This window comes from Daeguia caeni (assembly GCF_042653845.1).
In the GTDB taxonomy this organism is placed as follows: Bacteria; Pseudomonadota; Alphaproteobacteria; order Rhizobiales; family Rhizobiaceae; genus Brucella; species Brucella caeni.
On sequence record NZ_JBHSEL010000125.1, the window covers coordinates 1 to 57671 of the forward strand.

Consider the following 57671-nt stretch of genomic DNA (forward strand, 5'->3'; position numbering starts at 1 on the left):
CGTCACAAGCTTGGATGGTCATCTCCTCAATCAGGCGAATGACGAGGCGTATCGCAAAAATGGAATTTTGAGTCGGGCTCTAAAGAGGGGGCAAGCGCAGAAAGAACAAGAAACGATAACAAATTCACCATAAAAATTTTCATAGTATAAACCTCAAATTCAAAGTTCTACATGAGGTTAGTGAACCAACAGGAAATGTCAGCTGATAAAATTTTCATGTAAGCATGAACAAACATGCTGTTATCGCCCTGGAAATAAGTACATTTATCACTTTCACCGTCGCAGCTCGACTATCTGAAATGATCTTGTATTCCAATCGACAAAGAATATGACAGCCACGCCATAGCAGCTACTCAATGGCGACGCGCCCGTCTGCCAAGGTTTGCAGCCAGCAAGTCAAGCCGACTGCAAACGCTGCTCCTTGAAGTTAGACCGCATGATTACTGATCTTATGCATGTCAATATTAAATGACGAAGCAATCATCTGTGATGTAAAGTCTATTCTTCAATTACAAAACACACCGAATGATGCATATCAAAGAAACAATTCACACACAAAGCAAAACAAAACACCATTCAAAACACAATAAAATTATTTCTTTATTTAAAAATTAAACCTTACACTAGAATTACCAATCTGGTTAACTATATCAATATTATAATTGCAGTACCTGTGAATATAATATTGCTCAAAATCGTTAGTTAACTCAACATATTCTGTGCTAAGCACATCTATATGATCAAATACAATATATCCACTTCTTGGCAGCTCATCACAGGAGCCCACATTAAAAATCTCAAATGCACCGCCAATTATAAAATTAACGGGATCCAAAAAATTTGTCGTTGAAATTTGTTTTCCATCCAGAACAACCATACCATATGAAACCAAAACCCTTGCAATCAAAGTATCAATTTGTCGTTCCAATTGCACGCGAACTGTATAATTTTCTGACGTTATTATTGGAGAAGAGTAAACTGTAACTCCAGATTCACAGCAAATCCAAGCTACCGCCGTCCACCCCGGATAATCTAATTGGTTCCATCCAAGAACAACGTAGAAAGATGTATTTCTATTATCATGTACTCCAGTCATAAAATACAATGTTTGACCGTTATCCACCTCTGGCTCAGACGGAACCCTCAAATTGGTAGACATATAAAGTAAACTTCCATCTAGGGAAGCCACGGAATACATCTGTAATTGATCATCCAATGCTGCATTTGTTGCCTCATCGGTCTTCTTTCTCATTACACCTTTAGTCAGAAAATTGGAAAATTTACATTCTTCAATTTGCTTGATCTCACCCGTCACCTTTTTCACCTGCAATCCTTGCAGGAGCGTTTCATCATTCTTTATTTCATAGACACAGCTTGGATGGAAAAAGCCAAATGGCGTCGCAATATAGTTTTCAGGAACATCAGATGGCCTGGTCGTTTCAGGAACAGACTCACTCTTTTCAGCAAGAGCATGCCCAGAAGAAATTGCAATCGCAGAAAAAACAAAGGCCGATAACAAGTTTGATATGAATTTTCTCATGGCACCAACCTCAATTCAACAATACGATACAAGGTTAGCGTGCCACCCGATAAATCATAGCTGAGAGAAATTGCAGATAAGCATAAACTAAAACGCTGTCATGGCTTTGGAGACAAGACCATTTACCACTTCCGCCGTCAGCGGCCCGACATGTTTGAAAATGATCTTGCCACTCTGATCGACAAGAAAAGTTTCTGGTACGCCATAGACGCCCCATTCAATCGCAGTGCGGCCGTCGCTGTCGGCGCCGACCGCCACATAAGGATTGCCGAGTTCGCCGAGAAAACGGCGGGCATTTTCGGGCTTGTCCTTGTAATTCAGCCCGACGATGCGGATGCGGTCATCCCTGGCGAGTTCCATCAGAAGCGGATGCTCCTGCCGACAGGGCGCGCACCATGACGCCCAGACATTGACGAGCGTGAGCTTGCCATTCGCGCCAGTCTTGAAATCGGCACTCTTGACGCCCGGCAACTGCACCCCATCGCGCATCAGCCCTTCGACAGGCGGCAGCGCGGTTTGCGGCGCTTCGCGGCCAATCAGGGCGGATGGAATGGTGCTGCTGTCGCGGCCAGACAAAAGCTGCACCGCAAATACGCCCGCAAGTGCCACAAAAATTGCCAGTGGCAAAAGCGCAACCCAAGTTGCGCGCTTTTTCGGCGCGTCAGGCTTGTCCGTTGTCTGGTTCATGCCGGTATTTGCGTCCTATTCCGGAATCCGTGCCGAACGGCGGCGCACGCCCTGCGCCTCAAGGCGCTTCAGTTCGGCTTTCTGCAGGCGCTGATCAAGCAAGACCCAGCCAATTGTGAGCGCCAGAGTAACAGTCGCAATAGCATAAGATGCGATTACATAAGCCAGATGGTTCATGCCGCGCCCTCCTCTTGTATCTCTATCGGTTTTGCCATCTCTGTCGGTTGTGCGCGGGTGCGATCAGCATTGCGTGCAGCGAGTTTTTTCATAGCCGCGACACGTCGACGCCAGATTTCATTGCGCATCATCATCATATGTAGTGTGAAAAACAAGAGAGTGAAGCCTATCGCCATCACAAAAAGCGGACGCAGCATGGATGGGTCAATCGTTGGACCATCCATGCGGAACACCGATGCCGGCTGATGCAGCGTGTTCCACCAGTCTACCGAAAACTTGATGATCGGCACATTGATGAAGCCAACCAGCGTCAGCACCGCAACCGGCTTGGCACTTTTTGCCGGGTCATCCATGGCGCGCGAGAGCGCGATAATGCCGAGATACATCAGGAAAAGCACGAAAACGGAGGTAAGCCGCGCATCCCACACCCACCATGCGCCCCACATCGGCTTGCCCCAGAGAGAGCCGGTGGCAAGTGCAAGGGCAGTGAACACGGCCCCCAGCGGGGCAGCGGCGCGGATCGATACATCGGCCAACGGATGCCGCCAGACCAGCGTGCCAAGCGCAGAAACCGCCATGATCGAATAGCACATCATGGACAGCCAGGCGAAAGGCACATGGATATACATGATCCAGACAGTGATACCCTGCTGGTAATCCTCAGGCGAACCGAAAACCATAAACAGGCCAACGACCAGAAACAGCGCGGACAGAACAGCAAGCCATGGCAAAAGCTTGCCCGCAAACGCAAGAAAGCGGGTCGGATTGGCCAGATCAAGCCAGCTTGAACGTGTTACGGCAACTTTGGTCATGGCTTATCTTAAACAATCCCACATGACGTGCAATTGACCGAAATCAACTGCGTCAATCCGTCGAGTTTTTCAATGCGGCACTGGCCGCAACCGGTCCAAGAATGGCGAAAAACAGGGTCAGTGCTGCAAGGATCAGGAATGGCGCAAGGAAAGGCTCATTATCCACTGTTGCGCCATAGGAGGCAGAAACACCAAAAATCAGCACCGGAATGGTGAGCGGCAGCACGATGACCGAAACGAGCAGGCCACCGCGCGGAAGCGAGACCGCCAAGGCAGCGCCAACCGCGCCGATAAAGGCAATGGCAGGCGTGCCAACGAGAAGCGTCAGCGCAGTTGCACCGATGGCTGCCGCATCCATGTTCATGAACAGCCCCAGCATGGGCGCGGAAATGACCAGCGGCAGAACGCTTGAAACCCAATGCGCCACACATTTTACGAAAACGGTGAGCGCCGGCATGTGCCGGTCAGCTCCGATCAGAAGCAGGTCAAGCGAGCCATCCTCGCGGTCGGCCTGGAACAGCCGGTCAAGCCCAAGCAGGGTTGCAAGCAGGGCGCCGATCCACAACATGGCAGGCCCGATCCGAGCCAGCAGATTGAGATCCGGACCAACGCCAAATGGCATGACCGAAATGACAGCGAGAAAGAACAGAATGCCGATCAGCGCGCCGCCACCAGCACGAAAGCTCAGTTTCAGATCACGCAGAAACAGGGCCAGCATCAGGCAGCCTCAGGCGAATAAGCGGACATATCCAGTGTCTTCATGGCTTCCAGCCCAAGCGGTATATGGGTTGCAGCGATAATCATGCCACCATCACGCAGGTGATCACGCATCATCTGTGCAAAACGCTCTTCCGATGCCCTGTCGAGGCCGGCAGTCGGCTCGTCCACGATCCAGAGCGGGCGATGGCTGACCAGAAGTTTTGCGATCGAAACGCGCCGTTTCTGCCCGGTCGAGAGATAGCCGAATGGCAGATGGTCAATACCCGGCAGATTGACCACATCGAGCGCCGCATCAATGTCGAGAAGGGGAGCACCATGGAATTTCTGCCAGAAGGCGAGATTCTCGCGCACGCTCAAGGCGGGCTTCATTGCATTCTGATGGCCGAGATAATGACAGGCCGCCCGCACCGGCAGGGGGCTGCCTTCATGCGACAGTGCGATGCGTCCTGATTCTGCCGGCAGCAAGCCGGCAATGATTCGCAGAAGCGTCGACTTTCCGGAGCCATTCGGCCCGGTGATGACCAGCGCCTCGCCGGAAGAAAGTGTAAAATCCAGCCCAGCAAAGACCGTTTCTCCACCGCGCTCACCCGCCAGATTTTCAGCCTCCAGCCGCATTTTTTTCCCTTCACCGCCGCTAAAGGCTTGACGTCACAGGTTTAGAAAACTGATCGCAACATTTCGCCGCAAGGCGTGAAAATTGCAAGATTTAGTCTGGAATCGTTTTAGAAATCTATCTATATGAGAGCTACCATGCCAGCGGTCGGCGTGGAAACCATTTTTGGCCGATCTCAACACCTGTTGCCCGCAAGGACGCAGGCCTAAGGGACGGACAGCGGAAATGACTGCACCCGCACCTTGAGCGCGTCCTTGAAACGCGAGCTGAGGCGTTCGTCCTGGTTATCCGGCCAGCAGCATAAGGACGAACGCAGTGTCGCAAATCGACAGCTTTAAATGCCGCAAAACCCTTACCGTGGGTGGTAAGGAATATGTCTATTACAGCCTGACAGAAGCCGAAAAAAACGGCCTTGAAGGTATCTCCAAGCTTCCGTTCTCCATGAAGGTTCTCCTTGAGAACCTGCTTCGCTTCGAAGACGACCGCTCCGTCACGAAGTCGGACATCGAAGCTGTTGCCAAGTGGCTTAACGACCGCGGTTCCGCCGGCGCAGAAATCGCTTATCGCCCGGCACGCGTTCTCATGCAGGACTTCACCGGCGTTCCGGCCGTTGTTGACCTTGCCGCTATGCGCGACGGCATCAAGGCGCTCGGTGGCGATCCGGAAAAGATCAATCCGCTGGTTCCGGTTGACCTCGTCATCGACCACTCGGTCATTGTTGATGAATTCGGCAATCCGAATGCCTTCAAGGCCAATGTCGAGCTGGAATACAAGCGCAATGGCGAACGTTATCGCTTCCTGAAGTGGGGCCAGCAGGCATTCCGCAATTTCCGCGTTGTTCCTCCGGGCACCGGCATCTGTCACCAGGTCAACCTTGAATATCTGGCACAGACCGTCTGGACCAGGGAAGAAAACGGCGTCACGGTTGCCTATCCGGATACCTGTGTCGGTACCGACAGCCACACCACCATGGTCAACGGCCTTGGCGTTCTGGGCTGGGGTGTTGGCGGCATCGAGGCTGAAGCTGCCATGCTGGGCCAGCCGGTTTCGATGCTTCTGCCGGAAGTCGTCGGCTTCAAGCTGACCGGCAAGCTCAAGGAAGGTGTCACCGCAACCGACCTCGTTCTCACCGTCACGCAGATGCTGCGCAAGAAGGGCGTCGTCGGCAAGTTCGTCGAATTCTTCGGCGAAGGCCTGGAAAACATGACCCTGGCCGACCGTGCAACCATCGCCAATATGGGCCCTGAATATGGCGCAACCTGTGGCTTCTTCCCGGTTGACAGCGAAACCATCAACTATCTGCGCACCACCGGCCGTGACGAGCATCGCATCGAGCTCGTTGAAGCCTATTGCCGCGCACAGGGCATGTGGCGTGAGCCGGGTTCGGCTGATCCGGTCTTCACCGACATCCTCGAACTCGACATGGGCGATGTTGTTCCGTCGATGGCTGGTCCGAAGCGTCCGGAAGGCCGCATTCCGCTGGAAGGCATTGCGTCCGGTTTCGCAACTGCGCTTGAAACCGAATACAAGAAGACCACCGGCCAGAACACCCGCTATCCGGTTGAAGGTGAAGATTTCGACCTCGGCCATGGCGATGTCGTGATTGCCGCGATCACCTCCTGCACCAACACCTCGAACCCGAGCGTCCTGATTGCCGCCGGCCTGCTGGCTCGCAATGCAGTCGCCAAGGGCCTTAAGACCAAGCCTTGGGTCAAGACTTCGCTTGCTCCGGGATCGCAGGTTGTTGCCGCCTATCTCGAAAAGTCCGGCCTGCAGAAGGACCTCGACGCGCTCGGCTTCAACCTCGTCGGCTTTGGCTGCACGACCTGTATCGGTAACTCCGGTCCGCTGCCGGCAGCGATCTCCAAGACGATCAACGAAAAGGGCCTGATTGCGGCTGCCGTTCTGTCCGGTAACCGTAACTTTGAAGGCCGCGTTTCGCCCGACGTCCAGGCCAATTATCTGGCTTCGCCGCCGCTCGTCGTTGCCCATGCAATCGCCGGCACCGTCACCAAGGATCTGACCAAGGAACCGATCGGCGAAGACAAAGACGGCAATCCGGTATTCCTGCGCGACATCTGGCCTTCCTCGCAGGAAATCCAGGACTTCATCGCCAAGAACGTCACCCGCCAGATCTTCTCGGAAAAATATGCGGATGTGTTCAAGGGCGACGAAAACTGGCAGGCCGTTCAGGTTCCGGCCGGCAAGACCTATGCATGGGACGACAAGTCGACCTATGTCCAGAACCCGCCTTACTTCGTCGGCATGAGCAAGGAAGCCGGTACGATCCAGGACGTCAAGGGTGCCCGTATCCTCGGCCTCTTCGGCGACAAGATCACCACCGACCACATCTCGCCAGCCGGCACCATCAAGGCGCAGTCGCCTGCAGGCAAGTATCTGCTTGACCATGGCGTCGCCGTTGCCGACTTCAACCAGTACGGCACGCGCCGCGGTAACCATGAAGTGATGATGCGCGGTACTTTCGCCAATATCCGCATCCGCAACTTCATGCTGGGCGAAAACGGTCGTGAAGGTGGCTACACCATCCACTATCCGTCCAAGGAAGAAACCTCGATCTATGATGCTGCCATGCAGTACAAGGCCGAGGGCGTTCCGCTCGTCATCTTCGCCGGTGTCGAATATGGTAACGGTTCTTCCCGCGACTGGGCGGCAAAGGGCACCAACCTGCTCGGCGTCAAGGCCGTGATTGCACAGTCGTTCGAACGCATCCACCGCTCCAACCTCGTCGGCATGGGTGTTGTTCCGCTTGTCTTCGAGGAAGGCACGAGCTGGAAGTCGCTGGGCCTCAAGGGCGACGAAATCGTCACCATCGAGGGCCTTGCCGATGTCAAGCCGCGTCAGAAGGTGGAAGCAACCATCACCTATGCCGATGGCACGGTGAAGAAGGTTCCGCTCATCTGCCGTATCGATACGCTGGATGAAGTCGAATATATGAAGAACGGCGGCATTCTGCAGACCGTTCTGCGCGATCTGGCTGCTGAATAAGCAGCCACATCCAAGCCAATCAAAAAAGCCGCCGGAGCAATCTGGCGGCTTTTTCATGTCTGCGCACATCTTCCGGCTCAGAACCGGAAATGACTGTCACAAGCGCTGTAAGGAAGAAAGCCTTACTGCCCTCTTTCTTCTCTTTTCTTCTTGTCCTGATCATGATGCCATTTGATGGCAAAGAACATGGCAACGGCAAGCACCACAATCTTGAACCCCATCAGGACAATCGGTATCCATTCCATTCTTTCGTTTCCTGCTGCACCGGAACGCATGTCTTGCAAAAGCGGGAACCGGTTCGGAGAGACATTTGCAAAAGCCATGTCGCCCCAAAGGGGAGCCGATTCCGGGACAAGACACATATCAAAACAAAGTCGGGACATTTCAATCATTTCAGAAAAATAAGAAATGTTCTGACTGCAGGTTCTCTAGCACAATATTGCAGCGACAACAGCTTTTCCTTCACCGGATAGCACATTCGTGATTTTCCCTCGCCTTTACGCAGGTGCGAACGGGAAGCTGGCGCCACTTTCCTGGAACCGCTTAAATCGGCCAGCCCTCGCATCCGGTCAGTCTCACCGCAAAGTGAGTTTCCCTTGAACGGCGCTGATCGTAGATTTTCCTGATCATTGGACTCAGGAAACATTGGAGGCGATCACGCATACGCATCACACATGCAAATCTCAGGCGATCACTGCTGACTGGCGCAAGCGCATCAGGCTGTGCGGCCTGAGCCTTGGTGCTGCACTTGGCTCTGCCTTTTTCTTCTCCAGCCCTGCCCTCGCGCAGGATATGCCGCAGAAGAAGGCAGTCATCGAGCTTTACACCAGCATGGGCTGCAAATCCTGCCTTGCGGCAGATGCAATTCTTGCCGGCCTTGCCGACCAGCCAGATGTGCTGGCCCTGTCTTTTCATGTCAGTTACTGGGATTATCTGGGCTGGCGTGATACGCTGGCCATCCCTGACAGCACCGATCGCCAGAACGACTACAAGAAGGCCTTCGCCACCGGGGCAATCTATACGCCACAGGCCATCGTCAACGGGACAGAACAGTTCAATGGCAGCGATCAGAAGAAATATGATGCTGCCATGACAGCCGCAACGCTCCGCGTTCCCGTCACCGTCAGGGAGACGGAAAAGGGGCGGCTCACGGTTGATATCGGCGCTGGCAGCAAGCCTTCCAGCCCGACATTCATCAAGCTGTTCTATTTCAGCAAGGAAGCCCCCGTCACGATAGCAAGTGGAGACAATGCAGGGCAAAAAATCACCTATCGCAACGTGGTGCACGATATCGTCACTGTCGGCATGTGGGATGGAAAGCCAATCACCTTTGACATGCCGGCAAGCGAAGCTACGCGCAAGAACGCCTCCGGCTTCGCTGTTCTCCTGCAACAGGTCAGGGACGACAGGGCCCTCGGCCCGATTCTGGGCGCAAACCTCTACAATCTACCTGTTCCGGCCAGCAAGTGACCGGCCCACAGACAGCCATGATTGGAAAGCTGAAAGAACCGCTTTGGTCCGGTTCAGGCGGTCCATTGGGCGGGGGGCTTGGGGTAGGACACACCTGAACCGAACCGTCTCGGGCGACGATCAGAAACTGGCCGCACTTTCTGGCCACAATGGGGATTTTATGCGGCAAAAGTGCGACATCCTCATCGCGCATTGAAACGGTATGATGTTCGCGCAAATCCGTCACCCCCAATAAATATGATATTTTGATTTTTTCTGTAGAAACCTCCAGCCGGCCATCCTCCTGCCCGTCCGGCAGATCTGTTTTCAAGGTCAAGTCGTTCAGATATTACGGAAATTCTGAATTATCCTGATATTGTGTTCTCGCAATTCCCGCCGGGAAACCGCTCCCCTCTTTTCCCGGAACTGCAACCTATCATTTTGCGCAGTCCCCGACGGAAAACCCCGGTTCCACTTTTCCTGGAACTGCAACTTTTCCTTTTCGCAGTCCCGGACGGAAAACCGGTTCCCACTTTTCCTGGAACTGCAACTTTTCCTTTTCGCAGTCCCGGACGGAAAACCGGTTCCCACTTTTCCTGGAACTGCTCTATAATTCCCCCCACTTGCCATGGTTCAGGAACAGGCGCCCCCTGTATCATGCGGATATGACCTGTGGTATCATCCGTTTTCGGGAAAGGATCGAAATGGATAGTTCTGGATCGGCGCAGGAGGCAGCGTCATATTCGGCCAGTGACAAGGTTGTCCGGCTTGATCGCAACAAGCCTGCCCCTGTCAGTTTCGACAGGCATGAGCTTGGCAAGATTCTCAACATCTATGGCCGCATGGTCGCTGCGGGTGCATGGCGCGACTATGCCATCGACCATATGAGCGACCGCGCAGTGTTTTCAATTTACCGCCGCGCAGCCGAAGTGCCGCTCTTTCGCATCGAGAAAAATCCGAAACTGGCGGCCAAACAGGGCGCCTATTCGGTGATTGCGGCAAGCGGCCTGATCATGAAACGCGGCCATGAACTTGACCGCGTGTTGCGGGTCTTCGACAAGAGTCTGAAACTGGTCGAAAGCTGAATCCTGGCTTGCGATTCAAGCCGGCGGCAGAGAGGACGGAGCACTGGCTTTGCCGCCATTGAGCGGCAATTGCATGAGAACCGTATCGAGCCAGCGGCCATGCTTGAAGCCTGAACCTTCGATCCTGCCGCACTGTCTGAAGCCGAGGCTGGCATGCAGCCGCACCGAGGCAATATTGTTGTCACCATCGCCAATCACGGCCAGCATCTGACGAAAGCCCAGTGCTTCGGCGCGTTCAATCAGCGTCCGCAGCAGGGCCTTGCCCACGCTCCGGCCCTTGGCCTTTGGCGCGACATAGATTGAATCCTCCACCATCCAGCGATAGGCCGGGCGGGTGCGGAAATAGTTGACATAGGCATAGCCCACCACCTCGCCCGCCTCTTCGGCAATCAGGACCGGAAAACCATCCGACTGAAAGGCGGTGAAGCGGCGCTGCATTTCGGCAAGCGACGGCGGTTCGATTTCATAAGAGCCTGTGCCATTCTGCACGGCCTCGGCATAGATTGCGGTGACGGCGGCAATATCCGTGGCGACAAAATCACGTATGGTCAGCATGGTCATCTGCACTGAATGAAACTCCTTGCAGAATGCTGCATCTTGCGCCGCCTGAAAAGCAAAAAGGGCAGCCGAAGCCGCCCTTTTATCCATTGTGCCTGCGCGGGCCTATTCGCGATTGCCAAGGAACTGCAGCAGGAACATGAACATGTTGATGAAGTCGAGATAGAGACGCAGCGCGCCCATCACGATCTTGCGGCCCTGCGTATCCGAAGCATCGCCTTCATAGTACATTTCCTTGATCGACTGGGTATCGAAAGCCGTGAGGCCTGCGAAGATCAGGACGCCAATCACCGAGATTGCAAACTGCAGCGCGGTGGAGCCAAGGAAGATGTTGACGATTGAAGCGATGATGAGGCCGAACAGACCCATCATCAGGAACGAGCCCATCGCCGACAGGTCACGCTTGGTGGTGTAGCCATAAAGCGAGAGCGCGCCGAACGAAGCAGCCGTCACGAAGAAGGTGCGCACGATGCTCTGGCCGGTGAAAACCAGGAAGATCGACGACAGCGAAATGCCAACCAGAGCGGCATAGCCCCAGAAAATCGCATTGGCCGTTGCAACCGAGAGCTTTTCAATGCGGAAGCTCAGGAAGAATACGGCAGCGAGCGGCGCAAGCATCACAACCCAGCGCAGCGGCGAGGTGTAGAGCGCAGCACCAAAAGATGTCAGATAGCGGCCTGCGCCAATCTGGGCGACGGCTGCCGAAGGATCGGTGGTGGTGGCCATGGCGGCAACCGCCAGGGCGGCAAGGCCAGTGACAACCAGGCCGATCGCCATCATGTTGTAGACGCCCAGCATATAGCTGCGCAGACCCTGATCTATGCTCGCATCAGCATAGCCAGCCACGCGGCGCTGAGCCTGAATGTTACGAAAGTCAGCCATGACTTATAAATCCTCTTGCCATGTCCCGTCCGGTGTCGGGGCGCACAGATCCGACAGGCGCCTCCAGGCTCCGCTGGCGGGACTCCAGCATGCCTGTTTACATTATGGTGATTTTGCAATCTTCATACAAGAGCAGAAGACAAAAAACCGGCGTCAACCGTCAATTTATCTGGCTGACATAATCCTTTCTTCTCAATATGTTAGCAACTTCACACTACAATCATTACAAAATACTCATAATTCCCGCAGAACATTGGCGGGCTTCTGGCCAAGCACGCGCCATGTGCCGGCAAGTCCAAAACAGACCATCATGACCAGCGCGATGATGAGCGTCATGACGACAACCTCCGCCAGAAAATGCGCTTTCAGCCGCATGACCTCCACCACCACATACCAGGCCGCGGCCCATCCGGCCGCAAGCGCGAATATGGCCGTTGCCAGCCCAAGCAGCATATATTCCGTCACATAGGCCGCAATCAGCGTGCGCCGTGTTGCACCCAAAACTTTCAGCACCACGGCATCATGGATGCGTGCACGGTTTCCGGCAGCCAAGGCCCCACCCAGCACCAGAACCGAAGCGCCAAGCGCAATGGCTGCTGCCGCACGGATGGCGGTTGCCAGTCTTGACAAGAGGTCATTGGCGACATTGAGCGCATCCGTCACGCTGACCGTGGTGACGGCTGGCCATGTCTTCGTCACTTCGGATAATACGATCGGGGACTTGTTCTTCTCTGCTTGCGGAATGGTCAGTGTGGCAAGCCATGTTGCGGGTGCTCCGGCAAATGTATTGGGCGAAAAGACCATGACGAAATTCATCGCCAGACTTTCCCATTGCACCTGGCGGAAGCTTGCAATCCGTGCCGTCACATTGCGCCCAAGCACATTGACCGTGACCGTATCGCCCAGTTTCAGCCCCAGCGCCTTGGCCTCACGCGCGGCAAAGGAGACCAGCGGCTCGCCCTGATAATGTTCCGGCCACCATTCGCCTTCGCTCAGTGTCGAATTTTCCGGCAGCTTATCCGAAAAAGTGATACCCCGATCACCGCGCAGCACCCATGCTACCTCTGGCGCAATCACCATGTCGCGGACATTCGTGCCATTCAACGCAACGATGCGCCCGCGCAGCATCGGACCGGAGGTGAATTTGCCGTCCGGCACAATGCTGGTTACAAGCCCGGTGAAATCAGCAATATCATTGTTCTGGATGTCGACGAAGAAAAAGTCCGGCGCCTTATCCGGGATATTTTCCGTCACCTGGCGACGCAGATTGCCGTCAATCAGCGCGATTGCCACCATCAGCGTCAGGCCAAGGCCGAGCGACAGCACGACGGAAGGCGTAAGCGCACCGGGGCGATGAATATTGCCAATGGCAAGCCTGAGCGGGATCGAACGCACTCGCGGCGCGCGACGGGCAGCCGCGGCAATGCCATAGGCGACAAGCCGCAAGACGCCAAAGGCAGCAAGCCCCGAGACAATGAAAATGCCGGCAATGCGCCGGTCGAAGGCAGTCACATAGGCAAGCCCCGCCAGCACGATGACAAGCAGGCCTGCCAGCAGCAGAAATGGCCATTTTGGCAGGCCTCGCTGTTCAAAGCCCTGTTCACGGAACAAGGCTGTTGCCGGAATATCGCGGACACGGCCAAGCGGAATGATGGCAAAGGCAAGCGTCGTGATCAGACCGAATACCGCCGCAAGCGCCAGAGCACCGGGGAAGAAACCGGCAGCATTGGCCACAGGCAGGTAACTGGCAAGCAGACCCTTGACGGCAAAAGGCATGATCGCGGCGCAGACCAAACCGATGGCAACGCCGATGAGGCCTATCAGCATGATCTCAACCAGATAGACCAGCACGGCGAAACTGCCCGGCGCACCGAGCGCCTTGAAGGTGGCAATCACGCCGCGCTTGCCATCAAGATAGGCGCGCACCGCATTGGCCACGCCCACGCCGCCGACAATCAGGGCGGTCAGGCCAACCAGCGTCAGAAACTGCGAGAAACGTTCAATATTGGCTGCAAGCGACGGGGCGGCATTGCGATGTGTGCGGATATTCCAGCCCGCGTCGGGGAATTCATCCGTCGCTTTTTTGCGAATAGCATCCAGACCTGTTACAGCCCCGTCTTCCGGCAGTTTGACCTTGTAAATATGATCAACCAGACTGCCCGGCTGGATAAGACCAGAGGCACGCAAGCCATCCAGCGATACCAGAAAACGCGGCGCGAAATTGAAACCGGACGACAGCAGATCCGGCTCGTTTTCAATCAGCGCCCGGATCTCAAAGGTCGCCCCCCCAAGCAGAACCCTGTCGCCGAGCGAAAGCCTCATGCGATCAAGAAAATCCTGAGTGACGGCAGCGCCATAGAAGCCATCCTTTTCACCTGTCATGTCGGCAAGGCTTTGCGCCGGCCTGACCTTCAGGCTTCCATAAAGCGGATAGGCCTGATCGACCGCCTTCACTTCCACCAGCGACTGGTCCGAACCGTCCGTTTTACGCGCCATGGAGCGCATGGTGGCGCTTTCTGCCATTTGCCCCTGTGCCTCGATAAAGGCGCGTTCTGCGGAGGAGACCTCGCGCTGATTGAGCGCAAAGCTGATATCGCCGCCCAGAATCGTCCGGCCTTCGGCAGCAATGCCGGAACTGACCGAGCGTGCTACCGAATTGACGCCACCAATGGCCGCGACACCGAGCGCGATACAGGCAAGGAAAATATAAAAGCCGCGCAGGCCGCCGCGCATTTCACGCAGGGCAAAGCGAAAGGCAAGGCGAAGTGATTGCAGCCTGCTCATGCCGATATAGTCACAGTGTGCTGAAGAGAATCAGGTACGGCCCTTTCTTCAATCCGGCCGGAGCGCACCGGTACTTCCCGGTCGCAGCGCGCAGCCAGTGCCGGATCATGGGTGACAAGCACCAGTGTCAGCCCGTTTTCGCGCTGTTTGGCAAAAAGAAGATCGGCGATCTGCTTGCCGGTGGCGGTGTCCAGATTGCCGGTCGGTTCATCGGCAATCAGGATTTTCGGCGAAGGGGCAAGGGCACGCGCAATCGCCACGCGCTGCTGTTCGCCGCCGGAAAGTTCTGACGGATAATGCGTGAGCCGCTCACCAAGCCCCACCGCGTGCAATTCGCGCTCGGCCACGGCAAAGGCATCCTTGCGGCCGGCAAGTTCCAGCGGGACGGCAACATTTTCCAGCGCCGTCATATTCGGGATCAGGTGAAAGGACTGAAACACAATGCCGATATTGGCGCCTCGGAAAGCGGCTGCCTGATCTTCCGTCATGGTGCTGATATTGTGGCCGGCAATACGCACCTCCCCGCGATCGACTTTTTCCAGCCCCGCCAGCACCATCAACAGCGTTGACTTGCCCGAACCGGACGGGCCGACAATCCCCACCGATTGCCCGGCTTCAATGTCGAGTGAGACATTTTTCAGCACATGAACGGCAGAAACAGCCTGCCCCAGCGTCAGGTCGACATTTTCAAGGCTGATGATCGGCAAAGATTTCTGTTCCGTCACGTGTTTACATCCTATAGCGAAGTCATGCCTTAAATTTGCACCTGTTTGCCGTGAAAGGCTTGAACAATCTATTCCGGCGGGCGATCTCTGCCCAAGGGAAGTGAAGAATCCGGTTTCCACAATATGGGTTGTCGACCATGCGTTTCAAACTCCCAATGCCCGCCCAGATCATTATGCGCAAAATTGCCCGCATTTCCCTTGCTTTTGCGCTTGGTCTTTCAGCACTATCGCTGGCTGCAAGAGCTGACGAAGAAACCGGGCTTGAAGACGCCATGCCAACCGAACAGCTGCAGCAGATAAAAATCGTCGGCTTTGGCGACAGCCTGATGGCCGGTTATCGCCTGCCAGCCAACAGTGGCTTTCCGGAACAGCTGGAACAGGCGCTGGACGAAAGGGGCCATGATGTCTCGATCAGCAATGCCGGCGTTTCGGGCGATACGACAACAGGCGGTCTTGCCCGTCTTGACTGGTCGGTGCCGGAAGGCACTGATCTTGTCATCCTTGAGCTTGGCGCCAATGACGCCTTGCGCGGCATCCGGCCGGAAATCACCGAGCGCAATCTTGATGCCATGCTGTCCCGCCTGAAAGGGCGCGGCATTGCCGTCATTCTGGCCGGCATGCTGGCACCACCCAATATGGGGTCGGATTATGCCTCGCAATTCAATGCGATCTATCCGCGTCTGGCGCAAAAACATGCCGTTCCGCTTTATCCGTTCTTCCTCGATGGAGTTGCAACCAACAAGGCGCTGTTGCTGGAAGACGGCATGCACCCGAATGAAAAGGGGGTGGCAACCATGGTGACAAATTTCCTGCCCACGATCGAACCTTTGTTGCAGAAGTTGCAAAAACCGGGGACATCCGGCAACTGAGCCGGTTTGTGCGCATAAACAGCTTGCCCGCACCCACGATCGATGATTCGCTGAAAGCGTATGCTGGCTGACCGAATCGACAGCCTTGCCGCGGTTTTGCCACATGATGCACTGACACTTCTGATTTGGGCGTCCATATGTATCCGTGGGTGCATGGATCTGAAGGAGCGGACGCCTCAATTCAGACTGTTCGAGGAGGATGCCCAATGCCGCGTCTGTTCACTGCCCTCGAAATCCCGCGCGATGCTGCGCTCTCGCTCTCTCTGCTGCGAGGCGGTCTCCCCGGCGCACGCTGGATCGATGTCGAAAACTACCACATAACCCTGCGTTTTATCGGCGATGTGGAAGGCCATGTGGCCGATGAAATCGCCAATGCGCTTGACCGCGTGCGTCGCCCGGAATTCATGCTCAGCCTGTCGGGGGTCGATACGTTCGGCTCGAAAAAACCGCACAGCATCTATGCCGGTGTCACCCCCTCGCCTGAACTCAATGCCCTGCAGGCAGAAATCGAGCGCATCTGCCAGCGGCTCGGCCTGCCGGCCGATCCGCGGAAATTCACCCCGCATGTCACGATCGCACGGCTGAAAAATGCGCGCATCGAAGATGTGGTGCACTATCTCTCTTCACGCGGCAATTTCGCTACCCTGCCATTCAGGGTTGGCCGCTTTGTGCTGATGTCCTCGCGCGATTCGGTCGGCGGCGGGCCTTACATTGTCGAGGAAGCCTGGCCGCTGGTTTCAGCCTCGCGCCAGAACTGGTCGGCAAGCGCCATCGATGCCGCCAGAACCATGCGGTAGACCCGTTCGAAATCCCCGATATCGCCATAATAGGGATCGGGGATTTCAACCGCCCTGCCCTGAGCGACCTCGGTGAACAGGCCGAGTGTGGCCGTCACGAGCTGCGGCTTGCGCGCGCTGATCAGACGCATGTTCTGCCGATCCATGCCAAGGATCAGATCAAAACGGCGAAAATCCTCTGACACAAGCTGGCGACAGCGCTGACCGGAAATATCAATGCCATGGCGCGCTGCCACCCGGATGGAACGCTCATCCGGCCGCTCGCCGGTGTGATAGCCGTTAAGTCCTGCCGAATCGATGGCGACATGGGTGATGCACCGCTCATCCAGCACATGGCGCATCACGCCTTCAGCCAATGGAGAGCGGCAGATATTACCGGCACAGATGAACAGAATGCTGCTCGGAACGGTTTTGCTCATGACAGATATAGCCTATCCTGTATTCATCAGGTGCAAGATAGGCGACGATCATGGCAGACAACAAGCTGGCAGCAGAAAAAATCGATGAAGCCCTGGCAGCGCTTGATGGCTGGGCAAGGATGGAGGGGCGCGAAGCAATCCACAAAAGCTTCCGCTTCAGGGATTTCAACGCTGCTTTCGGCTTCATGGCCAAGGTGGCACTTTATGCCGAAAAACATGACCATCATCCCGAATGGTTCAATGTCTATAATCGCGTCGATGTGACACTTGCCACCCATAGTGCCCATGGCATCACCATGCGTGACATTGAAATGGCACAATTCATGAATGCGCTCATTTGAGCCGGCATTCTTGCGAAAGGGCAAGGCAATCCCCATTTCTTGTCCGTCGTGCCAAGCAGACCACGACAGGAGTTCTGGCCTCGATGGATAACGTCAAGATTGGTGAAATCCTTGAACCCGGCAGCGAAAGCGAATTCAAGTCGCGTAGCGAGAAGGTGAAACGGGGATTCTGGAAAACCGTTCGCCGTGCAGCGCGGCACACTCCCTTCATGGAAGAGGTGGTGGCCGCCTATTTCTGTGCGATGGATGAAAAGACACCGACGCGCGTGCGCATGACGCTGATGGCGGCTCTGGCCTATTTCGTACTGCCCTTTGATGTCATTCCGGACATGCTGGCAGGCATTGGTTTTACCGATGACATGGCGGTGCTGATGGCTGCCCTCACTGCCGTTCGCAGCCACATGACCATGGCACACCGCATCGCAGCACGCGAGGCGCTGGATCGCGATCTGGAACCGGCATCCAGAAAGTGACCGTTCAGCCTATAGGTTCGCCCCCCAAAATGAATGAACCCGGCACAGGCTGCCGGGTTTTGTGTTTTCATGAGACAAACTCTTGCCGCTTTTTTTGCCGAGATTGCGGCATGCAAACACCTTCATTCACAGCCGGATCAAGTTTTCTTTCAAAACTTCACCCTTTGGTAACCTAGATTAAGGCAGATTAATCAGGATTCATCGAGGCGAAGCTTTCAGCGCGCCTCTGGCAATTGGGGCTTGTATCGGCTGCGATACACTGGAGGGTTGCCAATTACAAATCGGAGCAGCACGTCTGAAAGAAAATCGAGACAACTTTCATGACGTACCAGCAGATTTTGAGCAAACGAAAGAGAACCGGTAAAAAGACAATGCGTGGAAAATCGATCGTCGCGGCTTTTGTGTTAACGATTGGGATGGCAGGGGCTGCACAGGCACAGTCTCCAACCCCGATGGGCGAATTCAATCGCTGGTTCGCTTTTAACTATAAGGCGGCGAACGGCAAGGTCTGCTATGCGCTGACCGCGCCGACCGACAAGAAACCGGAAAATGTCGATCATGGCGATAATTTCTTTATCGTCAGCCACAAGCCGGGACAGAACATCACGCTCGAACCGCAATTCATGGCCGGTTACGAGCTCAATCCAAACAGCAAGGTGACTGTCACCATTGGCAAGCGCAGCTTCAGCATGTTCGTCAATGGCAAGTCCGGCTGGATGGAAAATGCCGCCGAAGAACCGCAGCTGATCGCCGCCATGCGCAATGGCGCGGAAATGCAGGTGTCCGCCCAGTCCAAGCGCGGCACCAAGACCAGTTATACCTATTCGCTGAAAGGCGTTTCGGCAGCCCTTGCCGCCATTCAGAAGTGCAAGTAATCCGGTTTTCCGTGATATGCTCAAAGCCGGGCCAGCAGGCCCGGCTTTTTCATTTGCACATCTGATGCCGCCCCCCATGCCAAGGCCGCATGCCCATTTCAGGCCGACATGCTCTGACATGCTGTTTGACGCAGTTCCGGACGGAAAACCGGTTGCCACTTTTCCTGGAACTGCTTGTGCTGACGCAATATCGCGGCCGATTGCCTGCGCTTGACCAAGCAGGATGACGAATGGGATATTCTGTGTTAAGAGCCCCGGCAACACGGCTCGCACAATGGCATGAGCCATCCCATATGATATCCATGCAAATGCCCTTGCGGGTCTGATGAAGTTTCTGGCGTCCCCTGCAGCTTGCGCCTTTTGACGGTTGAAAACAGATGTCCATTTCGTTCGATCTTACCATTGACGACACGCGCGATGCGCTTGCACGCCATGTGCGCGCCAATCAGGAGCAGAAGCCTTCGCTGATCGGCATGTCGCGTGAGGAAATGGCCCAGGCCCTGATCAAGGTCGGCGTGCCGGAACGTCAGGTCAAGATGCGCATCAGCCAGCTTTGGCACTGGCTCTATGTGCGCGGCGTGTCCGATTTTGCCGATATGCGCAATATCTCCAAGGATCTACGCGCGCTTCTGGCCCAGCATTTTTCCATTGCCCGCCCGGAAGTCGTCGAGGAACAGATCTCGCAGGATGGCACGCGCAAATGGCTGTTCCGCTTTCCGCCGCGCGGTGCCGGCCGGCCGGTCGAAATCGAAAGCGTCTATATCCCGGAAGAAGGCCGCGGCACGCTTTGCATTTCCTCGCAGGTGGGCTGCACGCTGACCTGTTCCTTCTGCCATACCGGCACGCAGAAGCTGGTGCGCAATCTGACGGCGGAAGAAATTCTGGCGCAGCTGCTCACCGCGCGTGACCGGCTCGGCGATTTTCCGGACAAGGACACGCCCGATGGCGCCATGGTACCCGCCGAAGGCCGCAAGATCACCAATATCGTGATGATGGGCATGGGCGAGCCGCTTTACAATTTCGAGGAAGTGAAAAAGGCGCTGTTGATTGCCTCTGATGGCGACGGGCTGTCGCTATCCAAACGCCGCATCACGCTTTCGACCTCCGGCGTCGTGCCCGAAATCTACCGCACCGGCGCAGAAATCGGCGTCATGCTCGCCATTTCGCTACATGCCGTGCGCAATGAGCTGCGCGACATTCTGGTGCCGATCAACAAGAAATATCCGCTGGAACAGCTGATCAAGGCCTGCCGTGAATATCCCGGCCTGTCGAATGCCAAGCGCATCACCTTTGAATATGTGATGCTCAAGGACATCAATGACAGTCTGGAAGATGCAAAACTGCTGGTGAAGCTGTTGCAGGGCATTCCGGCCAAGATCAATCTGATCCCGTTCAACCCATGGCCGGGCACCAATTACCAGTGCTCGGACTGGGAGCAGATCGAGCGTTTTGCCGATTACATCAATGCGGCCGGCTATGCCTCGCCAATCCGCACGCCACGCGGCCGCGATATTCTGGCCGCCTGTGGCCAGTTGAAATCGGAATCAGAACGCCTGCGCAAGAGCGAACGTCTGGCGCTCGAAGCCATGATGATCGCCGGGCACGGCGACTGATCCTGACAACAACATGCAAACAGGCGGATATTGGGGGACAGTCCATGCCAAAGCCGGATTTCTGGGATTATGTTTTTCGCCTCTTTCGCATCCTGTTTGGCATGGCCATCGCCTTCTGGCTTGGCACGGCCTTTTTCGTGGCGCTCAATCTTGGACAGACGATGCGCGAAATGGAGCCCCAGGGCGGTTTTGACAGCGGCACTTTTTCCTTCATTACCGTGCTGTTTGCCACGCCGGTCACGGCGATGATCGTCGGCCAGATTGCGATCTATCCCATCCTGCTTGCGGTGGTGATTGCCGAGATTGCAGGCCGCAAGGATGCGCTTTTCTATATGCTTGCCGGCATTGCCATTGGCGCGCTGATGGTCGGCTATGGCGCATCACACCGGATTCCCTTTGCCGAAAACCTGTTTCAGTCACTGGTGGTCATCTGTTCCTGCATTGTCGGCATGCTGGTCTATTGGCTGATTGCCGGGCGCGGTGCCGGACGGTTTCACCGCCCGGTCGCCTGATCATTTTGCCTGAGCAGTCAGGATTTTCAGCGCGAAAGCCGAAAACACACCGGCAAACAGCCAGTCGACAATGCGCGTAACGGTCGGATTTTTCTTCAACAGGCCTGCAAACTTGTCTGCCGCCAACACCATGGGAATGGTAAATGGCATCGCCAGCGGAATGAAGGACAGGCCAAGGAAGAACAGTTTCCCCGATGCATGCGGATCCTGCGCCGAGACGAATTGCGGCAGGAAGGTCATGTTGAACAGGATGATCTTCGGATTGAGCAGGTTGATGCCAAGGCCTGTCGCCCAGTTCTGCACCAGCGTATGTTTCTTACCCCCGCCCTTTTCCGGCGAAAAGGCAGAGCCCTTGCGGATGGCCTGCAAGGCAAGCCAGACGAGATAGCCCGCGCCGACAATCTTCAGCAGTGTGAAGGCGGCAGGTGAGGCAATGATCAGTGCCGACAAGCCCAAAGCCACCATGGTGGTGTGGATGACAATGCCGGTGCTGGCGCCCGCCATGCAGGCAAAGCCGGCCGCCTTGCCTTCAGACAGGGCGCGGCCGACAAACAGCGTCATGTCCGGGCCGGGCGTGATGGAGAGGATGGCTGTAGCGATGGCAAACTGGACGAAAACTGTCCATTCGGGAATGAAGGTAAGATTGCTCAGAAACGACATGTAGGAAGACTCCGGAAAGGTGCTGGAAAGCTACTCTGGAATTGCGGTTCTTGCCATCGGTTTTTTGCCTTGAAATTTGCGGCAGGATTGCCTGAACCACACCATGCGGCTTGCACGAAAACGCGCAACTGATAAAAGGCTTCCGAGGAATTTGTTAGGGTGCAGCCTCAATTCGCCGCTCCCCATGAACCGGAAGTAAAATCATGAGCAAGCTGAAAGACGTCAAAAAAGTCGTGCTCGCCTATTCTGGCGGCCTCGACACCTCGATCATCCTGAAATGGCTCCAGACGGAACTGGGCGCAGAGGTTGTGACCTTCACCGCCGATCTCGGTCAGGGCGAGGAACTTGAGCCGGCACGCCGCAAGGCCGAAATGCTCGGCATCAAGGAAATCTTCATCGAGGACGTGCGTGAAGAATTCGTGCGCGATTTCGTCTTTCCGATGTTCCGCGCCAATGCCGTCTATGAAGGCGTCTATCTGCTTGGCACCTCGATTGCCCGTCCGCTGATCGCCAAGCACCTGATCGAAATTGCCGAAAAGACCGGCGCCGATGCGATCGCCCATGGTGCCACCGGCAAGGGCAATGACCAGGTTCGCTTCGAACTGTCTGCCTATGCGCTCAACCCGGACATCAAGATCATCGCCCCATGGCGCGACTGGTCGTTCAAGAGCCGCACCCAGCTGCTCGAATTTGCTGAAAAGCACCAGATCCCGGTTGCCAAGGACAAGAAGGGCGAAGCACCGTTCTCGGTTGACGCCAATCTGCTGCACTCCTCTTCCGAAGGCAAGGTTCTGGAAGATCCGTCACAGCCGGCACCTGAATATGTCCATATGCGCACCATCTCGCCGGAAGCAGCACCTGATCAGCCGACCATCATCAAGATCGGCTTTGAGCGTGGTGATGCCGTTTCGATCAATGGCGTGCGCATGTCGCCGGCAACCCTGCTTGCCAAGCTCAATGATTATGGCCGCGACAATGGTATCGGTCGTATCGACCTTGTCGAAAACCGCTTCGTCGGCATGAAGTCGCGTGGCGTTTATGAAACGCCGGGCGGCACGATCCTGCTTGCCGCACATCGCGCAATCGAATCGATCACGCTCGACCGTGGCGCAGCCCACCTCAAGGACGAGCTGATGCCGCGTTATGCCGAACTGATCTATTACGGTTTCTGGTTCTCGCCAGAGCGCGAAATGCTGCAGGCTGCCATTGACCTCAGCCAGCGCCATGTCGAAGGTGAAGTCACACTCAAGCTCTACAAGGGAAATGTGATGGTAATCGGCCGCGAATCGGAAAAGTCGCTCTATTCCGACAAGCTCGTCACCTTCGAGGACGACCAGGGCGCCTACGACCAGAAGGATGCTGCAGGCTTCATCAAGCTCAATGCGCTGCGTCTGCGCACACTGGCAGCACGCAACCGCAAGTCCCAGGGCTGAACAAAAAGGCCCCTCATCCAACCGGATGAGGGGCCTTTTGCATCTGCAATTCAAACGCCTTCCGGCAGGAAGGGATCAGGCGGCGTGGCGGATGCCCGCCAGCATTTTTTCCTCGCCAGGGCGAAGGGTCAGCACCCGCACGCCATCAGAGGTGACGGCAACCGTATGCTCGAACTGGGCTGAAAGTTTTCCGTCGCGCGTGACCACCGTCCAGCCATCCTTTTCGGTCTTTACCTTGGCCGTGCCCTGATTGAGCATCGGCTCGATGGTGAACACCATGCCTTCGCGCAAAATTTCGCCTGTTCCGGGCTTGCCGAAATGCAGGATCTGCGGCTCCTCATGCATTTCGCGTCCGATGCCATGGCCGCAATAATCCCGCACCACGCCATAATCATGCCGCCTGGCGTGGCGCTCAATGGCATAGCCGATATCGCCGGTGGTAGCCCCCGGGCGCACCGCGGCAATGCCCTTCCACAAAGCCTCATAGGTGACGCGCACAAGCCGCGCAGCATGGGGCATCACCGTGCCGATCATGTAGGTCTTGCTGGAATCGGCAATAAAGCCATCCTTTTCCAGCGTGATGTCGAAATTGATGATCTCGCCATCGGCAATCACATCATCAACCGAAGGCATGCCGTGGCAGACTACCTCATTGCGCGAAGCATTCAGCACATAAGGGTAATCATATTGCCCCTTGCTGGCGGGCCGGGACTTCAGTTCATTGACGATATAATCTTCAACCAGATCATTGACCTGCATGGTGGTCATGCCAGCAAGCCGCATCTGGTCGATGAAGGTGAAGACGGAAGCCAGAAGTGAGCCGGCTGCCGCCATTTTTTCCAGTTCGGCAGGCGTCTTGATCATGACAGCCTCTGCGGCGCGACTTGCAGATTCACATTGGCCTGTCGCAACTGCATCTGGACAATCTCGTTGAAAGAAAGGTCTGGATTGGCCTGCGCCAACATGCCAATCTTCATCCAGTATTCTGCCTGCGCATTGATCGAACGGCACATGACGTCGCTTGCCTTGCGTAACTCCTCATGCAGCTCGTCGCTGATCTTTACGATACCCATGATTGCGTTCCATCGCTTTATATATGAAACGTATATTGTTTGTATATGAACGGAAGTCAACCGGATGAAGCGGCAGAAAGGCTGTTGTTTTCGCAGCCGGACGGAAAGCCGGTTCCCGCTTTCCCGGAACCGCTAGTTCCAGATACCGACGAAAAACACCGCGCAATAATGCAGCGCTGCCCCCACAACGACAAAGCCATGCCAGATCGCATTCTGGAAGCGCAGGCGTTCCCAGACATGGAAGATGACGCCCAGCGAATAGACCGCCCCACCTGCCGCGATCAGCCAGAAAACCGATGGCGGCAGTGACTGGATCATGGTGTCATAGACCATCATGCCGCTCCAGCCGAGCGCCAGATACAGCAGTATAGACAGGCGGTCGAAACGTCCGGGCAGAAACAGCTTGAGCAGAATGCCAAAGATCGCCACGCCCCAGACGAACAGCAGAAGCGGCATGGCCCGCTCGCCCATATGCATGGCAAAGGGCGTATAAGTGCCGGCAATCAGCAGATAAATGGCAGAATGGTCAAACCGGCGCAGGAACCATTTGGTCGAGGATACCGGCCAGATATTGTAGGTGGCGGAAATGGCCAGCGCCAGCACAAGGCTTGCCAGATAAACACCGGAAGAAACCGTCACCGCAACCGGTTGGTTCGGCAGAAAATAGCCGAGCATGGCAATCGCGCCGACAATTGCCAGCGCAACGCCAAGCACATGGATGATACCGTCCGCCCAGAGTTCCGCGCGGTCATAATTCCATCGGACCTTATGTGGCGGCTCTTTGCCCATGATTGTCCCCATCATCCTCATGACAGGAAACTGCCATTCGTATGTAGCCTCAATATGACAGTATGTCGGGAGACAGTCTGCCGTCATGAACGGAAGCAGTCAAGGCAGCCCCCATATGTGGATGCTTGTCCAAACCGGCCATGCGGTTTGGGCGAAGCCATCAGTTTACGGCAGGCTTTGCCGCCGGAACGACATTGCCCTTGACACCCGGCAATGCGGCTGGCTGGACAGTGGCCGTATCATCTGCAGCCGTCTCCATCCTTGCCGCCGCTTCACGCGTCGGGCCATTCCGGAAGCTGCCGTCAAGGCCGGTTTCACGCAAGAGCCCCTTGCGCTTGGCGTCATAATAATAACCGCGTGCATAAAGGCGCACGGCCTGGTTTTCATCCCCCCCTGCAACCTTGTATGCGCCTGAAAGATAGCGAACGGCATATTTCAGATTGGTTTCGGCATCGAGCAGCCCCTTGGCCGGCCCCTTATAGCCCATGCCGCGTGCTGTCGGATGACTGATCTGCATCAGGCCATAATAGGGCCCGTTGCGCGCGGCCGGATTGAAGCGGCTTTCGCGATGGACAACGCGGCGCACCAGACGTTCAGGCACATTATAGGCTTCGGAATATTTGGCGATCAGCAGGTCAATATCACGCGGTGCCGTTGGCGGCGTGACAAAGGCCACGTCGGCGGCAAGCGAAGCGGGTGAAGCTTCCGCCTTGGCTGCGGCAAAAGCCATGGCTGGCTGCATCTGGCCGCGCTCGGCCGGAACGGGAATACCGCCGGAAAAAACCGGGGGCTGATCTTCATCAGACACGGTGTCCGCAACAGGGGCCATGGCCAGGGCCTGCGCCTGAAGCCGGGCCTTGCCGGCATCCTCAGCATTCAGGGTCGGTGCCTGCGACCGGGCGCCGGTCTGATCTGCAGCAAGGCTTGTGGCGGCTTGTGCGGCACCGGCAGCCTCTGCGCCGGCCTTTGTTCCTGCCGCATTGGCGGCAACTGCCGCCTGCCTGCCTGCCGTATTGGTCACATCGCCTGACTGGGCAGCATTTGCGGTTTGTTCACCTGCATTCTGCCCTGCATCAGAGGCAGGCGAAACCAGTGCTGTCTTGATAGCCTCGCCGTTATTACTGGTGGTGTTGCAGGCGCTGAGCGCCATGGCGCATCCCAGCAGCGCCAATCCAGTGGCAAGAGACGGTCGTTTTGGCTGCGAAGAGGACAAAGGGAAAAGACGCAGCATTGATCCTACTCGCCGAAATCGCGTTCAATGCGCTGCTCAAGCTCGACAAGGTCTTCTGGCAAAGGCATGCCGCTCGCCTTGAGTGCATTCAGCTTTTCACGCAAAATCTCGCGGATTTCATGCGCGTCTTCAGGCTGATTCACCATTTCCCTGAACAGGAGTGCGATTTCCGCCTTGATTTCCTCGAATGCCATCCAGATCCTCTTGGCCTGACGACCCGCAACAGGCCGCTCAGTCAAACAAATTTCCTTCAGTCGACAGACATGGTTTAACATGCAAATGCCGCCAAGCGGAAGCATGAAACGACCGCTCTGCGGCAAAATGAATGTTTCAGGACGTAACAAAGACTTCAGACCAGCGCGGCAACAGGCGCAACCAAAAACATCAAATCATTGATTTCATGAGTTAATATTCCAAAACCATCGAATCCCAGATGGTTGCCTGCATCGAACAGGTAAATGCTCATCCAGATCAATGCCGCAATGAGTAGAATGGCCAGAATCATGAGGACAAGCAGCCGCCGACCGACAGAACTGCTGCCATTTGGATGAGCCTTCATACCTAATCGTTATCCTGATCAATCATCATTCGATGCATTCAAATCGTCGGGCTCAACTCCTTCCTCACGGACAGAAGGCGCAAGATAGCCCTCTTTGGTGAGCCATTGACGCAGGATCAGCGCAATAGCCTCCGTCTGGTTCAGCCGTGGATGCTTTTCAGCAATGAAGCGTTCCAGAGCAGAGTGAATATCCTCCGGCAGATAGGTGCTCATGATCCCTCCGATTTTACACAACCCGGACTGACAGTCGCGGCAGACCTTCGATCGTTGCGACAACTTCGTCGCCACGCCTGACCGGGCCAACTCCTGCCGGCGTACCGGTAAAGAGAAGATCACCGGAATAAAGTGTAAAATATGTCGATAAATAGGAAATTGCCTCGGCCACTTTCCAGATCATCTGGTTGAGATCGCCAGACTGGCGCGTTTCGCCATTCACACTGAGCGCAATCGTGCCCTTTGCCAGATGGCCGCATTCGGCCACAGGAACCAGTGCCGAGCATGGCGCAGAATGATCAAACGACTTGCCCAGCTCCCACGGGCGGCCATCCTTTTTGGCCTCCGCCTGCAGGTCGCGGCGTGTCATGTCAATGCCAACGGCATAACCGAAGACATGATCAAGCGCCTTTTCGACCGGAATGTCACGCCCGCCTTCCTTGAGCGCGACCACAAGCTCAACCTCGTGATGCACATTGTCAGACTTCACCGGATAGGGAAAATCCGCGCCATCCGTGACAAGGCAATCTGCACTTTTCAGAAAGAAAAATGGCGGATTGCGTGTTGGATCACTGCCCATTTCAATGGCGTGATCGGCATAATTCTGGCCGACGCAATAAATCCTGCGGACGGGAAAGCGAGCCGTGGTTCCCTGAACGGCCAGTGCAGGCTGAGCCGGTGGCGTGATCACATAATTTGTCATGAATAAAGTTCCCGTCTGCTTTGCATAATTCTGCGGTATTTTGCCGGGCTGCGCAGCATCCCGCAAGTCTTGCTGATGCCAGGCTTGTCAAAATTCCCTGTTATCATCAGCAAGACAAAAAAGACGTTAACGCAGCCAGGAACGGACAATACACGCTTTGTTATTCCCAAATGCGAAGATTGATCTATCCTGCCTTGCAAAGACCATGGAAGCACTGCAGTGGCTTTTGATGCAGAATCTCAAGACATTGCATTACCAACCAATCTATTGGACGGGAATCGAATGAGCGTCAGAACGATTGCCACTACCCCTTATCAGGACCAGCGGCCGGGCACATCGGGCCTGCGCAAGAAAGTTCCGGTTTTTCAGCAGCCCAATTATGCGGAAAATTTCATCCAGTCTGTTTTCGACGTGCTGGAAGGTTTTGCCGGCAAGACGCTGATCGTCGGCGGCGACGGACGCTTCTATAACCGTGAAGTGATCCAGAAGCTGATCAAGATGGCCATTGCCAATGGCTTTGGCCGCATCATGGTTGGTCAGGGGGGCATTCTGTCCACCCCTGCCGCATCCAACATGATCCGCCAGTACAAGGCCTTTGGCGGCGTGGTGCTGTCGGCCAGCCACAATCCCGGCGGGGAACATGGCGATTTCGGCATCAAGTTCAATGTCGCCAATGGCGGCCCGGCGCCGGAAAAGATCACCGAAGCAATCTATGCCCGCTCGAAGGTGATCAGCGAATACAGGATTTTCGACACTGCCGATATTGATATCGACACGATCGGCACGAAGAAGATTGGTGATGCCGAGGTCGTCATCTTTGATCCGGTGGCCGATTATGCGGCACTGATGGAGAAGCTGTTCGACTTTGATGCCATCCGCGCCATGATCAAGGGCGGCTTTACGCTCCGTTTTGACGCCATGCATGCTGTCACCGGTCCCTATGCCAAGGAAATCCTTGAACACCGGCTTGGTGCGCCGGAGGGAAGCGTGGTCAATTTCGTGCCGCTGCCGGATTTTGGCGGCCATCACCCCGATCCCAATCTGGTCTATGCCAGAGATCTCTATGATCTGATGATGTCGGACAAGGCGCCGGATTTCGGCGCAGCCTCGGACGGGGATGGCGACCGCAATCTGATCATCGGACGCGGCATTTTTGTCACCCCATCCGATTCGCTGGCCATTCTTGCCGCCAATGCGCATCTGGTGCCGGCCTACAAGGACGGCATCAAAGGCATTGCCCGTTCCATGCCGACCAGCGCTGCCGCCGACCGCGTTGCGGAAAAGCTTGGTATCGGCATGTATGAAACGCCAACCGGCTGGAAATTCTTCGGCAATCTGCTGGACGCCGACAAGGTGACGATCTGTGGCGAGGAAAGCTCCGGCACCAGTTCCAACCACGTGCGCGAAAAGGATGGACTGTGGGCCGTCCTGCTCTGGCTCAATATTCTGGCAGTGCGCAAAGAGAGCGTCAAAGCAATCGTGGAGGGCCATTGGGCGAAATTCGGCCGCAACTATTATACGCGCCATGACTATGAAGAAGTCGATGCCGATATTGCACAGAAACTGGTGACGGATCTGCGCGCCAGGCTGGCAAGCCTTCCAGGCAGCACGGTCAATGGCCTCAGGATCACCAAGGCCGATGACTTTGCCTATCATGACCCGATCGATCATTCGGTAAGCGAACATCAGGGTGTGCGCATCTATTTCGAAGGCGGCGGCCGCGTCGTGCTGCGTCTGTCTGGGACGGGTACATCCGGCGCGACGATCCGCATCTATATCGAGCGATTCGAGGCCGATCAGAGCAGGCACAATCTCGACACACAGGAAACGCTTGCCGCGCTGATCGAGGCGGCAGAGCAGATTGCCGAGGTGAAAAAGCGCAGCCGCCGCTCTGGCCCAAGCGTGATTACCTGATGGCATGGCTTGCAATGAAAAAGGGCCTCGCGGCCCTTTTTCATTCAAACACGATGGCAGGGGCTGCCTTGCCGCCTTTTGCGCCTTGGAGATTGTCCCAGACCTTGCGCGCAATGTCGCGATAGATGGCGGCATGCAGGCTTTCCGGCTCAACCGCCGTGATCGGCGTGCCATTGTCGGAATAGACACGTACATCCATGTGCAGCGGCACCTCGCCCAGGAATGGCACATTGAGACGCTCGGCATCCTTGCGCGCGCCGCCATGACCGAAAATGTCATAGCGCTTGCCGGTATCGGGCGCGATGAAATAGCTCATATTCTCGATAATGCCGAGCAGGGGCACATTCACCTTGCGGAACATGTTGAGCCCCTTGCGTGCATCGATCAGCGCCAGATCCTGCGGCGTGGAGACAACGACCGCACCGGCAAGCGGCACCTGTTGCGCCATGGTAAGCTGCGCATCACCCGTTCCAGGCGGCATATCGACCACCAGCACGTCGAGATTGCCCCAGGCAACCTCGCGCAACATCTGGGTGAGTGCCGACATGACCATTGGCCCACGCCAGATCATCGGCGTTTCCTCATCCACCATGAAGCCCATGGACATGACTTTCAGGCCATAATTTTCCATCGGTTTCAGCACGCGCCCATCCACGGTTTCAGGACGGCCGGCAAGGCCGAGCAGGCGCGGCATGGATGGCCCATAAATATCGGCATCGAGAATACCGACCTTCAGGCCATTGGCCTGCAGGCCGAGCGCCAGATTGACCGCCGTGGTCGACTTGCCAACACCACCTTTGCCGGAGGCAACGGCAATGATGTGGTCAACACCGGGAACGCCCGCCTTTTGCGGCGACTGATGGCCAGACTGCGGTGCATGTCTTGGCGCAGACGGAGCCGGACGTGGCGGCGCATCATCGCTGGTGCGCCCGCCCTTCTTTTCAGCCGTCAGCGTGACCAGCGCGCTCTTGACACCCGGAATGTCCTTCACCGCCCTTTCCGCCGCCAGACGCATCGGCTCCAGCGCATTGGCACGTTCTGCCGGTATGGTGATAGAGAAGAACACCTTGCCGTCGGCAATGAAAATATCAGACACCAATCCAAGCGAGACGATATCGCTCTGGAAATCCGGCCCTGTCACGGTCTTCAGCCGTTCCAGCACCTGTTCGCGCGTTACACCAGACATTGCAAATCCATTTCTGCGCAAAGCCATTTCTGCCGGTCAAGCCCTGGCGCTTCACATTGCCTTATTGGGCTTGCCCATCTCATGTGTCTTGAGATAATCCAGTTTTATCAAAAAGACCAATGGTCATATGCTGACCGGCAAGAAATCCTCCAAGGCATGCCTGCCCAGACCGGAAAATGGCCCGGCATGACAGGGTATGCGAAAATGAAAGCAAGGCATTTCGTCTGCAAGACAGGGAATGCGGCAGGAAAGGCAAGGCAATGGCAAAAGCCATCCATTCGATGATTCGTGTGCTTGACGAGGAAAGATCCGTTTCCTTCTACAATCAGGCCTTTGGCCTTGAAGTCGCAGAGCGCATCGATTTCGAAACCTTCACGCTGATCTATCTCAGCAATTCCGAATCAAGCTTTGAACTGGAGCTCACCGTCAACAAGGGGCGTACCGAGCCTTACAATCTGGGCGACGGCTATGGCCATCTTGCCGTGTCGGTGGATGACATTGACGCCGAATATGCCCGTTTCAATGAACTTGGCTTCAAGGTCGGCAAGCTTGTTGATTTCAAGAACAATGGCGTCGACATTGCGCGCTTCTTCTTTGTCGAAGACCCGGACGGCTACAAGATCGAAGTGCTCCAGCGCGGCGGACGCTATCTGTAAACCGGACGACGCGCTTTCCGGCCTTTCCGCCCCTTGGCAAGGACAGTGCGCGCCGCTTAAATAGGCGACGGAAAAGAGAGTTCGACATTGATCGGCAAGATGACAAGGCGAGACATGACAGGACTGGCAATACGCTTGCTCAGCGTCATTGCGCTTCTGTTCATCAGCTTTGCCCATAAGCCGATCAATTTCACTGTTCCGCTCAATATGGCGGCTTATATGCTACCGGATGGCAGCTATCCGGTGATTTGCCGTGATAGTGACGACCATTCTGCCCATGATTCCGGCGCGCATTTCAAACCCGACAGCTGCGATGCCTGCCGCCTGTCTTCATCGGTGATCTGCCCGGCGCCTCAGCCTTCAACAGGCGCGGCACCGCATATTGCCGTAGCTCATGCACCTGTTCCACCACAGCCGGTGCTGTGGCGCGACATCTATCCGCCATCGGCCCCGCCACAGGCGCCCCCGCTTGCCTGAATAGTTTCAACCACGCGCATGGCAAAGCCTGTCTTGCGCATCCCTTGATCTATTCAGGAATTCAAACGATGAAAATCTATCGTCATTTCACCGCGCTTGCAGTCCTTGGTGTTCTTTCCCTTGGTGCCGGCGCTGCCGAAGCCCATTCCACCCTTGAACAGAGCGAAGCCAATGCCGGCAGCCGCTACAAGGCCATCGTGCGCATTCCGCATGGCTGCGGACACAAGGCCACGACCAAAGTGACCATTGAACTGCCGGAAGGTTTTCTCGCCGCCAAGCCGCAGGCAAAGGCCGGCTGGAAAATCGAAACCGTCAGCGGCGACTATGCCAAGACCTACAAGCTTTTCGGCAAGGATATCAGCGCTGGCGTGCGCATGGTCGTGTTCAGCAATGGCAATCTACCCAGCAACCATTATGATGAATTTGTCGTGGTCGGCCATCTCGCCAATTTCGACAAAGACACGACACTCGCCTTCCCGGTCACGCAAAATTGCGGCAAGGATGCCTCCGTCGCATGGACGGAAGTGCCCCAGCCCGGCCAGAACGCGCATGGCCTGAAAAACCCGGCGCCAACACTTCTGGTACGTGCCGCACAGGAAGATCACAGCCATCACCACATGCACGATGAGACCAAGCATGACGACCACAGCGCCCATGCTGGTCATGGTGGTGCTGGTCATGCCGCGGCAGGCCACGAAGCAACCCATGGCAATGCCATGCATGCAGACCATCAGGCCGCAATGCCAGACATGGCTTCAGTCAAGGCAGGTGATCTGCAAATCACCGCCCCCCTCATCCGCGCCATGGTTCCCGGCTCGAAAGTGGCTGGCGGCTTCCTCACCATCAGCAATAATGGCAAGGACAATGACCGGCTTGTCGGTGTTACCACAGATGGCGTCAAGCAGGTGGAAATCCACGAAATGGCCATGGTCGATGAAGTGATGAAAATGCGCAAGCTGGAAAATGGCCTTGCCATCCCGGCCGGCAAGACCGTCGAGCTGAAGCCCGGCGGCTATCACCTGATGTTCATCGAACCAGCCAAGCCTTATGCCGAAGGCGACAAGGTTCCGGTCACACTGGAATTTGAAAAGGCCGGCAAGGTTGAGCTTGCCTTCCCGGTTGGCCCGCGCAAGGGCGGACACTGATTGCGGCAAGGCATTATCCGTCAGGCAGCCATTGCGGCTGCCTGACCATTTCCCAAACGGCTCCATCTCTACCCATTTCCATGAAATATATTGGAATCATTCCAAATGATTGGAAATCAATGACTTATTTTAACATGAGTTATTGACTCCAGATTTGTTTCATGGTTCCCTTGCTGCAGCGTCATTGTCATTCCCGGCCATGGTGCTGTTCTCATTTTGACACCTTTGATTTTTGGGCCTTGAACCCTTAGGATTGGAGGACCGAATGTTTGGTCACGGTGAATGCCGGGCCGCGCTGCCAGCTGGCAAGAGCCGGCATTTTGGTGGATCGCGGTTGCGGCATGATGAAATTGCAGCCCCTTCCCGCATGCATGTGCGCCAATACCGCATTGCGCCTTCTCCGCATGCAGCCGAACCCGGATGGGGGTGGGCATGAATATCCACATTTCACAACTCAATGGCGCCAATACGAGCGGCTATTTTGACCGCACACCGGAACGTCTTGTGCTTGAAGGCTATCGCCGCTGGACGGCCGGTTTTGAAACGGGCTCCATCGTGCCGTGGGAAATGGTCTGGGGACTTTATGCGGAACATCTCGGACTTTCGCAGGCCAAACGTGCCATTCCCGATCTTTCCGTCTTCATCCGCACGCTGCATCATTGCGCAAGATGCAGTCTGGCGGCCTTTCCATTCGATTCACAGCAGGTCTGCCGTGAGGAATGTCTGGTGCTCGGCCTGATTTCCGGCCTGCAGAATCAGGATGCGCTGCTGAGCGTTACCTGTCTGGAGGCCTTGGTCACGCCAAGTCGCTGCGACATCGTGGCAGATGCTGCACGCGACTTTGCCAACACTTTGGCCGATTTTGGCCAGACTTTGCTGCCAATACCGCTGCACGCAATCGATCTGGCTCTGAAAAGGGGCCCAAAGGCAACCATTCATTGAGCCGACCATTTGTCGGACAGACAAAATTCTTGAGTCGCCGATAAATGGCGCAAGGAGAAAATATGTACGCCAGAACAGAAAGACGACTGGGCATTGCCGCAGCTCTGGCCCTGACATTTGCTGCCTTTGTCATGCCAGGCAGCATGAATCATCTCGCGCCACGCGATGCTGCCATGCGCGTGCCCACCATCGAGAAGACCGAACCTGTCGATCTGGCAGTCTTCAGCAATGCGGCTGCCAGCGCCGTTCATTATGACTGAGGCACAGGCCGATCATCCGACGATGATCGGCGCCTTGCCCTGCACGCGATCATAAAGATCGATAATATCCTGATTGATCAGGCGGATACAGCCGGACGACATGGCCTGTCCGATCGACCACCATTCGGGTGAGCCGTGAATGCGATAGCCGGTATCGCGTCCATCCTTGTAGATGTAAAGCGCACGCGCACCGAGTGGATTGTCCGGCCCCGGCTCCTGACCATTACGGTATTTTGCCAGCTCAGGCTTGCGCTGGATCATTTCCGGTGGCGGCGTCCAGCGCGGCCACTGTTTCTTGTACTGCACATTGGCCGTACCTGACCATTCAAAGCCGGCCTTGCCTATGCCAATGCCATAGCGCATGGCCTCGCCACCCGGCAGGACATAATAAAGGAAGCGATCCTTCAGGCTGACGACAATGGTTCCCGGCGCCTGACCTGTCGGATCCGGCACAATCTGGCGACGATACTGCTTGGGTATTTTCTGATAGGGAATGGCAGGCAGGGAATAGGGCCCTTCCTGCACCGCGGCATACATCACCTCTGGCGAAGACAAGGAGCGATCCACACTCACCTGCGGGCGCATCGGCGTAATCGCCCCGGTGGTCATCTGATCAAGTTCTGTCTTCAGGGCAGACATATCGAAAGTTTGCGAGCAGCCTGCCGCTCCGCTGACGAAGACTGCGCCAGCGCCAAGCAGAAAACCGCGGCGCGTCTGATGTTCACTCAACTTCTTCATGCAAACCGACCAAGATACGGGTTGGCAAACCGCCCGGCAAAGCCGTACGAATACCCAACAATTTGCATATTCATGGTTGAGGAAGCGTTAAACGGTGCATTATGCCGTTTACAATTTGCAGAATTCCCGCGTTCTGCTTCAATTTAGGGCAATTCCAGGAAAGCAGCCTTCCGATTTTCCGTCCGGAGTTGCGAAATAACAATATGCTGGAGCAGTTCAGAATTTCCGTGAAAGGCCTGAATTGCTCTAATAGTCTTTTTCATAGAAGATACCGGCGCTTGAATTGCCATCAGAGCCAAGCGAACCTTTGACCTTCAGGTTCTTGCTGATATCGAGATTGACCGTCCCCTTGGTCGAACCTTGTGCCCCGGCCTCAACACCAAGATAGATATTGTCGCGGATATAGCGGCCAGCGCGCACGGCCGTCTGCCCCTTGCTGTTGGTCACCACATCCAGATCATCAAGGCCGGTTCCCTGCCGCAGCTTGTTCAGGAGCGACGTATTGGAGCCACCGGCAAGTTCTGCCGCCGCGGCTGCCAGTTGCGCGATCTGGAACGCCGACAGTTCGCCGATGGAGCGCTTGAAGATCAGCTGCGCCAGCACTTCATCCTGCGGCAGTTCCGGCGTGGATGAGAAAGAGATGTTCAGATTATCGACCGTACCGGAAACCGTCACAATCGCCGTGACGGTACTGCCTTCGGAACGAGCGACGAAATTGAGCTGCGGGTTGAGATCGCCAACCAGCGTGACACTGCCTTCCGAGAAGGTGATGCGCTGACCGAGAATGTCGATTCGACCGCGGATCATGTCGAAGGCACCAACCGGCTTGATATCGGCAGCCGTGCCCGTGAGCCGCACGCTGCCGCCCAGTTCTGCATCAAGCCCGCGACCGCGCACGAAAATCCGGTTCGGCGCCTTGACCATCAAATCAAGCCGCGGCCCGCCGGACGAGGCTGATTTTGTGCCACGTTCACGCTTTTCAACCTTGGCCCGGTCAAGCGTGGTCTGGACATTCCTTGGCGTATTCTTGTGTTCAACCGGCACATAGCTTGCGCTGCCGCCAAGATTTTCCGGCACGGAGATTTCCGCGCGCGCGACATCGATCTGACCAGAAATCAGCGGATCGCGCAGCAGCGCGCCTGTGATGTTCATGCTGCCATTGACCGTCGCAACCACCAGCTTGCCATCGGCATAACGCGCCTTGTCAAGCTTGATCGTGATATCGGATGGCATAGCTGCGGCAATATTGGTGGAGATGGTGCCGCTGGCCGAAACCGTGCCGCCGCCGGAAATCGCCGCATTGACCTGACGCAGCGTGATGGTTTCCCCATCCATGCTGGCCATGACATTGATATTGTTGAGGCGCAGATTGGTTTCCGGGTCAACGAATTGCGCGCCATTGGTCGAGAACATGCCGCGAATCTGTGGCCGGTCGAAGCCGCCGGAAACACTAGCCGTAAGTGACAATGTGCCTGTTGCCTGCGAACCGCGCTCGGCAAGAAAGCGGTTTGCCAGCGCCAACGGAATGGAGCCGTTGACATCAACGCCAAGCCCCTGACCGGAAAATGGCACCTTGCCGCTTGCGCTTACCTTCATGTCGCGCGGGCCATCGACCGTCAGCGAAGCCAGATCTATCGCCATGGTCGCATAGCTGCCCTTGGCCTGAAGGGTGAGCGGTGCAAGGCCATTATCACGCAGTGTCCTGGTAGCAAGGCCCGTGCCGCGCAGGTCAAAGCTTGCCTGCGGATTGGTGAGCGGGCCGGTGACCCGCGCCGTGCCCGTGACATTGCCGGCCAGCTCCTGTTCCTTGACGGCGCCATTCAAAAGACCAAGCGGCAGGTTTGCGAGATTGACATCCACTGCCAGCTCGCCGCCCTTGCCAAGCGGCACATTGCCTTTGGCCGTAACATCGACGCCATTGCCCTTGGCAGCACCGCCAGTAACGCGGGCATCAATATTGAGCCGGTTGCCGTCGGTTGTGCCCTTGGCTGTGGCATTGAGTGTTGCAAGGCCCTGTTTTTTCAGTTCCGCTGCCGTCACACCATGCGCCGACAGATCAAAGACGACATTTGGCGCAGCCTTCGTGCCGGTAATGCGTGCCGTTCCGTCAACCGTGCCACCCAGCCCCAGTTCTTTCTTGTAGGCATTGGCGAGCGCCAGCGGCAATTTTGCCAGGACAACCGACAGATCAAGCTTTTCGCCAATCGCACCATCGACCTTGACCTGACCGTCGCCGGTCTTGATCACGATATTTCCCAAGGAGATATCGCTGCCCTGCATGGCGATGGTGGCCGGGGCGGCAAGACTTGCCGCAAGCGTGCCCTGTTTCACATCGGCAGAGGCAAGCGATAGCAGGAAGCCGCCATCCTTTGGCTCCAGCGAACCGGCCGCATTGGCAGAAGTTCCCATGGTAAGTCTGGTCGAGGCAGTGAAATCGGTCTTTGACCCGGTGGCGTTGGCCTTGGCACTGAAACTGTCAACGCCAAGTGTACCCAGCAGAATATCGCGCGCTGAAGCCGTACCGTTTACGACCGGCACACCGAAAAGATCCTGTGCGGTCAGGGCCGCTTCGGCGGACGTGATATGATTGCCATTGACCTTCAGATCTTTCACTGTCGCATTGACCACGGCATTCTGCAGGCCATCCTTGGCATCAAGCGTGATATCGGCATTGGCCGCGCCCGTGGCCTTGGCAAGCGCCAGGGCAGCCGCCGTTGAGACATCCGGCGCATTCAGCAGCAGCTTGCCGGTCAGAAGCCCCTTGGCATCTTGCGTGATGTCACCGGAAAGATGCGCGCCACCCGCATTGAACAGCAGATTGCTGAAGCGCTTTTCATCATTGACGATGTCGATCAGCGCACCGAGATCCACCATCTCGCCATTAAGCTGCGCCGAGCCGGCAAGCTTGCCCGACAGGCTTGTGCCCGTTTTGGCATTGCCATCAAGCAGCGCGTTGAAGTCCAGCCCGCCATTGCTGAGCTTGCGCCCGGCAAGCATGCCCTGCGGCGCCTCAGCGCGCAGCGCGAGCGCAATCAACCTGTCGCTGCCGCGCGCACTGCCCTTCACCGTCATGCGGCCAGACGCCGTATCGGAAAGCAGTTTCAAGTCAGACAGCATCACGCCGAAATCAAAATCGGCCTTGTCAGAAGCAAAGGAGCCATTGGCTGTGATTTCGCTCTGCGCATTGCCGACACGGAAATTGCGTGCGACGAAACCATCACTGTTGCGGCCAAGGCCACCGCTCAATGTCACGGAACCGTTGAGAATCCGGTCAATGGCTTCCGTACCGGTGCGCATGTTCTGCGCCGTGCCAGCGAGATCGAGATCGAAAGCGCCGCTGATCGGTCTGACCGTGCCTGATGCCTTCAGATCAATGCTGCCTGAAAGATCACGTTCGGCAAGGGCGGCAAAAGGCGCAAGGCTGGCAATCTTGGCAACAATATCGCCATCAAAGGTCAGATCGCTGATCTTGCCGGTGAGATCAAGGCTAAGGCCGTTGCCGGCAATGTTGGCCCGCGTCAGGTCAACCGGAGAACCGGCCTGCCATGCACCGGCAATATCAAGCCCGATGTGTTCGCCAAGCGCCCTGGCAATATCCGCGCGCGGCGATGAAAGACCATCCACCCCGCCCTTGACATTGAAGGTGATGTGGCGATTGGCAGGGTTCGACAGGTTTTCCGCCACACCGCCCATATCAATGCCGATATTGGCGGCAGTGAATGTTGCCGTCTGCAGGCCTGCAATCGCAAGTGTGCCCGTCCAGTCATTGCCGGGATTGGTCCCATAGGCAAGCTGCAATTTCGCATTGGCAATGGAGGTTTCCGCGCCCTTGACCGGCAGGAGCACCCGGCCATTGGCTTCATCCGCAATGGTGCCATCAATGCGCAGCATGGTGAGAAAGCCATCATCGCCGGTATCGGCAGCAGCCTTCAGTTTCATCGCGGCATTGTTGAGCGTGAGATCATCAAGACGGAAGCCGCCGGCATCCTTCAGCATGCCATCGGCAGAAAGAACGGTTTCCGCGCCAAAGAAATCGCGGAAAACCGGCGGCACGAGGACAGCAATCGGGCCATTGAAACGGGCAGCGAAAACACGCCCATCGCCCTGACGGTCAAGCGTGAACAGGCCGGTCAGGGTGCGGCTGCCATTGGTATCAAGTGCCAGATCCACCTTCAGATCATCCAGCGTGCCAGCACCTGTCAGCTTCATTTCGACCGGCGGACGGCCCTCGATTTTCAGCACATTGGCGACAATGCCATTGGCAGGCTCGGAAACGGTGAGATCAAGATCAAGCTTCTGATCCGCATTGGCATAATTGGCGCGCAGCGTGAATATGCCGCCCGGCCCATCCAGACGCTGGATGTCGAAACTGGACGTGAGCGAACCGTCGACAAGCGACAGGCTTCCCTGCAGGGAGACTTCCGATGCCAGTCCGAAAATATCCTGTCCAAAATACAGATGCGCCACGTCCAGCCGGTCAAGATTGATCGCAAGTGGCAGTTCCGGCAGGCTGAAACTCGATGATTCCGGCGATGGCAGGCTGTTGTCCGGCAAAGGCTTGCGGATGAAATCAATCCGCTCTGCCGTCAGCGACTGGATGCTCAGATTGCCGCGCAGCAGCGCAAGGCGGCTCCAGTTCAGGCGCGCATTGTCAATGCGCAGCCACACGCCCTCCCGGTCGGCAATGGTAATGGAGGCAACACTGGCCTCAGACGACAACGCACCGCTGATGCCGGAGATGGTGATGCGGCGGTTTGGCGCGGAAAGCTGGTTTTCCACGAATGACAGGAAATATGACTTTTCTTCTTCCGCCTGTTGCGCGACAGCCGGTGCTGCAAAAAGCAAGAAGGCGATGATTGCAAGTAACCTGGTCAAAACGCCTGTCCTATTCCGACATAAAGTCCATAGTTCGGATCACCTGAGCGCCTGTTGAGCGGAACGGCGACATCAAACCTGATCGGCCCCAATCCGGTCAGATAGCGCAGGCCACCGCCCACACCAACGCGCATTTCCTCGGAAAAATCCGGGAAGGATTTTTCGCCCACATAGCCCGCATCAACAAAACCGACCGCACCGATCGAATCGGTCATGCGGGCACGCACTTCGCCGGATGCCTCGACCAGCGAGCGCCCGCCGATCGTCTCACCGGTGCTGGTGACGACACCAATATTGCGATAGGCATAACCGCGCACCGACCCGCCGCCACCGGCAAGGAACAGCTCGCTTGGCGGCAGTTCCGCAATGGATGGCCCCACGACGGAACCAAGCTTCAGGCGGCCTGCGAGAATCACGCGGTCCTTGTCGAGCAGGCTGTAATAGGCACGGCCTTCTGCAGTAAAGCGGGTTGCGAAATTGCCGTAATGCATTTCATAGAAAGGCTGAATATTGCCTTCCAGATAAAAGCCGGAGCTTGGATCAGCCTTGTTGTTGCGACTGTCATAGATCGCACCACCCTCAAGACCTGCCGTGGTGAATTCACGATTGCCAAAATAGTCATCCTTGAACCGGCCATGGCTGACCTTGGCAAAGATATTGGCTGTCAGCTCGTCACTGAAGATCTGGGTAAAGCCAGCTTTGCCGTTTACCGATGTCTCGGTATAGGCATCGAGCACCTCGCGCTTGGCATCAAGGGCTGCGACGAAATCCGTATCCGGCGTATAGACGCCCGGCTTGGCGAAGCTTGTGCCCACCGTATAGGTGTAATTGGCCGGATCGAAGGAATTGTCCTGCGAACCGCCAATACCGGAAACCTTGGCATCAAAACGCAGCCGCTCGCCGCGGCCAAACAGGTTGCGATGCATCCAGTAGCCGGTCACTCCAAAGCCGTCGATGGTGGCATATTCCGCACCAAAGCCGAAACGGCGCGGAGGACGTTCCTGCACATTCAGCGTGATCGGCAGGCTGCCATCAGGATTGATCCGGTCGGCTTCCTGAAAGCTCAGGCTGCGGAACACTTCCATCCGGGCAAGGCGTTTTCTGGCCTTTTCAATATCGTCGGGATCATATTGCTGACCCGGCTTCAGCCCGGTCATCCAGGCGACAAATTCCGGATCCATGCGCGCCGTACCGACGACGCTTACCGGCCCGTAATGCGCCTGCTGACCCGGATCGATCTCCAGATCCGCATCAATCGTGTTCGTGGCATGGTCGGCGACAATATGCTCACCCGTCACCTGCGCCTTAGCATAGCCCTGCTGACGCCAGGCCTCGACGCTGAGGGCTGCGGCTTTCACAACCGTGCCAGATCGCGCAACCTTGCCCGGCGCGAAGCCCACATCTTCCGGCGTTTGCACCTTGTCCTTCCTGTCCAGCGGCGGCGGCGCCATATTGGAAATGGCAGTGCGTGCAAACAGGAATTGCGGCCCTGGATCAACCCTGATTTCGATCTTGCTGTCATCGGGCAGTTCGGCATCAGGCGGAATGTCGGCCGCTTCCTGACCATCGACCTTGATGGAAACCGTGCCGCCATAGCGGCCTTCGCCATAAAGGGCGGCCATAATGCGACGATAATCACCGCGCGCCTTGGCCAGCAGCCCAGCCGAACCGGAAGCGGGTTTATCCTCATCCGAAACCAGACTGGAGGCTGACTTGATCACATCAGCGAGATCAGCCTTGCTGCCATCGGCATTGCTGCGCTCGCCTACCGTTTCGACATCGACACTGTAACGTTTCGGTTCGGCAATGACGGCATCCGCATCATCCTTTTGGGACTCCCCCCAAAGGTGGATGCCAAACAGCTCAAAAGCAAAGGCGGGGGATGCAGTCAAACAGGACATCTGGGCAGCCACAATCAGCGCCATGATTGTCTTGGTATCTACCGTCCTGCGACTCAAATTCATAACTGAATGTCCGGTTACAACACTGATGCATGCCAAACGCACCCAACGGCTCCACCACCCCCGGGACATACAGGGATTAACACATGGAACAGGGCAGGCCAAGCAACAAGCCTAGATGTAGAACAGGTGAGTCAATGGAGCGTTAACGTTACCACGCAATTGTTGCGTGCAAGAAACATTTGTTTCTGGAAACCGTTTTGGCACTGAAAATGAAGGCGCCCCGGGAGGGAACCGGGGCGCTACGCGGCTTATGGTTGGGAGGGGGAGAGATTAAGCCGCGACACCGGGCCGTCAAAGGCCGGTATTGGTATTATGGGAGGTTCTTCACTGCCTCTGGCCCCATGTCCACCGGCATCATGTTGATATCGAGGTGATACATGATCCAGATGGAACCGGTCAGGACAATCACCAGAATGACAGCCGTGAAGACCAGCGCCAGCATGTTCCAGCCGCCTTCAGACTTCGGGCTCATGTGCAGGAAATAGACCAGATGCACAACGATCTGGACTGCTGCAAGAACCAGAACGATCAGCGCAGTCTGTGGCGGGGTGAAATAGCCACCCATCGCCAGGGCAAACGGAACGACCGTGAGGATGACGGCCAGGATGAAGCCCGTGACATAGGACTTCAGGCTGCCATGGTCATGATTTTCATGATGTGTGTCGTGTGCCGCGCTCATCACAGGACTCCCAGAAGATAGACAAGGGTGAAGACACCGATCCAGATGATGTCGAGGAAGTGCCAGAACAGGCTGAGGCACATGACGCGGGTGCGGTTACGCTCGCTCAGGCCATCGCGCAGGAGCTGGGCTGCCAGGACAAGGATCCAGACCAAACCCGAGGTGATGTGCAGACCATGGGTGCCAACCAGCGTGAAGAAGGCCGACAGGAATGCACTGCGGTCAGGGCCGGCACCTTCCTCGATCAGGTGATGGAACTCATAGATTTCCATGCCAAGGAAGGCTGCACCCAGCAGGAAGGTGATGCCGAGCCAGAACAGAAGTCCGGCGCGGTTGTTCCTGAACATGGCCAGCGTGCCCAGGCCATAGGTCAGCGAGGAAACCAGCAGGATCATGGTTTCGACCAGGACAAAGTTCAGGTCGAACAGTTCGCGTCCCGTTGGGCCGCCTGCAAACTGATGCGCCAGAACGGCATAGGTTGCAAACAGGCCCGAGAACAGGATGCAGTCGCTCATCAGGTAGATCCAGAAGCCGACCAGCGTGGTCGACCCTGCATCGTGATGATCCTCGTGTACGGGATGATCATTGCCGCCCAGGAAAGGCGCGGCGCTGTGGGAAATGGCGCTCATCGGTATCAAGCCTCCTGAGCCTGCAATTGCCGGGTGCGTGCATCTTCGATGCGCTGCACTTCTTCGGCCGAGACATAATAGTCTCTGTCATTGTTGAACGAATGGGCGATCGCCACGACAAACATTGCAACAAAGGATGCAATTGCCAGCCACCAGATGTGCCAGACCATCGCAAAGCCGAACGGCACGTTCAGCAGGCCAACGATCAGGCCGGTTGCGGTGTTCTTTGGCATGTGGATGCGGGCAAAGCCCTTGGTGCGGCGGACATAGCCATTCTGCTTCATGTCCCACCATGCATCATGATCGCGCACATGCGGGATTTCAGCGAAATTGTAGAATGGCGGCGGCGAAGACAGCGACCATTCCAGCGTACGGCCCGATCCCCAGCTGTCGCCATTGTTGTCGCGCAGTTTTTCACGGTCACGGATGGAAACCATGATCTGGAGAACCTGGCAGACAATGCCGCACAGGATGATGGCAACACCAATGGCGGCAATGATCAGATAGATGTGCCATGCCGGATTTTCGGTGTGGTTCAGGCGACGGGTCATGCCCATCAGGCCCAGCACGTAAAGCGGCATGAAGGCAACCATGAAGCCAACCAGCCAGCACCAGAAGGCGCTCTTGCCAAGGCGTTCATTGAGCTTGAAGCCGAAAGCCTTTGGCCACCAGTAGACAACACCGGCAAAGCAGCCGAACAGAACGCCCGCAATGATCACATTGTGGAAGTGGGCGATCAGGAAGACCGAGTTGTGCAGCACGAAGTCTGCTGGCGGAACGGCAAGCAAAACGCCGGACATGCCGCCAATGACGAAGGTGCACATGAAACCGACCGTCCAGAGCACCGGCGTTTCGATGCGCACACGCCCCTTGTACATGGTGAAGAGCCAGTTGAAGACCTTCGCACCCGTCGGGATCGAGATCACCATGGTGGCAATGCCGAAGAACGAGTTGACGCTCGCGCCACCGCCCATGGTGAAAAAGTGGTGCGCCCAGACGAGGAACGACAGAACGGTGATGGCAACCGTCGCGTAGACCATCGATGTATAGCCGAACAGACGCTTGCCGGAGAAAGTTGCAATCACTTCCGAGAAGACGCCGAAGGCAGGCAGAACCAGAATATAGACTTCCGGGTGACCCCAGATCCAGATCAGGTTCACATACATCATCGGATTGCCACCGGCATCATTGGTGAAGAAGTGGAAATCCAGATAGCGGTCAAGCGTGAGCAGCGACAGCGTTACGGTCAGGATCGGGAAGGCCGCAACGATCAGCACGTTCGAGCACAGCGCCGTCCAGGTGAAAACCGGAACCTGCATCATGCCCATGCCCGGCGCACGCATCTTGATGATGGTCGTGACAAGGTTCACCGCCGAAAGCAGCGTACCCATGCCGGAAATGTTGAGCGCCCACAGATAATAGTCCACCCCGACATCCGGACTGTACTCCTTGCCGGAAAGCGGCGGATAGGCGAGCCAGCCGGTCTTGGCGAATTCACCAATGCCGAGCGAAATATTGATCAGGATCGCACCTGCAACCGTCAGCCAGAACGACAGCGAGTTGAGGTATGGAAAAGCCACGTCACGCGCACCGATCTGCAGCGGAACAACGAAGTTCATCAGACCGACGATGAACGGCATTGCAACGAAGAAGATCATGATCACGCCATGCGCGGTAAAGATCTGGTCATAATGGTGCGGCGGCAGGAAGCCTTCATTCGCACCAGAGGCCACGGCCTGCTGCGCACGCATCATCACCGCATCTGAGAAGCCGCGGAACAGCATCACCAGCGCGAGGATGATATACATGATGCCGATGCGCTTATGGTCGACTGACGTCAGCCAGTCTTTGTAAAGCGGCACCCATTTGCCGTAATAAGTGATGGCTGCAAGAAGGGCGAGACCGCCACAAGCCACACCGGCCAAAGTGACCATGATGATCGGCTCGTGGAATGGTATCGCTTCGAGCGTAAGTTTTCCGAACATTTTTATCACGCTTCAATTGGAGCAATGCCGGGAAAGCCTGAAAGGCCTTCCATCTGGCTTTGCGTGAAAACTAGATTGACGGCGCTGAAACAATGCGACGGGCCGTGACCCCTTGCGCGATCACGGCATCGCAGATCATTCCGCCAGTTTCGATACACGCTGGGGCTGGATGGTACAGATGATGTCATTCGCCCACTGGCTGAAATCGATTGGCGAAGACTTGCGCAGGGTCGAGCGTAGCTCACGCGCCATCTGCTGACGATGCATTTCATCATCCAGACAGACAGACTTGCCATCCCAGCAGCGGTTCAGGATATCATGGAACAGCCGCTTGTCGGTGGCGACGAAGAACTGAACCGGATCCTTCTCGCTTGGCTGAACCAGCGAAGCATAGCGCTGGCGGCTCAGTTCCTCGCCCTTGGCTTTTGCCTCCTCAACCCATTTGTCGAAGTCAGCCTGCTTGAGCGCAAGGGTCTTGAAGCGCATCTGCGCAAAGCCCTGGCCGCTGTAATTTGCAGAAATGCCTTCGAAAACGCCTTCCTGATTGGCGATCAGGTGCAGCTTGGTCTGCATGTTGGGCATGGTATAGACCTGACTGCCGAGCGCCGGGATGAAGAACGAGTTCATGACGCTGCTGGACGTCAGCTTGAAATTGACCGGAACATCAACCGGAACAGCCAGCTCATTGACTGTCGCAATACCCTGATCCGGATAGATGAACAGCCATTTCCAGTCGAGCGAGACCACTTCGACATTGATTGGCTCGACATTCGATTCAAGCGGACGATACGGGTCGAGCTTATGGGTGCTGATCCATGTCACCGTGCCGAGCGCGATGATGATGGCCAGCGGGATAAGCCAGACAACCAGCTCGATCTTGGTCGAATGATGCCAGTCAGGCTGATAATCCGCCTTTTCGTTGCTGGCGCGGTACTTCCAGGCAAAGCAGAGCGTCAGCACGATAACAGGAACGACGACCAGCAGCATGATGCAGGTCGCCAAGATGATGAGATCGCGCTCTTCCATACCGACCTGCCCCTTGGGAGAGAGCAGAACCTGGTTCTGGCATCCTGCGAGAAGTGCCATGAGAGCCAAAACGGCGAACGATGCGATCGTCCGGGGGGTGCCGTGTTTCATTTGTTCATCCATTCAGCGCACGGAGGGCCGTCTCCGGCGCACGCTTCATTTCCAAACTTTCGGTAATTTCTGAAAATTTCAGATGGCTCGATATAACGAAAGAGTCAATTTGTCACCTGCCCAGACGCAACAGGTTTTGATTCGTTTTGTCGCGGGAACAGCTTTCGGCAGGCCATCACACGCGGCCACCCCCCTTGCAACAAACCGACAAGAAGGACGGAAAATCATAGAATCAGAAATTCTGATTCTTGATAGAAACTATTGAATCAAAACCATTTCAGGCAAACAGACAGAGCGGACAGAGCCGCCCTTCAAAAAGCGTATCATCATGCGCAAGGCTAAAACGCACACGAAACAAGCCCAGCTGTGGCTGCGTCAAAAAAAAATTTTTTGATAATCAATTTTACGGCATCACAGCCTGATGACCATCGCAGCATCGCATGCGCATGCTAACCCTCCCCTGCGCGATCACACTCAAGCGGCGATCTGCACGTCCTGCATCAGAGCATTGTTATAGGCCAGTATTTCCGCAAGGCAGATCTGCATCAGATCAAGATCAACCGGACCGACCCGGCTAAGCACCAAGCCCAGATCATCAGGCTCGACACCACGATTGAGAAGCGTCACGATGGCTTCTGTCAGCAATTGTTTGTCATCAAAACGGCTTTCATGAAACATCGGCAACCCACACAACTGTTGAGTCGTAATAAATCATAGATTGATATGGTTAATAAATATTTAACAAGAAGTATACACAACAAAAATCCGAAAAATACATTTTTTAATGAGTATTGATTCATATATCAGGAAACAAATTTTGTTTAAAAAATATTAATTATTACATAATATTTAAAATTTAAAACAAAAACATTAAACCCAGCAAGATAAAACAATCATGCAAACAAACAGTAAAAACAAAAAGCCGGGCACATGGCCCGGCTTTTCTAACTGGACGGCAGTCAGCAATTATTCATTACCGACAATCTTGCCTTCTCTCCAGGCAAAGATGTCAAAGCTTGGCGAGGTCAGGTCACCGCTTTCACCATAGGTGAGTGTGCCGATAGCCGTCTGGATTGGTTCACCGCTGTGCAGAACCTTGGCGACGGCAGCAGCATCTTCAGCCGTGCCGGCCTTTTCAATACCAGCCTTGAGGACTTCAATGGCGGCATAGGCATTCATGGTGAAGGCTTCGACCGGGATGCCCTTGGCCTGCAGCGCTTCGATTGCTACCTTGGCATCCGGATTCTTGGTTGCGTCAACGGCATTGGTGAAGAGCGTGCCTTCAGCCGTATCGCCACCGATTGCCCAATATTCGGTATTGGACAGACCTTCACCGCCGAGAATCAGCGCCTTCAGGCCAGCATCAGCCAGCTGGCGCGACAGAAGGCCACCTTCACCATGGTACCCACCGAAATAGATGACCTCGGCGCCGGCTGACTTCAGCTTGGTAACGAGGGCGCTGAAGTCCTTGTCGCCGGCGGTGAGGGAATCATAATAGACTTCCGTTACGCCACCCTTGTTGAGAGCGTCCTTGAAAGCATCGGCCAGCCCCTTGCCGTATGCGCCCTTGTCATGAACGATGGCGATCTTCTTGTCCTTGAGATTCTTCAAGACATATTCCGCCATAACCTCGGCCTGCTGGTCATCGCGGCCGCAGGTGCGGAAAACATTGGTCAGGTTGCGAGCGGTCAGATCCGGTGCGGTTGCGGTTGGGGTAACCATCACAACACCACTTTCCGAGAAAACATCCGAAACCGGAATGGCAACACCGGAGGTTACAGGGCCGACGACGAACTTGATGCCTTCACCAACGATCTGGTTGGCAGCAGAAACACCCTGCTTTGGTTCGCCTGCATCGTCTGCAAATTTAAGAACAACCTTCTCGCCCTTGATGCCGCCAGCCTTGTTGATCACTTCAACAGCCGTTTCAGCACCCTTCTTGACCTGATCGCCATAAGCGGCCACAGGACCGGTCAATGGCGCAACAACACCAATGGTGATATCGGCATAAGCAGCGCCGGCAAAACCAAGGGTAACAGCAAAAGCAACGCTGGAAAGCAGTTTCAGGTTCATCATTTTTCTCCTTTGATGGGAGCCATCGTCTCGTTGAAATGGACGCGCCCCAACCTTGTCCATCGCCGGAAAACTGCAAATGCGGTTCACCCAGCGACTATTTCCTCCCAGAGCAGTTGGATGCCCCAACTATCTACATGTCACGCATCCTGCCCCTAAAGCATTGTGCAAGCCCGCTCTATGGCTTTCCGGAATGCGCTTTATTCGCCTGACAGATAAATCACGCCATGAAGGCCATGCAGCGCAAATTGACCTGCCAAGAAAACAGTCTTCATGCTGTAAGTATGCCTGTCCGCCTTGTGATTGCAAGTGACCAACGTATCGCAATCAAAACGAAAGCAAGAAATTCCCATTCACGCCTGCCCTGGCACGCAGCAACAAAGTGATCAGAGGCAGGCATGATGTGCAACAATACGCAATGGTGTCGTGTAGACAGGCATAGGCGCAGACAGGCTTCATGCCCGTTACCACTGCACGAACAGACAGACGCATTCCGCCTTCGAGAGGGAAAATCAAAGAATGTTTGTGAAGGGAAATCTGGTGGAGCCAAGCGGGATCGAACCGCTGACCTCTTGCATGCCATGCAAGCGCTCTCCCAGCTGAGCTATGGCCCCATCCAACCTCTGTCGAGGTCAACAGCGTGATTTGCTGTCTGGTGTGGCGGCTTCATAAATTGCCAAAGTCAGAAGATCAAGAGCTAAATCGCATCTCTTTGCACTTGACGTTAATTTTCTTCAAACTTCAGTCCACAACCCTATCCGGCTGTGGATTCTGTAAAGCAAAAGGGCGACCTTTCGGCCGCCCTTGTCGGAATCAAATCATTTGTCAGAATCAGATGCAGCGCATTCTGCGTGCCAGAACCGGCACCCGGCCCTGACAGGCATGCAGCGGATCAGCCTTCCTCGTCGTCCGTGCTGACGCCACCACCGAGGATGCCCGACATGTCGTCGTCCTCGTCTTCTTCCGCTTCCAGGAAGGCGTCGTCGTCATCATCGCCCAGATCGACATCATCGCCCAGATCCGGCAGATCGTCGCCATCCTTGACGTCGTCGTCGGCATCTTCAAGCGATACGAATTCCGGCTTTTCAAGAACCGCATCCAGTTCTTCCTCATCGACCTCTTCTTCAGCAACGCGCGCTTCGGCGGTCGCTTCAAAATAGGATCGCGGATAGGAAATACCGGTATAGGGCGAAATGATCGGATCGCGATTCAGATCATAAAATTTCTTGCCCGTTTCCGGGTCAATGCGCTTGGTACCAAGTTCAGGTTTTGCCACGTCTAGCCTCGTCAAGTTTGCACGGGGGCATAAATTCGTTCGAAACAGCGCCTGCTCCGCTTATTGGCCAGCAAAACTGGAAAACGGGCCAAGGCAGGACGCGCCTTACGGCGTTTTTCGCTGCATAAACGCAATTGAACGCATTTGTCAAAGTGAAAGACACATTCCATATCACAGTATAGCGAAAATCACTCTCTATCATAATCACGCTTTCAAACGTGACCATGCAACTTTCCTGTGCTAGGGAAGCTGCAACCTTGACCAATCCAGCGCATTTTGCGCCAAAAGTGTGACACACGAAAGTTCCATGTCCCATTCTGCCAAGCCAAAACCAGCAATTGCCCATCATTCCGAAGCCCTTGCAGGCGAAGTGCGTATTCCTGGCGACAAGTCGATCTCCCACCGCTCTTTCATGTTTGGTGGCCTTGCCTCCGGAGAAACCCGCATCACCGGCCTGCTGGAAGGCGAAGACGTCATCAATACCGGACGCGCCATGCAGGCCATGGGAGCAAAAATCCGGAAAGAAGGCGATACCTGGATCATCAATGGCGTTGGCAATGGCTGCCTGTTGCAACCGGAAGCGCCACTTGATTTCGGCAATGCCGGAACCGGCGCGCGCCTGACCATGGGGCTCGTTGGCACCTATGACATGAAGACCTCATTCATCGGTGACGCTTCGCTTTCCAAGCGCCCGATGGGCCGCGTGCTCAATCCCCTGCGCCAGATGGGTGTGCAGGTCGAGGCCTCGGAAGGCGACCGCCTGCCGCTGACCCTGATTGGCCCGAAGACGGCCAATCCGATCAGCTATCGCGTGCCGATGGCCTCTGCACAGGTCAAGTCCGCCGTGCTTCTGGCCGGCCTCAACACGCCGGGCATCACCACGGTGATCGAGCCGGTCATGACGCGCGACCATACCGAGAAAATGCTGCAAGGCTTTGGCGCCGAGCTCAATGTCGAAACCGACAGGGATGGCGTGCGCCATATCAGCATTGTTGGCCAAGGCAAGCTGACCGGCCAGACCATTGCGGTGCCGGGTGATCCGTCCTCGGCCGCCTTCCCACTGGTGGCTGCCCTTCTGGTTGAAGGGTCGGATGTCATCATCCGCAATGTGCTGATGAATCCGACCCGCACCGGCATCATCCTGACCTTGCAGGAAATGGGCGCTGACATTGAAATCCTCAATCCGCGCCTTGCCGGCGGCGAGGATGTGGCCGATCTGCGTGTGAAATCGTCACGGCTCAAGGGCGTCACGGTTCCGCCGGAACGCGCCCCGTCGATGATTGACGAATATCCGATCCTGGCGATTGCTGCCGCCTTTGCCGAAGGTGAAACCTTCATGGACGGCCTGGATGAGCTGCGCGTGAAGGAATCCGACCGCCTTGCAGCGGTTGCGCGCGGCCTTGAGGCCAATGGCGTTGACTGTACCGAAGGCGAAATGTCGCTGACCGTACGTGGACGGCCGGGCGGCAAGGGGCTTGGCGGTGGAACGGTTGCCACCCATCTTGACCACCGCATCGCCATGAGTTTCCTCGTCATGGGGCTTGCCGCAGAAAAGCCGGTTACGGTTGATGACAGCACAATGATTGCCACATCCTTCCCGGAATTCATGGATCTGATGACCGGACTGGGGGCAAGGATCGAACCGAGTGACGCCGAATGAAGCCATTTATCGTTGCCATTGACGGGCCTGCCGCATCGGGCAAGGGAACCCTTGCCCGCCGCGTCGCCATTCATTATGGCATGCCGCATCTTGATACGGGGCTGACCTATCGCGCCGTTGCCAAGGCGCTGCTCGACAAGGGGTTGCCGCTTGATGATGAGCCGATCGCGGCGGATGAAGCCCTGCATCTCGATCTGCGGACCATGGACAAGAATATTCTCTCCGCCCATGCGATCGGCGAGGCAGCCTCGAAAGTGGCCGTCATGCCGGCAGTCCGACGGGCTCTGGTGGAAGCCCAGCGCAATTTTGCCAGGGCGCTGCCTGCAAGCGTGCTGGATGGCCGCGACATTGGCACGGTCGTCTTTCCCGATGCACAGGCCAAGCTTTATGTCTTTGCCTCGCCGGAAGTACGTGCCAAACGCCGCTATGACGAGATCATCGGCAAGGGAGGCGCGGCCGATTACGCGGAGATTCTGGCAGACCTGAAAAAACGCGATGAGCGCGATACGACCAGAACCGATTCGCCACTCAAGCCTGCCAATGATGCGCACTTGATAGATACGAGCGAAATGAGTATAGAAGCTGCATTTCTCGCGGCAAAGAAGCTCATTGATCACGCTTTGGCGCAGCACCAGCAGGGCGGATGAATATTTTCGGCTGGAATGGCCGAAATAAGCGCCAGATTGCTGGAAAAATTCTGAAGCACACCTATATGGGTGCTTCAACCACGAACACCTGACTTCGTGCTCCACGCGCCGGCTGTCTGTAAGGACGGAGCCGAATTCGGGCAAACGCAACACTAACCCCCGGCGCCGCATCCGAGGAAAATTCCGGATGCATCAGGAGTATTCATGTCAGATTTCAATCCATCCCGCGCAGACTTCGAGTCGTTGCTGGCCGAATCCTTTGCAACCAATGACCTTGCTGAAGGCAATGTTGTAAAGGGCCGCATCGTTGCCATCGAAAAAGACATGGCCATCATTGATGCCGGTCTGAAGGTCGAAGGTCGCGTTCCGCTCAAGGAATTCGGTGCCAAGGGCAAGGACGGCTCGCTCAAGCCGGGCGACGAAGTGGAAGTTTACGTTGAGCGCATCGAAAACGCTCTCGGCGAAGCTGTCCTGTCGCGCGAAAAGGCCCGCCGTGAAGAAAGCTGGGTCAAGCTCGAGCAGAAGTTCGCCAATGGCGAGCGCGTCGATGGCGTCATCTTCAATCAGGTCAAGGGTGGTTTCACCGTCGATCTGGACGGCGCTGTTGCCTTCCTTCCACGTTCGCAGGTCGACATCCGTCCGATCCGCGACGTCACCCCGCTCATGCACGTCCCGCAGCCGTTCGAAATCCTCAAGATGGACAAGCGTCGTGGCAACATCGTTGTCTCGCGCCGTACCGTTCTTGAAGAAAGCCGTGCCGAACAGCGTTCTGAAATCGTCCAGAACCTTGAAGAAGGTCAGGTCGTTGAAGGCGTTGTCAAGAACATCACCGATTATGGTGCATTCGTTGACCTCGGCGGCATTGACGGCCTGCTGCATGTGACCGACATGGCATGGCGTCGTGTCAACCATCCGTCGGAAATCCTCACCATTGGCCAGACGGTCAAGGTACAGATCATCCGTATCAACCAGGAAACCCATCGTATCTCGCTCGGCATGAAGCAGCTCGAGAGCGATCCTTGGGATGGTATCGGCGCGAAGTACCCAGAAGGCAAGAAGATCACCGGTACGGTCACGAACATCACCGACTATGGTGCATTCGTTGAAATCGAACCGGGCATCGAAGGCCTCATCCACGTTTCCGAAATGTCGTGGACCAAGAAGAATGTCCATCCGGGCAAGATTCTGTCCACCACGCAGGAAGTCGAAGTCGTTGTGCTCGAAGTTGATCCGGTCAAGCGCCGTATCTCGCTCGGCCTCAAGCAGACCCTCGACAATCCGTGGACCACTTTCGCCCAGAAGTACCCTGTCGGTACCGTTGTTGAAGGTGAAGTCAAGAACAAGACCGAATTCGGCCTGTTCATCGGCCTCGACGGCGACGTTGACGGCATGGTTCACCTCTCCGATCTCGACTGGAACCGTCCGGGCGAACAGGTCATCGAAGAGTACAACAAGGGTGAAGTCGTCAAGGCTGTCGTTCTCGATGTTGACGTCGAGAAGGAACGCATCTCGCTCGGCATCAAGCAGCTTTCCGGCGACAAGGTCGGTGAAGCAGCCGCTTCCGGCGAATTGCGCAAGGGTGCTGTCGTAACCGTTGAAGTTACCGGCATCACCGACAACGGCATTGAAGTCCGCCTCGTTGACCATGATCTCGACAGCTTCATCAAGCGTTCGGATCTGTCGCGTGACCGTGACGAACAGCGTCCAGAGCGCTTCACGGTTGGCCAGAAGGTCGATGCCCGCGTCGTTTCCTTCGACAAGAAGACCCGCAAGCTGCAGGTCTCGATCAAGGCTCTCGAAATCGCCGAAGAAAAGGAAGCCGTTGCTCAGTACGGTTCGACCGACTCGGGTGCTTCACTCGGCGACATTCTCGGCGCAGCCCTGAAGAAGCAGGAAAAGAACTGATCTTTTCTGCAGTCGCAGTAAATGAGAAGCCCGGCGCAAGCCGGGCTTTTTGTTTCCGCTCCGATGCCTGCCCGAAACCGCAAATCGGTTTCAGGCACGACATGCGGAAACAAAATCAAGCCATTTCATCTATTTTCATTGAAGCGCTCCTTAAAGAACCTGTCATGACGGTTTCGCCATGACAGTTCATGCGATCTGGAGCACATGGATGAGACTCAGACTGATCGCCCCCAGGACTAGCAGGGAAATGACCGCTGCCAGGGTCACACGGCCGCCTGCGGCAACAACGGTGCGTATATCAACGCCAAGCCCAAGGGCTGCCATGGAAATGGTGGTCAGCACCGTGGCCGTGGATTTGATGCCGGGCAGCATGTCTTCCGGAATCAGATTGAGCGAGCGCAGCGCCATCGCTACCAGAAAGCCAATGATGAACCATGGCACAAGCTGGCTGAAACGCGGGCGAGCCGCTTCTGCATTCTGTTTTCCGACAATGATGGACAGGACGAGAATGACCGGCCCAAGCATCAGGACACGCACGAGCTTGACCAGCGTGCCAAGCTGGGCACTGACGGCCGAAACCGGCATGGTTGCGGCCAGAACCTGCGGCACGGCATAGACCGTCAAGCCAGCCAGAACGCCATATTGTGTGTTCGACATATCAAGCAGCGGCACCAGAAGCGGCAGGCACAACACCACAACAACACCAAGAATGGCCGTGAAGGCAATCGATGCGGCGACATCATCGCTGCTTGCGCCAATGACCGGAGCCGCGGCGGCAATGGCCGAATTGCCGCAAATCGAATTGCCGCAGGCAACCAGAACCGCCACGCGATGCGGCAGTTTCAGCATGCGGCCAATGAAATAGCTGAAAAGGATGGAAAAGGCCACGACCAGCGCAATGCCCAGTACCAGCCCCTGCCCTGCTGCCACAACCATGCCAAGGCTCAGCGATGCACCAAGCAGGACCACCGCCACTTCCAGCACGAATTTCGCTGCAAAGCTGATGCCCGGATTGAAGGTCTTCGATGGCTGGAAAATGCTGCGCACGGCCATGCCAAGCAGAATGGCTAGTACCAGCGCCTCAAGCCAGGCCCGCCCGGCAAAATGCGCCTCAACCATCTCGACACAGACGGCAAGCCCGGAAACGACAAGGCTGAGGAGCAATCCTGGCAGGATTTTCATGAGCTGGTGGAATGAGATTATCGACATGGCGGTTTATCCGGAATGATCTTTCCCCCACATGCCGCATTTCCTCTGTTCATTCCATTTATAAATATGGCATATTTCATTCGATAAAATCGAATGATTGGCACCATGACACTGGAACAATTACGTATTTTCATTGAAGTCGCCGAGCGCGAGCATCTCACGCGCGCCTCGGAAGCCCTGCATCTGACACCATCGGCAGTGAGCTCGGCGATCCGCACGCTTGAGGATCGCTATGGCGCGATCCTGTTCAACCGCATCGGCCGGCGCATTGAGCTGACCGGCGATGGCAAGCTGTTTCTGGAAGAAGCGCGCGCAACGCTTGCCCGCGCCCGTTCGGCGGAAATGATGCTGTCTGAGCTTGGCGGAGGCAAACGCGGCACATTGGCCATTCATGCCAGCCAGACGATTGCAAGCTACTGGCTGCCGCCTCTCCTGACGCGTTTCAAGCAGGCCTATCCACACATTGATGTGCGACTGACCATCGGCAATACCGAAAGCGTGACCGCCGCCACGCAGGAAGGCCTTGTCGATATCGGCTTGGTCGAAGGCACGGTGCAGACGCAATCACTGACGATTGAACGGGTCGGCGGTGACCAGCTCATCCTCGTCACCCGGCCAGACCACGCATGGGCAACCGCCGGACGCTTGAACTGGGACCGGCTTTATGAGGGCAGATGGATCTTGCGCGAACATGGTTCAGGCACGCGCAGCGTGTTTGAAGATGCCATGCGCGCATCCGGCTATAATCCGGCCAGGCTGACGGTCGCGCTGGAACTCCCATCGAATGAGGCGATCTGTTCCGGCGTGCATTCTGGTGATTATGCCACCGTCATTTCAGAACTGGTCGCAGCTCCGCATCTTGCCGCCGGAACGCTGGTGAAAGGCGATTTTGTACTGCCAAATCGGCAATTTCTGATGCTGACGCACAAGGAGCGCTATCGCACCAAGGCCATGCGTGCCTTTGCCGAAATGATGCTGCAGCGCGCGTGATCAGCGGATCTGTTTCAAAAGATCCGGTTGCGGAAAGCAGGTTGCAGTCATGCCGTTCTTTGCCTGCCACAGGCCGATGGAACGGCGCGTCTTGAAGCCCGGCAAGCCATCCGGCTTGCCGACATCATGGCCCTGCGCCTGAAGGCGCTTCTGCATTGCAGCAATATCCGAGCGATACATCGTGCCGACATTGCCCCAAGGCGCCTTGAAATCACCCGCGCCATAGGCAATGCGGTCACCGACATGGCCGATGAACAGCGCATAGAGATCGCTCATATTGTAATCTTTGAGCACATAGAAATTCGGACTGACAAGAAAGGCCGGGCCATAGCGGCCGGCAGGCATCAGCAGAAAACTTTCGCCCTTGAGCTCGCTTGCCGGGAAAGGCTTGCCATTGACGCGGGTAATGCCAAGCCTTGCCCATTCTGCCAAAGGCCGGCCCTGATCAGGCCCTTCCAGCGAACAGGACACGCTTTCCGGTACATTGACCTCAAAGCCCCAGTCGCGCCCCTTCTGCCAGCCATGCAGGTTCAGATAATTGGCGATCGATGCCAGCGTATCCGGCACCGAATTCCAGATATCGCGCTTGCCATCGCCATCAAAATCAACCGCATGCTTGAGATAGGATGTCGGCATGAATTGCGGCTGCCCCAGCGCGCCAGCCCATGAGCTTTTCATGACCGGTTCATCGGCATAGCCTTTTTGCACAATCTGCAGGGCGGCAATCAGTTCCTTGCGGAACATGTCCTTGCGCGTGGAAAGATAGGCCTTGGTGCCCAGAACCTCGAACACATTATAGGGGATCTTCACCGTGCCGAAGCCCGACTCGCGTCCCCAGACCGCCAGAAGAATCGGCCCCGGCACGCCATATTTCTGTTCGAGGCGTTTCAGAAGCGGCCCGTACTGGTTGAGTCGTGCCCGCCCACCGCTGGTGACAGCCCCCATCGTCCTGGCATTGAAATATTTGCCGGGCGCGCCGAATTCCGCCTGTTTCTGCTCCTTGGGTGTCGATGGTTTTTCACCGGGAATGACCAGATCGGGCAGTTTCCAGTTGATCGAGACACCAGCAAAGGCCTGATCAAAGACGTTGCGCGAAATACCGGCGGCTCTGGCTTCCGGCCACAGATCCTTTTCGATCCAGTTGCGATATTGCGCCTTGATCCCGGCACGCGAAGGTGCGGCATGAGCAGGTGTCAGCGACAAAAAAACGGCAAGGCCGAGAGCGAATTTCAGTCCACGCGGCCAAAAACCAGCCATGCCCGTCTCCTCAAGCGGTTCAATATCAATCCTATAAAGCCGTTCGCGCCCGCAAGGCCGCGGCAAGCGTGCCTTCATCCAGATAATCCAGCTCGCCGCCAACCGGCACGCCGTGGGCAAGCCGCGTCACACGCACATCAAAATTGGTCAATTGATCGGTAATGTAATGCGCTGTTGTCTGGCCTTCGACCGTCGCATTGACCGCGAGAATCACTTCCCTGATCTCACCTGATGCAACACGCTCGACCAATGACTTGATGTTCAGATCATCCGGGCCAACGCCATCAAGCGGCGACAGGCGGCCACCCAACACATGATAGCGCACATTCATGGTGCCGGCACGTTCCAGCGCCCAGAGGTCGGACACGTCCTCGACCACGATCAGCGTTGCCGGATCACGGCGTTCATCGGTACAGATGGTGCAGGGATCGGACGTATCGACATTGCCGCAACACGAGCAGATGCGCAC

At 56.1% G+C, this 57671-nt stretch carries 56 protein-coding genes and 1 tRNA gene (1 of these 57 running past the window's edge); 21 read left to right on the forward strand and 36 right to left on the reverse strand.

All coding sequences use genetic code 11. The features are described from left to right. Positions 1-604 precede the first annotated feature (604 nt). The 6 genes from ACFO1V_RS14210 to ccmA form a co-directional block, all read right to left on the reverse strand. Complete coding sequence (locus tag ACFO1V_RS14210; protein WP_374831030.1) at positions 605-1540, reverse strand: hypothetical protein; 936 nt, start codon at positions 1538-1540, stop codon at positions 605-607. Positions 1541-1627: 87 nt separating this feature from the next. Further along, a complete protein-coding gene (locus ACFO1V_RS14215; protein WP_374831028.1) occupies positions 1628-2227 on the reverse strand; it encodes a DsbE family thiol:disulfide interchange protein in 600 nt (199 codons plus the stop codon). Positions 2228-2242: 15 nt separating this feature from the next. Further along, entirely contained in the window at positions 2243-2404 is a 162-nt protein-coding gene (gene ccmD / locus ACFO1V_RS14220) for a heme exporter protein CcmD (protein WP_374831026.1), read from the reverse strand. Continuing rightward, complete coding sequence (locus ACFO1V_RS14225) at positions 2401-3216, reverse strand: heme ABC transporter permease (RefSeq protein WP_374831024.1); 816 nt, start codon at positions 3214-3216, stop codon at positions 2401-2403. Before ACFO1V_RS14225 ends, ccmD begins: the two co-directional genes overlap by 4 nt. Positions 3217-3268: 52 nt before the next feature. Continuing rightward, a complete protein-coding gene (gene ccmB / locus ACFO1V_RS14230; RefSeq protein ID WP_374831022.1) occupies positions 3269-3934 on the reverse strand; it encodes a heme exporter protein CcmB in 666 nt (221 codons plus the stop codon). Beyond that, a complete protein-coding gene (ccmA, locus tag ACFO1V_RS14235) occupies positions 3934-4551 on the reverse strand; it encodes a heme ABC exporter ATP-binding protein CcmA (protein WP_374831020.1) in 618 nt (205 codons plus the stop codon). Before ccmA ends, ccmB begins: the two co-directional genes overlap by 1 nt. A gap of 313 nt (positions 4552-4864) precedes the next feature. On the opposite strand from ccmA, the gene acnA reads away from it, so the two are divergent. Further along, a complete protein-coding gene (gene acnA / locus ACFO1V_RS14240; protein WP_374831019.1) occupies positions 4865-7555 on the forward strand; it encodes an aconitate hydratase AcnA in 2691 nt (896 codons plus the stop codon). A 122-nt stretch (positions 7556-7677) separates the two neighbouring features. Here acnA and ACFO1V_RS14245 read toward each other — a convergent pair whose 3' ends face one another. Continuing rightward, positions 7678-7878, reverse strand: coding sequence for a hypothetical protein (locus ACFO1V_RS14245; RefSeq protein WP_374831017.1), 201 nt, complete (start codon positions 7876-7878; stop codon positions 7678-7680). Positions 7879-8200: 322 nt separating this feature from the next. On the opposite strand from ACFO1V_RS14245, the gene ACFO1V_RS14250 reads away from it, so the two are divergent. Both ACFO1V_RS14250 and ACFO1V_RS14255 read left to right on the forward strand, forming a co-directional pair. Beyond that, complete coding sequence (locus ACFO1V_RS14250; RefSeq protein ID WP_374831015.1) at positions 8201-9025, forward strand: DUF1223 domain-containing protein; 825 nt, start codon at positions 8201-8203, stop codon at positions 9023-9025. Between the two features lie 683 nt (positions 9026-9708). Next, positions 9709-10089 carry a DUF2794 domain-containing protein gene (locus tag ACFO1V_RS14255; protein WP_374831013.1) on the forward strand — a complete coding sequence of 127 codons (381 nt, stop codon included), beginning with the start codon at positions 9709-9711 and terminating at the stop codon, positions 10087-10089. A 15-nt stretch (positions 10090-10104) separates the two neighbouring features. Here ACFO1V_RS14255 and ACFO1V_RS14260 read toward each other — a convergent pair whose 3' ends face one another. The 4 genes from ACFO1V_RS14260 to ACFO1V_RS14275 all read right to left on the reverse strand — a co-directional run bounded on the left by ACFO1V_RS14260 (position 10105) and on the right by ACFO1V_RS14275 (position 15038). Next, on the reverse strand, positions 10105-10644 hold the full coding sequence (locus ACFO1V_RS14260) for a GNAT family N-acetyltransferase (RefSeq protein WP_374831011.1): 540 nt from the start codon (positions 10642-10644) through the stop codon (positions 10105-10107). Between the two features lie 108 nt (positions 10645-10752). Beyond that, positions 10753-11529: a Bax inhibitor-1/YccA family protein gene (locus ACFO1V_RS14265; RefSeq protein WP_374831009.1), complete on the reverse strand. Its 777-nt coding sequence runs from the start codon at positions 11527-11529 to the stop codon at positions 10753-10755. Between the two features lie 234 nt (positions 11530-11763). Continuing rightward, on the reverse strand, positions 11764-14313 hold the full coding sequence (locus tag ACFO1V_RS14270; protein WP_374831007.1) for an ABC transporter permease: 2550 nt from the start codon (positions 14311-14313) through the stop codon (positions 11764-11766). Next, entirely contained in the window at positions 14310-15038 is a 729-nt protein-coding gene (locus ACFO1V_RS14275; protein ID WP_374831005.1) for an ABC transporter ATP-binding protein, read from the reverse strand. Before ACFO1V_RS14275 ends, ACFO1V_RS14270 begins: the two co-directional genes overlap by 4 nt. A 137-nt stretch (positions 15039-15175) precedes the next feature. Between ACFO1V_RS14275 and ACFO1V_RS14280 the strand changes: the two genes are divergently transcribed. Both ACFO1V_RS14280 and thpR read left to right on the forward strand, forming a co-directional pair. After that, entirely contained in the window at positions 15176-15907 is a 732-nt protein-coding gene (locus ACFO1V_RS14280) for an arylesterase (RefSeq protein ID WP_374831003.1), read from the forward strand. Positions 15908-16113: 206 nt separating this feature from the next. Beyond that, a complete protein-coding gene (thpR, locus tag ACFO1V_RS14285) occupies positions 16114-16704 on the forward strand; it encodes an RNA 2',3'-cyclic phosphodiesterase (protein ID WP_374831001.1) in 591 nt (196 codons plus the stop codon). Here thpR and ACFO1V_RS14290 read toward each other — a convergent pair. Next, positions 16614-17123, reverse strand: a complete 510-nt coding sequence (locus ACFO1V_RS14290) for a low molecular weight protein-tyrosine-phosphatase (RefSeq protein WP_374830999.1) — start codon at positions 17121-17123, stop codon at positions 16614-16616. The genes thpR and ACFO1V_RS14290 overlap by 91 nt on opposite strands. A 50-nt stretch (positions 17124-17173) precedes the next feature. Between ACFO1V_RS14290 and ACFO1V_RS14295 the strand changes: the two genes are divergently transcribed. The 5 genes from ACFO1V_RS14295 to ACFO1V_RS14315 all read left to right on the forward strand — a co-directional run bounded on the left by ACFO1V_RS14295 (position 17174) and on the right by ACFO1V_RS14315 (position 20937). Next, complete coding sequence (locus ACFO1V_RS14295) at positions 17174-17464, forward strand: 4a-hydroxytetrahydrobiopterin dehydratase (protein ID WP_374830997.1); 291 nt, start codon at positions 17174-17176, stop codon at positions 17462-17464. 83 nt (positions 17465-17547) lie between these two features. After that, a complete protein-coding gene (locus ACFO1V_RS14300; protein ID WP_374830995.1) occupies positions 17548-17937 on the forward strand; it encodes a YkvA family protein in 390 nt (129 codons plus the stop codon). A 371-nt stretch (positions 17938-18308) separates the two neighbouring features. Continuing rightward, positions 18309-18812, forward strand: coding sequence for an invasion associated locus B family protein (locus ACFO1V_RS14305; RefSeq protein ID WP_374830993.1), 504 nt, complete (start codon positions 18309-18311; stop codon positions 18810-18812). Positions 18813-19189: 377 nt separating this feature from the next. Continuing rightward, a complete protein-coding gene (gene rlmN, locus ACFO1V_RS14310) occupies positions 19190-20425 on the forward strand; it encodes a dual-specificity RNA methyltransferase RlmN (RefSeq protein WP_374830991.1) in 1236 nt (411 codons plus the stop codon). Between the two features lie 44 nt (positions 20426-20469). After that, positions 20470-20937 carry a hypothetical protein gene (locus ACFO1V_RS14315; protein ID WP_374830989.1) on the forward strand — a complete coding sequence of 156 codons (468 nt, stop codon included), beginning with the start codon at positions 20470-20472 and terminating at the stop codon, positions 20935-20937. Here the strand turns inward: ACFO1V_RS14315 and ACFO1V_RS14320 are convergent, their stop codons facing one another. Beyond that, positions 20938-21597: a LysE family translocator gene (locus ACFO1V_RS14320; RefSeq protein WP_374830987.1), complete on the reverse strand. Its 660-nt coding sequence runs from the start codon at positions 21595-21597 to the stop codon at positions 20938-20940. Positions 21598-21800: 203 nt separating this feature from the next. Here ACFO1V_RS14320 and ACFO1V_RS14325 point away from each other — a divergent pair, with 203 nt between their 5' ends. Further along, positions 21801-23030 carry an argininosuccinate synthase gene (locus ACFO1V_RS14325; protein ID WP_374830985.1) on the forward strand — a complete coding sequence of 410 codons (1230 nt, stop codon included), beginning with the start codon at positions 21801-21803 and terminating at the stop codon, positions 23028-23030. 75 nt (positions 23031-23105) lie between these two features. On the opposite strand, the gene map is transcribed toward ACFO1V_RS14325, so the two are convergent. The 8 genes from map to ACFO1V_RS14365 form a co-directional block, all read right to left on the reverse strand. Next, positions 23106-23894, reverse strand: a complete 789-nt coding sequence (gene map, locus ACFO1V_RS14330; RefSeq protein ID WP_374830983.1) for a type I methionyl aminopeptidase — start codon at positions 23892-23894, stop codon at positions 23106-23108. Next, a complete protein-coding gene (locus tag ACFO1V_RS14335) occupies positions 23891-24103 on the reverse strand; it encodes a ParD-like family protein (RefSeq protein ID WP_374830981.1) in 213 nt (70 codons plus the stop codon). The genes map and ACFO1V_RS14335 overlap by 4 nt, the downstream gene beginning before the upstream one ends. A 132-nt stretch (positions 24104-24235) precedes the next feature. Next, positions 24236-24892, reverse strand: a complete 657-nt coding sequence (trhA, locus tag ACFO1V_RS14340; protein ID WP_374830979.1) for a PAQR family membrane homeostasis protein TrhA — start codon at positions 24890-24892, stop codon at positions 24236-24238. Between the two features lie 160 nt (positions 24893-25052). Then, entirely contained in the window at positions 25053-26123 is a 1071-nt protein-coding gene (locus ACFO1V_RS14345) for a transglycosylase SLT domain-containing protein (RefSeq protein ID WP_465251729.1), read from the reverse strand. Positions 26124-26128: 5 nt separating this feature from the next. Further along, a complete protein-coding gene (locus ACFO1V_RS14350) occupies positions 26129-26317 on the reverse strand; it encodes a hypothetical protein (protein WP_374831044.1) in 189 nt (62 codons plus the stop codon). Between the two features lie 155 nt (positions 26318-26472). Continuing rightward, positions 26473-26682, reverse strand: coding sequence for a hypothetical protein (locus ACFO1V_RS14355; protein WP_374830975.1), 210 nt, complete (start codon positions 26680-26682; stop codon positions 26473-26475). Between the two features lie 18 nt (positions 26683-26700). Then, a complete protein-coding gene (locus ACFO1V_RS14360; RefSeq protein WP_374830973.1) occupies positions 26701-26895 on the reverse strand; it encodes a hypothetical protein in 195 nt (64 codons plus the stop codon). A 13-nt stretch (positions 26896-26908) separates the two neighbouring features. Next, a complete protein-coding gene (locus ACFO1V_RS14365) occupies positions 26909-27598 on the reverse strand; it encodes a fumarylacetoacetate hydrolase family protein (protein ID WP_374830971.1) in 690 nt (229 codons plus the stop codon). A gap of 282 nt (positions 27599-27880) precedes the next feature. Between ACFO1V_RS14365 and ACFO1V_RS14370 the strand changes: the two genes are divergently transcribed. Next, a complete protein-coding gene (locus ACFO1V_RS14370; RefSeq protein WP_374830969.1) occupies positions 27881-29512 on the forward strand; it encodes an alpha-D-glucose phosphate-specific phosphoglucomutase in 1632 nt (543 codons plus the stop codon). Positions 29513-29552: 40 nt separating this feature from the next. On the opposite strand, the gene ACFO1V_RS14375 is transcribed toward ACFO1V_RS14370, so the two are convergent. Further along, positions 29553-30698: an Mrp/NBP35 family ATP-binding protein gene (locus tag ACFO1V_RS14375; RefSeq protein WP_374830967.1), complete on the reverse strand. Its 1146-nt coding sequence runs from the start codon at positions 30696-30698 to the stop codon at positions 29553-29555. Positions 30699-30958: 260 nt separating this feature from the next. Here ACFO1V_RS14375 and ACFO1V_RS14380 point away from each other — a divergent pair, with 260 nt between their 5' ends. The 5 genes from ACFO1V_RS14380 (at position 30959) to ACFO1V_RS14400 (ending at position 34178) form a co-directional block, all read left to right on the forward strand. Then, the gene (locus ACFO1V_RS14380) at positions 30959-31354 is read left to right on the forward strand and encodes a VOC family protein (protein WP_374830965.1); all 396 of its coding nucleotides are present in this window, start codon (positions 30959-30961) and stop codon (positions 31352-31354) included. A gap of 114 nt (positions 31355-31468) precedes the next feature. After that, a complete protein-coding gene (locus ACFO1V_RS14385) occupies positions 31469-31831 on the forward strand; it encodes a hypothetical protein (RefSeq protein ID WP_374830963.1) in 363 nt (120 codons plus the stop codon). Between the two features lie 68 nt (positions 31832-31899). Beyond that, entirely contained in the window at positions 31900-32976 is a 1077-nt protein-coding gene (locus ACFO1V_RS14390; protein ID WP_374830961.1) for a copper chaperone PCu(A)C domain-containing protein, read from the forward strand. Positions 32977-33408: 432 nt separating this feature from the next. Further along, complete coding sequence (locus ACFO1V_RS14395) at positions 33409-33918, forward strand: hypothetical protein (protein ID WP_374830959.1); 510 nt, start codon at positions 33409-33411, stop codon at positions 33916-33918. Positions 33919-33980: 62 nt separating this feature from the next. Beyond that, positions 33981-34178 (forward strand): hypothetical protein, encoded by a 198-nt coding sequence (locus tag ACFO1V_RS14400; RefSeq protein WP_374830957.1) that lies wholly within the window; start codon positions 33981-33983, stop codon positions 34176-34178. 12 nt (positions 34179-34190) lie between these two features. Here ACFO1V_RS14400 and ACFO1V_RS14405 read toward each other — a convergent pair whose 3' ends face one another. From ACFO1V_RS14405 to ACFO1V_RS14455, 11 genes are all read right to left on the reverse strand, one after another. Further along, on the reverse strand, positions 34191-34916 hold the full coding sequence (locus tag ACFO1V_RS14405) for a L,D-transpeptidase (protein WP_374830955.1): 726 nt from the start codon (positions 34914-34916) through the stop codon (positions 34191-34193). A 246-nt stretch (positions 34917-35162) separates the two neighbouring features. Next, entirely contained in the window at positions 35163-39791 is a 4629-nt protein-coding gene (locus ACFO1V_RS14410) for a translocation/assembly module TamB domain-containing protein (protein ID WP_374830953.1), read from the reverse strand. Continuing rightward, positions 39788-41755, reverse strand: coding sequence for an autotransporter assembly complex protein TamA (locus tag ACFO1V_RS14415; protein WP_374830951.1), 1968 nt, complete (start codon positions 41753-41755; stop codon positions 39788-39790). The genes ACFO1V_RS14410 and ACFO1V_RS14415 overlap by 4 nt, the downstream gene beginning before the upstream one ends. Before the next feature lie 310 nt (positions 41756-42065). Then, entirely contained in the window at positions 42066-42434 is a 369-nt protein-coding gene (gene cyoD / locus ACFO1V_RS14420) for a cytochrome o ubiquinol oxidase subunit IV (RefSeq protein ID WP_374830949.1), read from the reverse strand. After that, positions 42434-43063 carry a cytochrome o ubiquinol oxidase subunit III gene (gene cyoC, locus ACFO1V_RS14425; protein WP_374830947.1) on the reverse strand — a complete coding sequence of 210 codons (630 nt, stop codon included), beginning with the start codon at positions 43061-43063 and terminating at the stop codon, positions 42434-42436. Before cyoC ends, cyoD begins: the two co-directional genes overlap by 1 nt. Before the next feature lie 5 nt (positions 43064-43068). Next, positions 43069-45048 carry a cytochrome o ubiquinol oxidase subunit I gene (gene cyoB, locus ACFO1V_RS14430; RefSeq protein WP_374830945.1) on the reverse strand — a complete coding sequence of 660 codons (1980 nt, stop codon included), beginning with the start codon at positions 45046-45048 and terminating at the stop codon, positions 43069-43071. 135 nt (positions 45049-45183) lie between these two features. Beyond that, positions 45184-46185: a ubiquinol oxidase subunit II gene (gene cyoA / locus ACFO1V_RS14435; RefSeq protein ID WP_374830943.1), complete on the reverse strand. Its 1002-nt coding sequence runs from the start codon at positions 46183-46185 to the stop codon at positions 45184-45186. Positions 46186-46659: 474 nt separating this feature from the next. Then, the gene (locus tag ACFO1V_RS14440) at positions 46660-46863 is read right to left on the reverse strand and encodes a hypothetical protein (protein WP_374830941.1); all 204 of its coding nucleotides are present in this window, start codon (positions 46861-46863) and stop codon (positions 46660-46662) included. Positions 46864-47151: 288 nt separating this feature from the next. Further along, positions 47152-48258 (reverse strand): ABC transporter substrate-binding protein, encoded by a 1107-nt coding sequence (locus tag ACFO1V_RS14445; RefSeq protein WP_374830939.1) that lies wholly within the window; start codon positions 48256-48258, stop codon positions 47152-47154. 538 nt (positions 48259-48796) lie between these two features. Then, positions 48797-48872: transfer RNA gene (locus ACFO1V_RS14450), tRNA-Ala, on the reverse strand. Between the two features lie 278 nt (positions 48873-49150). After that, positions 49151-49534 (reverse strand): TIGR02300 family protein, encoded by a 384-nt coding sequence (locus tag ACFO1V_RS14455; RefSeq protein ID WP_374830937.1) that lies wholly within the window; start codon positions 49532-49534, stop codon positions 49151-49153. Positions 49535-49841: 307 nt separating this feature from the next. On the opposite strand from ACFO1V_RS14455, the gene aroA reads away from it, so the two are divergent. The 3 genes from aroA to rpsA all read left to right on the forward strand — a co-directional run bounded on the left by aroA (position 49842) and on the right by rpsA (position 53746). Continuing rightward, positions 49842-51194 (forward strand): 3-phosphoshikimate 1-carboxyvinyltransferase, encoded by a 1353-nt coding sequence (aroA, locus tag ACFO1V_RS14460; protein WP_374830935.1) that lies wholly within the window; start codon positions 49842-49844, stop codon positions 51192-51194. After that, positions 51191-51841, forward strand: a complete 651-nt coding sequence (gene cmk, locus ACFO1V_RS14465) for a (d)CMP kinase (protein WP_374830933.1) — start codon at positions 51191-51193, stop codon at positions 51839-51841. Before aroA ends, cmk begins: the two co-directional genes overlap by 4 nt. A 204-nt stretch (positions 51842-52045) precedes the next feature. Then, positions 52046-53746, forward strand: coding sequence for a 30S ribosomal protein S1 (gene rpsA / locus ACFO1V_RS14470; RefSeq protein ID WP_374830931.1), 1701 nt, complete (start codon positions 52046-52048; stop codon positions 53744-53746). A gap of 186 nt (positions 53747-53932) precedes the next feature. Here rpsA and ACFO1V_RS14475 read toward each other — a convergent pair whose 3' ends face one another. Then, positions 53933-54955, reverse strand: coding sequence for a YeiH family protein (locus tag ACFO1V_RS14475; protein ID WP_374830929.1), 1023 nt, complete (start codon positions 54953-54955; stop codon positions 53933-53935). A gap of 105 nt (positions 54956-55060) precedes the next feature. On the opposite strand from ACFO1V_RS14475, the gene ACFO1V_RS14480 reads away from it, so the two are divergent. Continuing rightward, positions 55061-55945 (forward strand): LysR family transcriptional regulator, encoded by an 885-nt coding sequence (locus tag ACFO1V_RS14480; protein ID WP_374830927.1) that lies wholly within the window; start codon positions 55061-55063, stop codon positions 55943-55945. Here the strand turns inward: ACFO1V_RS14480 and ACFO1V_RS14485 are convergent, their stop codons facing one another. Next, on the reverse strand, positions 55946-57202 hold the full coding sequence (locus ACFO1V_RS14485; RefSeq protein ID WP_374830925.1) for a lytic murein transglycosylase: 1257 nt from the start codon (positions 57200-57202) through the stop codon (positions 55946-55948). Between the two features lie 31 nt (positions 57203-57233). Continuing rightward, a protein-coding gene (recR, locus tag ACFO1V_RS14490; protein WP_374830923.1) for a recombination mediator RecR crosses the window boundary here: on the reverse strand, positions 57234-57671 show its 3' portion. 168 nt of this gene lie beyond the right edge of the window; the window shows 438 of its 606 coding nt (coding positions 169-606); its start codon lies beyond the right edge, outside the window — the gene reads right to left on this strand; it ends in the stop codon at positions 57234-57236.

Bases quoted from the DNA above. Each gene is read 5' to 3' on its own strand.
- ACFO1V_RS14485 (WP_374830925.1), bottom strand. From the start codon at position 57,202: ATGGCTGGTTTTTGGCCGCGTGGACTGAAATTCGCTCTCGGCCTTGCC.
- ACFO1V_RS14255 (WP_374831013.1), top strand. From the start codon at position 9,709: ATGGATAGTTCTGGATCGGCGCAGGAGGCAGCGTCATATTCGGCCAGT.
- cyoD (WP_374830949.1), bottom strand. From the start codon at position 42,434: ATGAGCGCGGCACACGACACACATCATGAAAATCATGACCATGGCAGC.
- ACFO1V_RS14215 (WP_374831028.1), bottom strand. From the start codon at position 2,227: ATGAACCAGACAACGGACAAGCCTGACGCGCCGAAAAAGCGCGCAACT.
- ACFO1V_RS14405 (WP_374830955.1), bottom strand. From the start codon at position 34,916: ATGAAGAAGTTGAGTGAACATCAGACGCGCCGCGGTTTTCTGCTTGGC.
- ACFO1V_RS14315 (WP_374830989.1), top strand. From the start codon at position 20,470: ATGCCAAAGCCGGATTTCTGGGATTATGTTTTTCGCCTCTTTCGCATC.
- ACFO1V_RS14290 (WP_374830999.1), bottom strand. From the start codon at position 17,123: ATGAGCAAAACCGTTCCGAGCAGCATTCTGTTCATCTGTGCCGGTAAT.
- ACFO1V_RS14260 (WP_374831011.1), bottom strand. From the start codon at position 10,644: ATGCTGACCATACGTGATTTTGTCGCCACGGATATTGCCGCCGTCACC.
- ACFO1V_RS14445 (WP_374830939.1), bottom strand. From the start codon at position 48,258: ATGAACCTGAAACTGCTTTCCAGCGTTGCTTTTGCTGTTACCCTTGGT.
- cyoA (WP_374830943.1), bottom strand. From the start codon at position 46,185: ATGAAACACGGCACCCCCCGGACGATCGCATCGTTCGCCGTTTTGGCT.
- ACFO1V_RS14305 (WP_374830993.1), top strand. From the start codon at position 18,309: ATGCGTGGAAAATCGATCGTCGCGGCTTTTGTGTTAACGATTGGGATG.
- thpR (WP_374831001.1), top strand. From the start codon at position 16,114: ATGCCGCGTCTGTTCACTGCCCTCGAAATCCCGCGCGATGCTGCGCTC.
- ACFO1V_RS14280 (WP_374831003.1), top strand. From the start codon at position 15,176: ATGCGTTTCAAACTCCCAATGCCCGCCCAGATCATTATGCGCAAAATT.
- aroA (WP_374830935.1), top strand. From the start codon at position 49,842: ATGTCCCATTCTGCCAAGCCAAAACCAGCAATTGCCCATCATTCCGAA.
- ACFO1V_RS14415 (WP_374830951.1), bottom strand. From the start codon at position 41,755: ATGAATTTGAGTCGCAGGACGGTAGATACCAAGACAATCATGGCGCTG.
- ACFO1V_RS14325 (WP_374830985.1), top strand. From the start codon at position 21,801: ATGAGCAAGCTGAAAGACGTCAAAAAAGTCGTGCTCGCCTATTCTGGC.
- ACFO1V_RS14245 (WP_374831017.1), bottom strand. From the start codon at position 7,878: ATGGCTTTTGCAAATGTCTCTCCGAACCGGTTCCCGCTTTTGCAAGAC.
- ccmB (WP_374831022.1), bottom strand. From the start codon at position 3,934: ATGCTGGCCCTGTTTCTGCGTGATCTGAAACTGAGCTTTCGTGCTGGT.
- ACFO1V_RS14295 (WP_374830997.1), top strand. From the start codon at position 17,174: ATGGCAGACAACAAGCTGGCAGCAGAAAAAATCGATGAAGCCCTGGCA.
- cmk (WP_374830933.1), top strand. From the start codon at position 51,191: ATGAAGCCATTTATCGTTGCCATTGACGGGCCTGCCGCATCGGGCAAG.
- trhA (WP_374830979.1), bottom strand. From the start codon at position 24,892: ATGGGCAAAGAGCCGCCACATAAGGTCCGATGGAATTATGACCGCGCG.
- rlmN (WP_374830991.1), top strand. From the start codon at position 19,190: ATGTCCATTTCGTTCGATCTTACCATTGACGACACGCGCGATGCGCTT.
- ACFO1V_RS14400 (WP_374830957.1), top strand. From the start codon at position 33,981: ATGTACGCCAGAACAGAAAGACGACTGGGCATTGCCGCAGCTCTGGCC.
- ACFO1V_RS14360 (WP_374830973.1), bottom strand. From the start codon at position 26,895: ATGAGCACCTATCTGCCGGAGGATATTCACTCTGCTCTGGAACGCTTC.
- cyoB (WP_374830945.1), bottom strand. From the start codon at position 45,048: ATGTTCGGAAAACTTACGCTCGAAGCGATACCATTCCACGAGCCGATC.
- ACFO1V_RS14475 (WP_374830929.1), bottom strand. From the start codon at position 54,955: ATGTCGATAATCTCATTCCACCAGCTCATGAAAATCCTGCCAGGATTG.
- ACFO1V_RS14210 (WP_374831030.1), bottom strand. From the start codon at position 1,540: ATGAGAAAATTCATATCAAACTTGTTATCGGCCTTTGTTTTTTCTGCG.
- ACFO1V_RS14390 (WP_374830961.1), top strand. From the start codon at position 31,900: ATGAAAATCTATCGTCATTTCACCGCGCTTGCAGTCCTTGGTGTTCTT.
- ACFO1V_RS14350 (WP_374831044.1), bottom strand. From the start codon at position 26,317: ATGGCATTCGAGGAAATCAAGGCGGAAATCGCACTCCTGTTCAGGGAA.
- ccmA (WP_374831020.1), bottom strand. From the start codon at position 4,551: ATGCGGCTGGAGGCTGAAAATCTGGCGGGTGAGCGCGGTGGAGAAACG.
- ACFO1V_RS14365 (WP_374830971.1), bottom strand. From the start codon at position 27,598: ATGACAAATTATGTGATCACGCCACCGGCTCAGCCTGCACTGGCCGTT.
- ACFO1V_RS14440 (WP_374830941.1), bottom strand. From the start codon at position 46,863: ATGTTTCATGAAAGCCGTTTTGATGACAAACAATTGCTGACAGAAGCC.
- ACFO1V_RS14320 (WP_374830987.1), bottom strand. From the start codon at position 21,597: ATGTCGTTTCTGAGCAATCTTACCTTCATTCCCGAATGGACAGTTTTC.
- ACFO1V_RS14355 (WP_374830975.1), bottom strand. From the start codon at position 26,682: ATGAAGGCTCATCCAAATGGCAGCAGTTCTGTCGGTCGGCGGCTGCTT.
- ACFO1V_RS14225 (WP_374831024.1), bottom strand. From the start codon at position 3,216: ATGACCAAAGTTGCCGTAACACGTTCAAGCTGGCTTGATCTGGCCAAT.
- ACFO1V_RS14395 (WP_374830959.1), top strand. From the start codon at position 33,409: ATGAATATCCACATTTCACAACTCAATGGCGCCAATACGAGCGGCTAT.
- ACFO1V_RS14480 (WP_374830927.1), top strand. From the start codon at position 55,061: ATGACACTGGAACAATTACGTATTTTCATTGAAGTCGCCGAGCGCGAG.
- ACFO1V_RS14265 (WP_374831009.1), bottom strand. From the start codon at position 11,529: ATGGCTGACTTTCGTAACATTCAGGCTCAGCGCCGCGTGGCTGGCTAT.
- map (WP_374830983.1), bottom strand. From the start codon at position 23,894: ATGATCAAGACGCCTGCCGAACTGGAAAAAATGGCGGCAGCCGGCTCA.
- ACFO1V_RS14370 (WP_374830969.1), top strand. From the start codon at position 27,881: ATGAGCGTCAGAACGATTGCCACTACCCCTTATCAGGACCAGCGGCCG.
- ACFO1V_RS14300 (WP_374830995.1), top strand. From the start codon at position 17,548: ATGGATAACGTCAAGATTGGTGAAATCCTTGAACCCGGCAGCGAAAGC.
- ACFO1V_RS14380 (WP_374830965.1), top strand. From the start codon at position 30,959: ATGGCAAAAGCCATCCATTCGATGATTCGTGTGCTTGACGAGGAAAGA.
- rpsA (WP_374830931.1), top strand. From the start codon at position 52,046: ATGTCAGATTTCAATCCATCCCGCGCAGACTTCGAGTCGTTGCTGGCC.
- ACFO1V_RS14270 (WP_374831007.1), bottom strand. From the start codon at position 14,313: ATGAGCAGGCTGCAATCACTTCGCCTTGCCTTTCGCTTTGCCCTGCGT.
- ACFO1V_RS14375 (WP_374830967.1), bottom strand. From the start codon at position 30,698: ATGTCTGGTGTAACGCGCGAACAGGTGCTGGAACGGCTGAAGACCGTG.
- ccmD (WP_374831026.1), bottom strand. From the start codon at position 2,404: ATGAACCATCTGGCTTATGTAATCGCATCTTATGCTATTGCGACTGTT.
- ACFO1V_RS14345 (WP_465251729.1), bottom strand. From the start codon at position 26,123: ATGCTGCGTCTTTTCCCTTTGTCCTCTTCGCAGCCAAAACGACCGTCT.
- cyoC (WP_374830947.1), bottom strand. From the start codon at position 43,063: ATGAGCGCCATTTCCCACAGCGCCGCGCCTTTCCTGGGCGGCAATGAT.
- ACFO1V_RS14385 (WP_374830963.1), top strand. From the start codon at position 31,469: ATGACAGGACTGGCAATACGCTTGCTCAGCGTCATTGCGCTTCTGTTC.
- ACFO1V_RS14335 (WP_374830981.1), bottom strand. From the start codon at position 24,103: ATGGGTATCGTAAAGATCAGCGACGAGCTGCATGAGGAGTTACGCAAG.